Annotated in this window: 39 protein-coding genes; 25 read left to right on the top strand and 14 right to left on the bottom strand. The window is 70.2% G+C overall.

Going from position 1 to position 52,853, the window contains the following annotated elements:
- Positions 1-251 precede the first annotated feature (251 nt).
- Entirely contained in the window at positions 252-902 is a 651-nt protein-coding gene (nth, locus tag Q9Q40_09675) for an endonuclease III (protein ID MDQ7007491.1), read from the bottom strand.
- A 39-nt stretch (positions 903-941) separates the two neighbouring features.
- On the opposite strand from nth, the gene Q9Q40_09680 reads away from it, so the two are divergent.
- The 6 genes from Q9Q40_09680 (at position 942) to Q9Q40_09705 (ending at position 7,544) form a co-directional block, all read left to right on the top strand.
- Positions 942-2,549, top strand: coding sequence for an ATP-binding protein (locus Q9Q40_09680; GenBank protein ID MDQ7007492.1), 1,608 nt, complete (start codon positions 942-944; stop codon positions 2,547-2,549).
- 61 nt (positions 2,550-2,610) lie between these two features.
- A complete protein-coding gene (locus Q9Q40_09685) occupies positions 2,611-3,963 on the top strand; it encodes a sigma-54 dependent transcriptional regulator (protein MDQ7007493.1) in 1,353 nt (450 codons plus the stop codon).
- A gap of 1 nt (position 3,964) precedes the next feature.
- A complete protein-coding gene (locus Q9Q40_09690; GenBank protein MDQ7007494.1) occupies positions 3,965-5,005 on the top strand; it encodes a zinc-binding dehydrogenase in 1,041 nt (346 codons plus the stop codon).
- 218 nt (positions 5,006-5,223) lie between these two features.
- Positions 5,224-6,084, top strand: a complete 861-nt coding sequence (locus Q9Q40_09695; GenBank protein ID MDQ7007495.1) for a tetratricopeptide repeat protein — start codon at positions 5,224-5,226, stop codon at positions 6,082-6,084.
- Complete coding sequence (locus Q9Q40_09700; protein ID MDQ7007496.1) at positions 6,065-6,925, top strand: MBL fold metallo-hydrolase; 861 nt, start codon at positions 6,065-6,067, stop codon at positions 6,923-6,925. The genes Q9Q40_09695 and Q9Q40_09700 overlap by 20 nt, the downstream gene beginning before the upstream one ends.
- Positions 6,918-7,544, top strand: a complete 627-nt coding sequence (locus Q9Q40_09705; GenBank protein ID MDQ7007497.1) for an L-threonylcarbamoyladenylate synthase — start codon at positions 6,918-6,920, stop codon at positions 7,542-7,544. Before Q9Q40_09700 ends, Q9Q40_09705 begins: the two co-directional genes overlap by 8 nt.
- Here Q9Q40_09705 and Q9Q40_09710 read toward each other — a convergent pair.
- Together Q9Q40_09710 and Q9Q40_09715 are read right to left on the bottom strand one after the other, a co-directional pair.
- Entirely contained in the window at positions 7,534-8,760 is a 1,227-nt protein-coding gene (locus Q9Q40_09710) for an amidohydrolase family protein (GenBank protein MDQ7007498.1), read from the bottom strand. The genes Q9Q40_09705 and Q9Q40_09710 overlap by 11 nt on opposite strands.
- Positions 8,757-10,229, bottom strand: coding sequence for an FAD-binding oxidoreductase (locus Q9Q40_09715; protein MDQ7007499.1), 1,473 nt, complete (start codon positions 10,227-10,229; stop codon positions 8,757-8,759). Before Q9Q40_09715 ends, Q9Q40_09710 begins: the two co-directional genes overlap by 4 nt.
- Before the next feature lie 152 nt (positions 10,230-10,381).
- On the opposite strand from Q9Q40_09715, the gene Q9Q40_09720 reads away from it, so the two are divergent.
- Positions 10,382-11,074, top strand: coding sequence for a LysM peptidoglycan-binding domain-containing protein (locus Q9Q40_09720; protein ID MDQ7007500.1), 693 nt, complete (start codon positions 10,382-10,384; stop codon positions 11,072-11,074).
- Positions 11,075-11,084: 10 nt separating this feature from the next.
- Here the strand turns inward: Q9Q40_09720 and Q9Q40_09725 are convergent, their stop codons facing one another.
- Positions 11,085-11,453 carry a late competence development ComFB family protein gene (locus tag Q9Q40_09725; protein ID MDQ7007501.1) on the bottom strand — a complete coding sequence of 123 codons (369 nt, stop codon included), beginning with the start codon at positions 11,451-11,453 and terminating at the stop codon, positions 11,085-11,087.
- Between the two features lie 129 nt (positions 11,454-11,582).
- Between Q9Q40_09725 and Q9Q40_09730 the strand changes: the two genes are divergently transcribed.
- The 6 genes from Q9Q40_09730 (at position 11,583) to Q9Q40_09755 (ending at position 17,826) form a co-directional block, all read left to right on the top strand.
- The gene (locus Q9Q40_09730) at positions 11,583-11,978 is read left to right on the top strand and encodes a response regulator (GenBank protein MDQ7007502.1); all 396 of its coding nucleotides are present in this window, start codon (positions 11,583-11,585) and stop codon (positions 11,976-11,978) included.
- A 31-nt stretch (positions 11,979-12,009) separates the two neighbouring features.
- Positions 12,010-13,683, top strand: coding sequence for a glycosyltransferase family 39 protein (locus tag Q9Q40_09735; GenBank protein ID MDQ7007503.1), 1,674 nt, complete (start codon positions 12,010-12,012; stop codon positions 13,681-13,683).
- On the top strand, positions 13,680-15,278 hold the full coding sequence (locus Q9Q40_09740) for a glycosyltransferase family 39 protein (GenBank protein MDQ7007504.1): 1,599 nt from the start codon (positions 13,680-13,682) through the stop codon (positions 15,276-15,278). Before Q9Q40_09735 ends, Q9Q40_09740 begins: the two co-directional genes overlap by 4 nt.
- Positions 15,279-15,423: 145 nt before the next feature.
- A complete protein-coding gene (locus Q9Q40_09745; GenBank protein MDQ7007505.1) occupies positions 15,424-16,104 on the top strand; it encodes a hypothetical protein in 681 nt (226 codons plus the stop codon).
- A gap of 106 nt (positions 16,105-16,210) precedes the next feature.
- The gene (locus Q9Q40_09750; protein ID MDQ7007506.1) at positions 16,211-17,143 is read left to right on the top strand and encodes a HAMP domain-containing sensor histidine kinase; all 933 of its coding nucleotides are present in this window, start codon (positions 16,211-16,213) and stop codon (positions 17,141-17,143) included.
- On the top strand, positions 17,140-17,826 hold the full coding sequence (locus Q9Q40_09755) for a response regulator transcription factor (GenBank protein MDQ7007507.1): 687 nt from the start codon (positions 17,140-17,142) through the stop codon (positions 17,824-17,826). The genes Q9Q40_09750 and Q9Q40_09755 overlap by 4 nt, the downstream gene beginning before the upstream one ends.
- Here the strand turns inward: Q9Q40_09755 and Q9Q40_09760 are convergent.
- Positions 17,780-18,391 carry a hypothetical protein gene (locus Q9Q40_09760; GenBank protein MDQ7007508.1) on the bottom strand — a complete coding sequence of 204 codons (612 nt, stop codon included), beginning with the start codon at positions 18,389-18,391 and terminating at the stop codon, positions 17,780-17,782. The two genes, Q9Q40_09755 and Q9Q40_09760, sit on opposite strands and share 47 nt — an antisense overlap.
- A 195-nt stretch (positions 18,392-18,586) precedes the next feature.
- Between Q9Q40_09760 and Q9Q40_09765 the strand changes: the two genes are divergently transcribed.
- The 9 genes from Q9Q40_09765 (at position 18,587) to Q9Q40_09805 (ending at position 35,705) form a co-directional block, all read left to right on the top strand.
- The gene (locus tag Q9Q40_09765; protein MDQ7007509.1) at positions 18,587-19,924 is read left to right on the top strand and encodes a sodium:alanine symporter family protein; all 1,338 of its coding nucleotides are present in this window, start codon (positions 18,587-18,589) and stop codon (positions 19,922-19,924) included.
- 19 nt (positions 19,925-19,943) lie between these two features.
- Positions 19,944-21,245, top strand: coding sequence for a sialidase family protein (locus tag Q9Q40_09770; protein ID MDQ7007510.1), 1,302 nt, complete (start codon positions 19,944-19,946; stop codon positions 21,243-21,245).
- Positions 21,242-22,822 (top strand): O-antigen ligase family protein, encoded by a 1,581-nt coding sequence (locus Q9Q40_09775; protein MDQ7007511.1) that lies wholly within the window; start codon positions 21,242-21,244, stop codon positions 22,820-22,822. Before Q9Q40_09770 ends, Q9Q40_09775 begins: the two co-directional genes overlap by 4 nt.
- 54 nt (positions 22,823-22,876) lie before the next feature.
- Entirely contained in the window at positions 22,877-25,327 is a 2,451-nt protein-coding gene (locus Q9Q40_09780; GenBank protein ID MDQ7007512.1) for an FG-GAP-like repeat-containing protein, read from the top strand.
- Between the two features lie 201 nt (positions 25,328-25,528).
- Positions 25,529-26,626 (top strand): efflux RND transporter periplasmic adaptor subunit, encoded by a 1,098-nt coding sequence (locus Q9Q40_09785; GenBank protein ID MDQ7007513.1) that lies wholly within the window; start codon positions 25,529-25,531, stop codon positions 26,624-26,626.
- A 2-nt stretch (positions 26,627-26,628) separates the two neighbouring features.
- Positions 26,629-29,976 carry an efflux RND transporter permease subunit gene (locus tag Q9Q40_09790; protein ID MDQ7007514.1) on the top strand — a complete coding sequence of 1,116 codons (3,348 nt, stop codon included), beginning with the start codon at positions 26,629-26,631 and terminating at the stop codon, positions 29,974-29,976.
- A complete protein-coding gene (locus Q9Q40_09795) occupies positions 29,973-33,134 on the top strand; it encodes an efflux RND transporter permease subunit (GenBank protein ID MDQ7007515.1) in 3,162 nt (1,053 codons plus the stop codon). Before Q9Q40_09790 ends, Q9Q40_09795 begins: the two co-directional genes overlap by 4 nt.
- Before the next feature lie 280 nt (positions 33,135-33,414).
- A complete protein-coding gene (locus Q9Q40_09800; GenBank protein ID MDQ7007516.1) occupies positions 33,415-34,710 on the top strand; it encodes an FAD-dependent oxidoreductase in 1,296 nt (431 codons plus the stop codon).
- Positions 34,707-35,705, top strand: a complete 999-nt coding sequence (locus tag Q9Q40_09805) for a pyridoxal-phosphate dependent enzyme (GenBank protein ID MDQ7007517.1) — start codon at positions 34,707-34,709, stop codon at positions 35,703-35,705. The genes Q9Q40_09800 and Q9Q40_09805 overlap by 4 nt, the downstream gene beginning before the upstream one ends.
- An 81-nt stretch (positions 35,706-35,786) precedes the next feature.
- Here Q9Q40_09805 and Q9Q40_09810 read toward each other — a convergent pair whose 3' ends face one another.
- From Q9Q40_09810 to Q9Q40_09825, 4 genes are all read right to left on the bottom strand, one after another.
- Positions 35,787-36,716 (bottom strand): GGDEF domain-containing protein, encoded by a 930-nt coding sequence (locus Q9Q40_09810; GenBank protein ID MDQ7007518.1) that lies wholly within the window; start codon positions 36,714-36,716, stop codon positions 35,787-35,789.
- 10 nt (positions 36,717-36,726) lie between these two features.
- Complete coding sequence (locus Q9Q40_09815) at positions 36,727-37,842, bottom strand: 3-deoxy-7-phosphoheptulonate synthase (GenBank protein ID MDQ7007519.1); 1,116 nt, start codon at positions 37,840-37,842, stop codon at positions 36,727-36,729.
- A complete protein-coding gene (locus tag Q9Q40_09820) occupies positions 37,839-38,942 on the bottom strand; it encodes a prephenate dehydrogenase/arogenate dehydrogenase family protein (GenBank protein ID MDQ7007520.1) in 1,104 nt (367 codons plus the stop codon). Before Q9Q40_09820 ends, Q9Q40_09815 begins: the two co-directional genes overlap by 4 nt.
- 108 nt (positions 38,943-39,050) lie before the next feature.
- Positions 39,051-39,896 (bottom strand): ATP-binding protein, encoded by an 846-nt coding sequence (locus tag Q9Q40_09825; GenBank protein ID MDQ7007521.1) that lies wholly within the window; start codon positions 39,894-39,896, stop codon positions 39,051-39,053.
- Positions 39,897-40,123: 227 nt separating this feature from the next.
- Between Q9Q40_09825 and Q9Q40_09830 the strand changes: the two genes are divergently transcribed.
- The gene (locus Q9Q40_09830; GenBank protein ID MDQ7007522.1) at positions 40,124-42,166 is read left to right on the top strand and encodes a S9 family peptidase; all 2,043 of its coding nucleotides are present in this window, start codon (positions 40,124-40,126) and stop codon (positions 42,164-42,166) included.
- Here Q9Q40_09830 and Q9Q40_09835 read toward each other — a convergent pair.
- The 4 genes from Q9Q40_09835 to Q9Q40_09850 all read right to left on the bottom strand — a co-directional run bounded on the left by Q9Q40_09835 (position 42,163) and on the right by Q9Q40_09850 (position 49,546).
- Positions 42,163-45,726 (bottom strand): M14 family zinc carboxypeptidase, encoded by a 3,564-nt coding sequence (locus Q9Q40_09835; GenBank protein ID MDQ7007523.1) that lies wholly within the window; start codon positions 45,724-45,726, stop codon positions 42,163-42,165. The genes Q9Q40_09830 and Q9Q40_09835 overlap by 4 nt on opposite strands.
- Before the next feature lie 126 nt (positions 45,727-45,852).
- A complete protein-coding gene (gene mraY, locus Q9Q40_09840; protein MDQ7007524.1) occupies positions 45,853-46,959 on the bottom strand; it encodes a phospho-N-acetylmuramoyl-pentapeptide-transferase in 1,107 nt (368 codons plus the stop codon).
- Positions 46,956-48,959: a UDP-N-acetylglucosamine--N-acetylmuramyl-(pentapeptide) pyrophosphoryl-undecaprenol N-acetylglucosamine transferase gene (locus Q9Q40_09845; GenBank protein MDQ7007525.1), complete on the bottom strand. Its 2,004-nt coding sequence runs from the start codon at positions 48,957-48,959 to the stop codon at positions 46,956-46,958. Before Q9Q40_09845 ends, mraY begins: the two co-directional genes overlap by 4 nt.
- A 14-nt stretch (positions 48,960-48,973) precedes the next feature.
- The gene (locus Q9Q40_09850; protein ID MDQ7007526.1) at positions 48,974-49,546 is read right to left on the bottom strand and encodes an iron-sulfur cluster assembly accessory protein; all 573 of its coding nucleotides are present in this window, start codon (positions 49,544-49,546) and stop codon (positions 48,974-48,976) included.
- 257 nt (positions 49,547-49,803) lie between these two features.
- On the opposite strand from Q9Q40_09850, the gene Q9Q40_09855 reads away from it, so the two are divergent.
- Both Q9Q40_09855 and Q9Q40_09860 read left to right on the top strand, forming a co-directional pair.
- Positions 49,804-51,684, top strand: coding sequence for a S9 family peptidase (locus tag Q9Q40_09855; protein MDQ7007527.1), 1,881 nt, complete (start codon positions 49,804-49,806; stop codon positions 51,682-51,684).
- A 28-nt stretch (positions 51,685-51,712) separates the two neighbouring features.
- Complete coding sequence (locus tag Q9Q40_09860; protein MDQ7007528.1) at positions 51,713-52,402, top strand: hypothetical protein; 690 nt, start codon at positions 51,713-51,715, stop codon at positions 52,400-52,402.
- Between the two features lie 213 nt (positions 52,403-52,615).
- Here Q9Q40_09860 and Q9Q40_09865 read toward each other — a convergent pair.
- Positions 52,616-52,853 (bottom strand): hypothetical protein (locus Q9Q40_09865; protein ID MDQ7007529.1); only part of this gene is annotated, 238 nt, incomplete at its 5' end.

Genomic DNA, 52,853 nt, shown 5'->3' on the forward strand with positions numbered 1-52,853 from the left:
GTCAAGCCCCACGACCTGAAGAACGCTTTCTGAGCGCGCCCGGCCGGCCCGGCCGATGGATCCCGGGGCGCTCCCGCGCCCGGCGGCGCCGGGAGGGGGGGCCTGCGGGCGCCGCCGGGCCGTCACCGGCGGGCGAGAGGGTGGGCTGCGGGGCTCACCGAACGCGCTCCGGGGGGCCGGCGCCCGGCGGGAGGGGGCACCCCCCGGCCGGGCAGCCAGGAACAACATTGTTCGCTCCACGGTGGGGGGGATCAGGGGGTTCCGGCGGAGGGGCAGAGGGAGGCCAGGGTGCATGCTTGGCACCGAGGATGGCGAGCCGAACAGACCCGCCGGCCATGCCAGATCAGGCCATGGGAGGCAAAGGCCCATTCCTTTTTCGGCAGCAGGCGTGTCAGATCGTCTTCGATACGCCGTGGGTCCTTCGCAGACGACAGGCCGAGGCGGCCGGCCAGGCGCGTGACGTGGGTGTCCACTGCCAGGGCCGGCTCCCCGAAGGCGCTGGCCAGCACCACGTTGGCGGTCTTGCGGCCGACGCCCGGCAGGCGTTGCAGCTTTTCGCGGCTGCGGGGCACCCGGCCGCCGAACTCCTCGTCGAGCATCCTCGCCGCACCGACGATCGAGCGCGCCTTGTTGCGGAACAGGCCGATGCGGGCGATCAGAGGCTCGACTTCCGCCGGCTCGGCGGCGGCCAGCTCGCGGGGCGTGGGATAGCGCCGGAAGAGAGCCGGCGTGACCTGGTTGACTGCCTTGTCGGTGGTCTGGGCCGAGAGGATCGTCGCCACCAGGAGCTGGAAAGGATCCCGGTGCTCGAGTTCGCACTCGGCGTCGGGGTAGAGCTTGCGCAGGCGCCGGATGATGGTCCGGGCACGCCGCTGGAGATCGTCGCTGATCCTGGTCGCCATGGCCGGGGATTATGCACGAGGGTGTGGCAGACTCGCCTCATGGGCCTTCGCCTCCGCCTCGCCCTGGCGCTGGTCGCCATGACCTTGCTGCCGGTGGCCCTCGTCGCCTTCCTCGCCTGGCCGGAGCTGGACGCGGTGAGGAGCACCTTGCTCACCCGGGAGACCGAACGGGTGCGGCTGCTGCTCGAACGCGAGCTGAGCGGGACTTCCCTGCTCGCCGGTTCCCAGCGCCTGTGCGCTGAAATCGCCGGACTCGAACCACGCTACGCCGACGCCCTCAGCGGCAAGGCCACGGGCATGCTGGCCCGGCGCCGCGCCGGGCGCCTGCGCCGCCGTCTCGACCCCCTGGCCCGGGGCGCGGGACTCGACGGCTGGGAGGTGGCCGCCGGCCGGCCCACTCCTCCGAGCTGGCACTTCGACCCCGACAGCGACCGTCTGCGGGTGTCCTGGCGGAGGCGCTGCGGCGGATCGCCCTCGGCGCCACGCCTGCTGGTGGCCTGGCGACAGTGGTCACCATCGCAGTTGGCCGCCCAACTGCAGGCGGCCACCGGCCTGCCGGTGAAAGTCCGCGGACGCCTGCCGGGCCAGGGTGCGGTGCGCTCCCCGCCGGGATGGCTGGCCGTCACCCGAACGGGCCCCGGAGCCGGCAACGCCCTGGTGGTGGAGGTGGAAGTGGCCGCCACGGGCCGGGGACTGATGGACGAACTGCTGCGCCGCCTGCTTGTCTCCGCCCTGCTCGCGGCGGGCATCGCCCTGCTCGCCGCCCTGGCCCTGGCAGCGTGGCTGGCCCGCCCCCTGCGGGAGTTGACCGTGGCGGTGGAGGCCGCGGCCGACGATCCGGGCCTGCCCCTGCCGCTGCCCGTCGCGGGTGGGGAGGCCGGCCGGCTGGCCCAGGCCGTCGAGCGCCTGCGGGGGGCCCTGCTGCGGGAAGAGCATCGCCGCAGCGCCGCCGAAAAGACCGCCGCCTGGCAGCAGGTGGCCCGGCGGCTGGCCCACGAGGTGCGCAACCCGCTGACGCCCATCCGCCTGGCGGTGGACAACCTGCGCCGGGCCGCCCGAAGGGGCGAAGGGGCCCTGGCCTCGGCGCTGGACGACGAGGCCCGGGCCATCGACCAGGAGGTCGGCCGTCTCGAGCGCCTGGTGCGGGAGTTCGCCGACTTCGCGCGCCTGCCCGAACCGAAGCTCCAAGCGACCGAGATCGCCCCCCTGCTGCGCACGGCCCTCGGCGGGCAACTCCCCGGCGAGGGGACGGTCGAACTGGTGGTCGGCGGCGAGCCGGCGGCGTTGGCCGCCCGCGTAGCGGCGGACCCCGACCTGCTCTCCCTGGCCCTGGCCAACCTGGCCCGCAACGCCTGCCAGGCCATGGAAGGCCGGGGAGAGATCCGCGTCTGGGTGGAACGCGACGGCGGCGAGCCGGGGGGACGGCTGCGCATCACCCTGACCGATACCGGACCGGGTCTTCCCGAGGCCGTGCGGGAAACGATCTTCGAGCCTTACGTCACCGGCCGCCCCGGTACGGGAACGGGCCTCGGCCTGGCTATCGTGCGTCAGGTGATCGCAGCCCACGGCGGGACCATCGAAGCGCGCGACGGCGGTCAGAGCGCCGGCGCCCGCTTCGTGATCGACCTGCCCCTCGCCAGCGGTTGAGAACGAAGATCCCACGGGCCCGCGTGCTACGCTGCCGGGAACCAGACCAAGGAACCAGCTGATGTCGCGCATCCTGATCGCCGACGACGAGGCCAACCTGCGCACCACCCTGACGCGTACCCTGCGGCAGGAGGGCTACGCGGTCAGTGAGGCCCGGGATGGGGTGGAGGCCGTGTCGCTGCTGCGCCGGGGCGGCATCGACGCGGTGATTCTCGACCTTTCCATGCCGCGGCTCGACGGCTTCGGCGTGCTCGAAGCCCTGGCCGAAGAGGAGGGAGCACCGCCCGTGATCGTGTTGACGGCCCACGCGGGGCTGGACAACGCGGTGCGGGCGGTACAGGCGGGCGCCTGGGATTTTCTCGAAAAGCCGCCCTCGGCCGAAGCGATCCTGCTGCGCCTCCGGCGCGCCCTCGAAAGCGCCCGGGACCGGGCCGAACGCGAACCCCCGGCGGGCGCGCCGCCGATGGACGCCATCCTCGGCGACAGTCCGGCGGTCCAGGCGATGCGGAGAGCGATCGAGAAGATCGCCCGGCATGCGACGCGGGTCCTGGTGCTCGGAGAGAACGGCACGGGCAAGGAGCTGGTGGCCCGGGCGATCCATCGCCTCTCCCCCCGGGCCGGCGGACCGCTGGTGCGGGTCAACTGCGCCGCCGTGCCCGCCGAGCTGTTCGAGGCCGAACTCTTCGGTCACGTCAAGGGCGCCTTCACCGGAGCGGTGCAACACCGCCGGGGACGTTTCGAACGCGCCTCGGGAGGCACGCTCTTCCTAGACGAGATCGGGGAGATCCCCCTGCCGGCCCAGGCCAAGCTGCTGCGGGCCCTGGAGGAGGGCGAGATCGAGCGGGTGGGGGCCGAGAGCGCGGTCCACGTCGATGCCCGCATCGTCGCCGCCACCAACCGGGACCTGCCCGCACAGATCCGCCGGGGACGCTTCCGCCAGGACCTGTTCTACCGCCTCGAGCAGTTCATCGTGGAAGTCCCCCCCCTGCGGGCCCGACGGGAAGACATCCCGCTGCTGGCCCGACACTTCCTCGAGCGGGCACGACGGGAATGCGGGCGGGCGGCGCCCGTGACGCTCGGCGACGACGCCCTCGAGGTGCTCGGCGCCCAGAGCTGGCCCGGCAACGTGCGCCAACTACGCAACCTGATGGAACGGCTGGTGATCCTCGCCGAACGGGACGAGATCGACGCCGCCATGGTGCGCGCCCACCTGGGCCGCCAGACGACGGCCCCCGCCGCGGCCGTGGCGGCAGGAGGCCGACTGGGAGACGCGGTGGCCGCATTCGAGCGGGAGTTCATCGCCGCAGCCCTCGAGCGGCACGGCGGCAACATGAGCGCCACCGCACGCGAGCTGGGCCTCGAACGCAGCTCGCTCTACAAGAAAATGCGCACGCTGGGCATGGAGCGGGGATGAAATGAAAGCGGAAGCCGCCAGCCGAGTCGTCGTCAGCCGGTATGGAGGTCCGGAGGTGATGCGCGTCGAGCGCTTTTCGCCCCAACCGCCGACCGGTGAGCAGGTGCTGATCGGCGTACGCGCCGTGGGCCTCAACTTCGCCGACGTCTTCTGTCGCCTGGGGCTCTACCAGGCAGCGCCCAGGCCCCCCTTTGCGCCGGGTTTCGAGGTGGCCGGAGAAGTTCTGGCCGTAGGCCGCGACGTGCACGACATCCGGCCCGGCGAGAAGGTGATGGCGGTCACCCGCTTCGGCGCCTACGCCTCGCACCTGCTGACGGAGCGCGCCTGGGTCCGCCGCCTGCCTCAGGCGTGGAGCTTCGAGCAGGGAGCGGCGTTTCCCGTGGCGACCCTCACGGCGTGGTACGGGCTGATGCGCCTCGGTCGCCTGGAGCGGGGCGAGACCGTGGTGATCACCGCCGCCGCGGGGGGTGTCGGCCAGGCCGCCTGCCGCCTGGCCCGGGCCCGGGGCGCACGGGTGATCGGTGCGGTGGGCAGCGGGGAAAAGCAAGCCGCCGCGCGGCAGGCGGGCGCGGAGGAGGTGCTGGTCTCGGCCGACTACCGCATCTGGCGGGCGGTGCGGAAGCTGACCGACAAACGCGGCCCCGACCTGATCTTCGACGCGGTGGGGGGACGCAGCCTGACCCGGGGGCTGGCCGCCCTTCCCCCGGAGGGGCGACTGGTGCTCTACGGCTTCGCCTCCATGACACCGGCGGGGCCGAAACGCTCCTGGCCCCGACTGACCTGGCGCTACCTGCGCACGGCGTCGATCTCGCCCTTCGACCTGGTGCAGCACAACCGCTCGGTGGCCGGCTTCAACCTGGTCCACCTCTGGCACAGGGCCGACCTCTTCGGCGCGGCCCTCGACGACCTGGACCGGCGGGGCCTGCTCGCCACCCTGACCCCCCAGGTCACCGCCCGCTTTCCCCTCGAGGCCGCCGGCCAGGCCCTCGAACACCTCCGCCGCCGCGGCACCACGGGAAAGATCGTGCTGACGGTGGACTGAGCGCGCCGGGAGACCCACAGCCGGCGAAACCGTGTCCCCGGGGCCACAGCGTGGCCCGGGGGCCACAGTGGCAGGGGCTGGCCTCGGTCCGCCACATTCCCCATAAGGCAAGCAACAGCAACTCTTTAGGAACCATGTGCCCCACCTCTGCCTCTCCGGCACGCCCTTCGCACAAGGAAGGGCCGCAACCCCCACCACCATTCACAGGAGGCAGAGACATGAAGACCAGCGCCCTGAAGACCGCCGCCCTCGGCACCCTCGTGCTTTTCGCCGCAGCCTGCTCGGACGATCCTGCTCCGCCCATCCCCACGGTGACTCCCAGCGTGACCGCGGAGCCGCAGCCGAGCGTCACCCCCCTCCCCGCCACCTTCACCGAGCCCAGCCAGCCCCTGGTCGAGGACGAAAGCCCGCCGGAGGTCACCACCAGCGAGGCGGCCGTCGAGGACACCGCGGACGACGCGACCCCCTACGAGATCTACACGCGGGGACTGGCCCAGTGGAAGAGCGGCGAGTTGGAAGCCGCCGAAGCGAGCCTCGAGCAGGCCTGCTGGAAGATGGAAAACTTCGCTCGCGCCCGGGTGAACCTGGCCCGGGTCCGCCTCGAGCGCGGTGACCTCGACGGCGCCCGCGCGGCCATCGACGAGGCGCTCGGCATCGACGAAGACTTCGCCCCCACCTACAACGTGCTCGGCCGCATCCTGCTCGCCGCCGGCGACCGGGACGCCGCCTTCGAGGCCTTTCGCCGCAGCGCCCGTCTCGACCCTTCCAATCCCTGGCCGCTGAACAACATGGGCTACGCCCTGCTGGTGGCCGGGGACCCGGCGTCGGCCGCTGAATACCTCGAGCAGGCCCTCGAACGCGACGACCGGCTGGCGGTCGCCTGGAACAACCTGGCCCTGGTGCGCGAGCGACTCGGCGAGGGCTCCGCGGCGGCCGACGCCGCGGCACGGGCCTCGGCTCTCGACCCGCGTTACGCGCCCGTCGCCCAGCGCCTGGCGGCCCTGGCCGTGACAACCGCGCCTCGAGCGGTGACAATCGCGGCCCATGAAAACGCGATCGATGCAACTCACGGCCCTTGAGGGCAACACCCAGTGGCTCGACGGGGGCGCCATGTTCGGCAACTGCCCCCGGGCCCTGTGGGAACGCTGGACCCGGGTGGACGACCGGCACCGGATTCCCCTGGCCTGCCGCAGTCTGCTGATTCGAGAGGAGCAGGGGCGCACCCTGCTCCTCGAAGCAGGTATAGGCGCCTTCTTCGAACCCAAGCTGCGGGAGCGCTACGGAGTGAGGGAAGACCGGCACGTGCTGCTCGACAGCCTGGCCCGCCAGGGCCTGTCCCACGAACAGATCGACGTGGTGGTGCTCAGTCACCTGCATTTCGATCACGTCGGCGGCCTGCTCTCGGCCTGGAGTCCCGACCGCGAAGGCGAACTGCTCTTCCCTCGCGCGCGCTTTCTCGTCGGTCGCCGCCAGTGGGAACGCGCCCGGGCGCCCCACCCTCGCGATCGGGCCTCCTACCTGCCCCACCTCAACGCCCTGCTCGAGGCCTCCGGGCGCCTGGAACTGGTCGACGGTGAAACCTCTCCCACCCTGGGCGAGGGTTACCGTTTCCACTTTTCCGACGGCCACACCCCCGGCATGATGCTCACCGAGATCGACACTCCCCGCGGCCCGCTGGTCTTCGTCGCCGACCTGATCCCCGGCCGCGCCTGGACCCACCTGCCGATCTCCATGGGCTATGACCGCTACCCCGAGCTGATCATCGACGAGAAGCGCGCCTTCCTCGAGCAGATGCTGGCCCGGGGCGGACGCTTCTTCTTCACCCACGACCCCGACTGCGCCTTCGCCCGCCTCGAACAGGACGAGAAGGGACGCTACGTGGCGGCACCCGAAGATCCGGAAGCACAGGGCGATGGGTGAGCGGCTGCGCATCCATCCCGTCACCCCCCAGCGCCGTTTCGTCGAGCGGGCGAGCCGGACCCTCGCCGACCACGGCGTGGTGATCCTGCCCACCGACACCACCTACGCCTTCACCGCCCGTCCCGGTTCCAAGGCGGCCCTCGAGAAGATCTCCCGCATCAAGCAATTCGACCCTGAGCGCAAACTCTTCAGCCTGATCGTCCCCGACCTCTCCGACGTCGCCCGCTACGCCCTGGTGACCAACCACAGCTACCGTATCCTGCGGCGCTTTCTGCCGGGGCCCTACACCTTCATCCTGCCTGCCAGTCGGGAAGTCCCCCGCATCCTGCTCTCGAAGCGCAAGACCATCGGCCTGCGCGTCCCCGATCACACCGTCTGCCGTGAAGTGGCCCGGGCGGCAGGTGGAGGCCTGCTGGCCACCTCGCTGCGGCTGCCGGGTGACGAGTACCCACTGATGGACCCCGACGAGATCGACGCGCGCCTGCTGCGCCGGGTGGATCTCTTCCTCGACTGCGATTGGGGCGGCATCGAGCCCTCGACCCTGGTCGATCTCAGCGGCGAGGAGGGTCCGCAACTGGTGCGTGAAGGCGCGGGAGACATCGCCGCGTTCAAGGACTGACCGCGCCCCCCGGCCGACCGGCGAGCCACAGCACTCCGCCCCCTCGCTCGATCCACTCCCGCACCACCCCCGCCGCCGTGCGGGATCGGAACGCCTCGCCCTCCACCACCACGCAGTCGGCCCGACGTCCCACTTCGAGCGCTCCCCGTCCGCGTCCCCACCCCAGGGCCTCGGCCCCGGCCAGGGTGGCCCGGTAGTAGGCCTCCGCAGGATCCAACCTCGCGTGATGGCGGTGCACTTCCAGGGCCTCGCGCATCACGTCGAGCAGGCTCAACCGGGGCCCCGCACCCACGTCGCTGGCCAGACACCAGCGCACCCCCCACCGGCGCAGGGCCTCGAGCGGCATCCGTCCGCTCCCCAGGGCCGCGTTCGAGGTGGGGCAGTGCACGATCCAACTCCGCCGTCGACGCAGCAACTCGAGTTCTCCGGGCTCGAGCCACACGCCGTGGGCCAGCAGCGAGCGGGGGGTGAGCAGGCCGCAGTCGTCGTAGAGGCGAGCGATGCTGCGAGAGTCGAAGCGCGCGGCCGCCCGGCGTACTTCCTCCCGGGTCTCGGCGATGTGGCTCAGCACCCAGCGCCGTCGTCGCCGCGCCAGCGCCCCCGCCTGGCGCAACAGCTTCTCCCCGCAGGAAAGCGCGTAGCGCGGCACCACCGCCGCCCCGGCCCCCAGCGCGACGTCGGCCTGCTCCAGCCGTCGCATCCACCACGCTGCCGTGTGACACAGGGCCGCGGGGGCTCCGTGCTCGATCAAAGGCGCTCCGGCCCGCAGGGCCAGCCCCCAGCGCCGCGCCGCCTCCAGCGCCAGGACCGGGCCGTGGGCGAAGGGCGCGGTGAAGACTCCCGCCCCGGCCGTGCCCGCCGCCACCAGCGCCCGGCAGAACGCCTCGCTCTCTGCCCGCGCCACGGTCTTCTCCCCGTGCCGTACCTCCGCCGGCAGCGCCCGGCGCTCGAGCCAGCGCTCGAGCGGCTCGTGATACCGGCCGGCGATGGAGAGTTGGGGCAGGTGCACGTGGGGATCCCAGAACGCCGCCGCCACCAGCGCCCGCGCCGAGCCGCCCGCCAGCGGCACCCGGACCCAGCGCCGACTCGCCGCCCCCGCGTGCACGATCCGCCCCCGACCGTCGAACACCAGCAATCCGTCCCGCCGGTAGGTCACCCGCCCCCCCGGGTGGGCGGTGAGAATCCCTCCCCGCAGCGCTCGCAGGGGCCGGCTCACGCGGGCTCTGCCGGATCGGGGAAGAGCGTGCCGCGGCCGAGGCGAGCGGCGGGATCGAAGGCCCGTCGCAGATGCTCCATGCGCTCGATCACCTGGGGCCCGTACTGGATCGGCAGGGCCCACCGTTTGACCTTGCCCAGGCCGTGCTCGGCGGCTACCGCGCCGCCCATCTCCGCGGCGATCGTCACCATCTCCCGGTAGAGGCTCTCGATCCGGGGCATCTGTTCGGCGTCCCGGGGCAAGATGTTCACGTGCACGTGATCGTCACCGGCGTGCCCGAAAACCACGTACTCGAAGCCCTGTTCGTCGAGGCGCCGCCGATAGCGACCGATCAGCGCCGGGGCCCGCCCCCGGGGCACGGCGGTGTCGGTACTCACCTTGCGCACCCCGCGACGAGCCAGCGTCTCGTTGATCGTCGCCGGAATCGCGTGGCGCCACCGGCGAAAGCGGCGATCGTCGGCGGCGCTGTCCGCCAGCCACGACTCGGCCGCCGCGCCGCTGCGCTCGGCCAGCGCGAGCCAGGCATCCCAGCGCCCGTCCCGCCGATCGGCCGCCGCGGCCGTGATGCCCTCTTCGAAGAAGATCGCCGCATGGGCCGCGGCGGGCAGCGGCGCGCCCCGCTCGCGCAGCAGCGCCAGCGCCTCGCCCCCGATCAACTCCAGGGCCCAGGGTTCGAGTTCGGCACGCGCCGCCTCGACAAAGGCGAAGGCCTGCTCTTCCCGCTCGAAGAACAGCAGCCCGGAGAGGATCTCCACCGGGGCCGGCACCAGGCGCAGTTCCGCCTCGAGAAAGACGCACAGGGTGCCCTCGGAGCCCACCAGCAGATCCACCAGGTCCATGCCCTCCGCGCAGTGGTAACCCGCCGTGCACTTGGTGGTGGCCGGAGGGCGCCAGCGGGGCACGGGAACGGTGATCGGCCGATTCCCGAACCGGTCGCAGACCACCGACGTCCCGACCAGGGGCGGCTCCCCCCGGCGGATCCAGGCACTCGATCCATCCACCAGAGCCACCCGCACCGCCTCGACCCAGCGACGGGTGGACCCGAAACGCAGGGAGCGGGCGCCGGAAGCGTTGGTCGCCAGGTTGCCGCCGATCAGGCAGCCGGTCTCGGTGGGATCCGGAGGGTAGAGCAGGCCCGCCCGGGCCGCGACCTGCTGCACCTCGGCCAGGCTGACCCCCGCCTGCACCCGTAGCAGGGCGCCCCCTTCCACCGGCCGCAGGTCCAGCACCCGGTTCATGCGCTCGGTGGCCAGCACCGCCCCGCCCCGGGGCACCCGTCCACCGACCACGCCGGTGCCGCCCCCGGAGACGGTCACCGGCAGTTCCCGCCCGTGCCACGCGGCCAGCATCTCGGCGGCTTCCTCGGCACTGCCCGGCCACCCGACTTCCTCGGCACACCCCCCCTCGAGGCGGCTCTCGTCCACCAGGTAGGGCTCGATGGCGCCGGCGCTGCGAGTGATACGGCTCACGGGGGGCATTGTAGTGCCATCACCAGCCGGGAACCCCGCTTTCCAATTCGTGATCGCCGCCTTCCCCGTGATCGTTCACGCCCTTGCACCCTGACACACAACCGCGCGGGCACCCGGATTGCAGGAGGAGAGTTCCGAAAGGGGATCGAGTCATGTCGGAAACCTGGTGGAGCGCCCTGGGCGCGGCGGCGGCCGTGCTCGTACTCGCGGCCCTGGCACGACCCGAAGCCCGGGCGGCCCAGGGAGTGGATCCGCGGCCGGCCCCGGTCACGACTCCCGTCCGGGAGACCGCGGCTTCCGCCCCGGAGGTCGCTGCCGCAACGCCGGAGCCCCCTCGATCCGCCCCGCCTTCCGCGGCGAAGGTCCGTGACGGGCGGCTGGTGATCCAACTGGGCGAAGACGAATCCCTCGAGCAACTCGCCGCCCGCCTCTACGGCCGCGCCGCCGTCGCCCCACTCCTTCTCCGCGCCGGTCTGCCGGCCCGGGGACCCGCCGAGATCGAGGTGCCCCTGGCACGTACGGTCCGGCTCGCCCAAGGCCAGAGCCTCGGCGCCCTGGCGCGCCGCCACGTCGGCCGGGCCGATCGCTGGAAGGTCCTCGCCGCGCTCAGCGGCATCGGTGATCCGCGACGCGCCCGACCCGGGCGGGAGATCGTGATCCCCGCGGTACTGGAGGTCGAGGTGCGGCGGGGAGACAGCCTGTCGGCCTATGCCGCCATGGCCTGGGGGAGCGCGCAAGGCGCAGCCTTGATCGCCGACTGGAACGGACTGCGGACCGGAGCCTGGATCCACCAGGGCGAACGGATCGAGGTGCCGATCGGCGGTCCTTTCGCGGAGCCGGAATGAAGGCGGCGTCTCAGTGACGCCGGGGGTTTTCCATCACCTTGAGGATCGCGTAGTCGAGGGCCTTGTCGAGGGCCTCGAGAATATCCGTCGGCGGCCCCTGGTCTTCGAGACGCGCCGCGAACGAGGACGCGCTGTGGTAGTAGAGCGCCGGCACCCGGTTGAGGGCCAGGCAGTAGATGTCCTCGATCAGGTCCTTGCTCTTGTCGATCTCGGGACAGCGCTCGAGCTTCTGTTCCAGCATCCGGCAGGCCAGCACCTCGCCCGCGTTGCGGATGCGATCGAGAGAGATCCCGCAGACCTCGCGCATCTCGTGGGTCGAGGTTCCCAGGCTCGGGTTGTCCTCCTCGTGTCGGTGGTCGTATCGGCCCTGAGTGAACACGATCATCCTCCCGCGGGACGGTTCCAGACGCTCCGCCCTCGAGAAGACGTTGGTTCCCGGGGGGTGCTGCGTCAAGTCCGGGAAGCGCGTAGAATCCCCGCAAGCTGGGCGAAAGGGGTATGAAGAACCGTGAAGACAAAAGGGGGCCGTGACGGCCCGCGCGTTCTCGTCGTCGACGACGAACCCGTCGTGCTGCACTCCCTGGCACTCGTCCTGGACCACGCCGGCTACTCATGTATCGCCTGCGAGAGTGGCAGCCGGGCCGTCGAAACCCTTACGGGCGACACTCCCCTGGACCTCGCCCTGGTGGACCTGGTCCTGCCGGACATCCCCGGCGAAGAGGTGCTCGCCGAGGCCCGGCGCCTGCGACCGGGGCTGCCCCTGGTGGCGATGAGCGGCTTCGGCCGCGGGGCGGCGCCCGAGCAGGGCCCGGAAATGGCGTTCGACGCCTTTCTGGCCAAGCCTTTCGAGCGCCAGGCGCTGCTCGCGAAGATCCGCGACCTGGTGGGCTGCCGGCAGGCCTGAGGTCCCGGCACCCGTGTAGAATCCGCGGGCGATGACAGCCGCCGACCCACATCGTTTCCCCCGGCGGGCCGTGCTGGCCCTGTTGGCCCTGGCGGCGACGCTGGGCCTGCTCGAACTGGGCCGCCGGGATCTGTGGGCTCCCGACGAACCCAAGTACGCCCTGGTGGCCCGGGAAATGCTCGAAACCGGGCAATTCCTCCGGCCGCACGTCAATGGCGCCCCCTATCCGGACAAGCCGCCCCTGTTGTTCTGGTGCATCGCCCTGGCCTCCCTGGTCACCGGCGGCGTGGGACAGCCGGCGGCGGTGCTGCCCTCGATTCTGGCCATGTTGCTGACCCTCTGGGCGACGGGACGACTCGCTCACCGCCTCAGCGGCCAGCGGGCCCCTCCCGTACTGGCGGTGGGCCTGCTGCTGGTGGCCTACCGCTTCATTTCCCAGGGCACTTTCGGCCAGATCGACATGCTGCTGACCGCCTGCACCACCTGGGCCTTCCTTCTGCTGGTGGAGGGCGGCGGCCTGCTCGAGGGCCGGCCCGTCGATCGACGGCGGATCGTCGGGGCCTTCGCCCTGATGGGACTGGGCATCCTGGCCAAGGGACCGGTGGCGCTGATCTGTCCGCTGGGGGGCTTCCTTCTCGGCGCCGCCCTGGCCGGCCGCCGGGACACCTGGCGGTCACTGCGCAGCGCCGCCGCCTGGCTGACCCTGCTGGCGGTGGTGGGGGCCTGGCTGATCCCCGCGGCGGTCGGGGCCCTCAGCGGCGGCCAGCAGGCCTGGCTCGAGAACATCCTCTTCCGGCAGACCGCCGTGCGCTACGCGGCGTCCTGGCATCACCACCAGCCTCCCTGGTATTTCCTGGTCGTCCCGTGGTACGACTTTCTACCGACGATCCTGCTGTTGCCCGCCGCCGCCTGGTCCCTGCTGCGGGGCGAGGACCGCCACCGGACGGCGCCCCGGCTGCTGGCCGGCGCCTGCCTGTTCGTGCTGATCTTCTTCTCGATCCCCAGTGGCAAGCGGGGCCTGTACCTGATGCCCCTCTATCCCTGGCTGGCCACCTGGCTGGCCATCGACCTCGACCGCCGCCTGCAGCGTGCCGGGCGGGCGCTGGCCCCGCTGCGCGGGGCGGGCATGCTGCTCGGCGTCGCCTTCCTCGCCGCGGCGGCATGGCTCCCCGCCGGCCTCGAGAAGGTACGCCAGCGCCAGGGGGTCGATCTTCCCGCCGCGCCCCTCTTCACCGTGCTGCTGCTGCTGACCCTGGCCCACCTGTGGCTCGCCCTGCGACCCGGCCGCCGCGCCCTGGCGGGCACCTTCGCCACCTGGCTGCTGCTGCACGGGCTGATCTTCACCGTCATCCACCCTGCTTTCGATCCACGCAAGTCGGCCCGCCCCTTCATCGCCGCCATTCGCCAGCGCACGGTGGAGGAGGCCACCGGCGGGATGGTCGATTTCCGGGCCCAGTTCGCCTTCTACGGGGGGCGGCTGCTGACGGCCCAACCGCGGGACGACGCGGCCATGGACCGCATCGCCCGGCGCCTGGAAAGCGACGAGCCCTTCTGGGTGATCGTCCGCCGCCCCCAGGCCGAAGGGCTCCTGTCCCGCATCCACCCCGACCGGCGGCCGACGCTGATCGTCGAAAAAGGCGTGGGTGACAAGGACCTGGTGGTCTACGCCAATCGAGCCGCGCTGAAGGACGCCGACCGGCCATGAAGTCCACCGGACGGGGCCTGGTGCCGGTCCTGGTGGCGCTGGCCATCCTCGGCCCCTCCGTCCCCGGCCGGGAACTGCTCCCTCCCGACGAGCCGCGTTTCGCGTGGATCGCCCAGCAGATGATGCAGAGCGGCGACTGGCTCCTGCCCCGCTACGACGGCGCGCTCTACCTGGACAAGCCGCCCCTGCTGCTGTGGCTGCAAGCCCTGGCCGCCGCGGGCGGGGGCCTCGGCCGGGAGGTCGCCGCCCGCTGGGCGAGCCTGGCGGCCACGGCGGGACTGGTGCTGCTGGTCTACCACGCGGGACGGCGCTGGTACGACGAGACGACGGGCTTTCTCGCCGCGCTGATCCTGCCTTCCTCGTTGCTCGTGCTCGAGCGGGGCGCCTGGGGCTCCACCGACGCCCTGCTCGCCTGCTGGGTCTTCGTCGCCCTCTGGGCCGCCGATGGCATCGCCCGGCGCCCGCGCGCGGCTCCCTTCACCGCGGGCCTGGCCACGGGCCTGGGCGTGTTGACCAAGGGGCCGGTGGCGCTGCTCCTGGTGGCGCTGGCCGTGGCGGCGGGGTTGCCCCGGCGCAGCGAGGGCCCCAGCTGGCGCGTGTTCGTCCACCCGCTCTTCATCCTCGGCCTGGGCATGACCGTCGCCCCCTGGGTCGTGGCCGTCGGCCTGCGGGCCGGCTGGGAAGTCTTCGCCCAGGCCGCCTGGCACCACAGCGGCGACCGCTTCCTGCACTCGTGGGACAACATCGAGCCCTGGTGGTACCACCTGGAAAACCTCTTCACGGGCTTCTTCCCCTGGTCCCTCGCCACCATCGGCGCCCTGTGGCCCGCTTTCGCCCGCCGCCGGCTGGCCGACCGCCGCTCCCTCTGGCTGGCCCTCTGGCTGGCCCTGGCGCTGATCGTCTTCTCGCTGCCCGCAGGCAAGCGGGGGGTCTACCTGCTGCCCCTCTACCCCGCCCTGGCCCTGCTCGCCGCGCGGGCTCTGCCGGCCCTCGCGGCCTGGGCCCCGGGGCGGCGACTCGGCGGCGGGCTGCTGTTGGGCGTGGGCCTGCTGGCCCTCGGCGTGGGAGCGTGGATCCTCCTCCCCGCCGCCGGCTCGCCCCTGCCCCCGGCCATCGCCTCCCTGCCCGCGGTCCACGCCGCCGCCGCGGGGCTGATGCTGACCCTAGCCGCCTGCCTGGGCCTGGGGGGGGCGTTGGCGCTGCCGGGGCGGGCGCCCCTGTGGGCCGGACCGCTGGCCTTCGCCATCGCCACGGGGGCCCTGTGGCCTCCCTTGCTGGGACCCGCGGTCAACCAGGCCCAGGGGGCGCGGCGACTGGGCCGGGAAGTGCGCGCGACCCTGCCCGCCGGCGCGCGGGTGGGCATCACGCCCAACAAGCGCGACCTGGTGCGGCTCTACGCCCTGCCCGGGGCCCGGCTGCTGGCCGATCCCGACGCCGTGGCCCGCCACCTGGCCTCGGATCCCCGGGCCCTGGCCCTCGGTCCCGCCGAGGAACTGGGCCCGCCGCGTTCCTGGCCGCCGGGGACCCGAATCCTGTGGACCACCCGCCTGGGCCGCGACCACCTGTTGCTGGTCGGCCGACCGGCCGTCCAGTAATCGCCTTCTTTTTGCCTGAAACCCCTTTCCCCGCTACCCGCATTTGCCCGTCACCTGTTATCCTTGCTCTCCGCTGTTGACAATACGGGAAGCCGGTCACTAACGTTGGGGTTGTGTGAACCGGAAAAATGAAGGAGATGGAGTGATGCGCTCCCGGATGCGTTGTGCAGTTCTTCTTGCAGTCGTCGCGGCAGCCGTTCTCGGACCGGGCCCCGTCCTGGCGAGCGGCAGTCCCTGGAGCTTCGAGGCCCGGGCGATGTACATCAACCCGGTCGGCGGCGACGGGACCATGAACGGCCTGGCCAACAGCACCACCGTCGACTTCCACGCCGTGCTGGTCCCCGAGCTGGTGGCGGGTTATCGGGTGAACGACAGCTTCACCGTGGACCTGGGCCTTTCCATCGCCAGTTTCGACGTGCAGTTCGACATCGACACCGCCGGCCCGTTCGACGCCGGTGAAGCCGACATGACGATGATCCAGGTGGCCGGTATCTGGGACCTCACCCAGTGGGGCGACACCGCCGTGCGCCTCGGCGTCGTGCTGGCCCAGGCGATGTTCGACGACCTCAACCTCAGCCAGGCGTCGGCTACCGAGAGCCTTCGGCGCGTAACACTGGACGATGCGCTGCTCTACGGCGTCACCCTGCGCTTCGACACGCCGATCGGCGACAACGGCTGGTATTTCAGCTCCAACCTGCGCTACCTGATGGGCGGTCCGGATATCGCGATCGAGCGCTACGTCTCTTCGACTCCAACGGTGATCGGCACCGGATCCGCCGACCTGGATCCGCTGACGGTCTCCCTGGGAGTGGGCTACCAGTACTGACGAGTTCGGGCATCGGGGCCCGACCCGACCCCCGTGCCGCGATTCACGTTCTGACGGGCGCTTCCCCTGGGGAAGCGCCCTTTTTTTCGTGGCATTCTTGAGGCCTATGGCACGCGGCGAAACAGCCTCCCCCCGGCGGCGCAAGGCGCGGGACCCCCTGCAGGTCAACCTGCGCTGGCTGGTCTACCTGATTCTGCTGGCGGTGATCGTGCCCACCACCCTGGTCACCGGTGTCGGCGTCGCCGTGATGACTTCCCGGGACGGCCCGCGCGACCTGATCTTCGGCATTCTGGTCACCGCCTTCGCCCTGTCGGTGATCGCCGGCGCTTTCCTGCTGCTGGTGCTGGCCTGGCGCGGTGCGCGCCTGGCGCGGATCCAGGAGACGTTCCTCTCCCACATGGGCCACGAACTGCTCACCCCCCTGGCGGGGATCCGCCTGCACACCCAGATACTCGAGAAACACGACCTGCCCCCGGTCGGTCGTGCGTCCCTGCGCTCCATTGCGCGGGAGACGAGCCGCCTGCAGGAACTGGTCCAACGCATCCTGCGCTGGCGGGAAATCCGCTCGAGCGCCGATCTCTATCGCCGGCGACGCACCACGGCCGGTGAAATCGTCCAACAGGTCCGCCGCCTGCTCCCGGAAAGCTCCAGGGTGAAGATTCGCATCGCCTCTCCCCGGGCGCCCTTGCGGGGCGACCCCGAATCCCTGGCCGAGGCGGTGATCAACCTGATCAGCAATGCGCTCAAGTACAGCGCCGATCCGAAGCCCGTGGAACTGGCCGTGCGCCAGCTCGCCGGACGCGTGATCTTCGTGGTCAGCGACCGGGGTCCGGGCCTTCCCTCCGAGAACCGCAGCCGCATCTTCGAGCCTTTCCAGCGCAGGATACCCGCCGGCGTGGTGGATCCCGGCGGCTCCGGGCTGGGACTGGCCATCGCCTCACAAATCGCCATCGCGCACCGGGGCAAGCTCGGAGCCCTCGATCGGCGGGGGGGCGGGACGCGCTTCTACATCCACGTCCCCCTGGATCGCAGCCCATGACCCGCGCCCCCCACCTGCTGGTGGTGGAAGACGACCGCTCCCTGCGGGAGGGCCTGGCGACGGCCCTCGCGGCAGCCGGATACCGGGTCTCCACCGCCATCCGCGGCCAGGAAGCCCTCGAGGTGATTCGTCACAACCCGCCCGATCTGGTCTTGCTCGACCTGATGCTTCCCGGCCTGGACGGCTCGTACGTGCTCCAGGCCGCACGCAAGGAGGGCTACCAGGGCCCGGTGATCATCCTCTCGGCGCGCGACACCCCGGAAGACAAGATCTACGGCCTGCACGCCGGCGCCGACGACTATGTCACCAAGCCCTTCGACCTGGGCGAGCTGCTGGCCCGGATCGTCGCCCGCCTGCGGCGCCAGGACGAAGAGCCCACCCTGACGGTCGGCGCGATCGAAATCGATTTCGGAGCCGGCCGTGTCTACCGCAACGGCGAAGCGGTGCACCTGACCCCGAAGGAATTCGACGTCCTGGCCCTGCTGGCCCGGAGCCACGGTCGCGCCCTGTCCCGCAGCCGGATCGTCGAAGAGGTCTGGGGCCCCGAATACCGTGGCACACGCCGCACCGTGGACAACATCATCTACGGCCTGCGCTCGAAGCTCGAGGAGGACCCCGAATCGCCCCGGCTTCTGCTCACGGTCCGGGCACGGGGTTACTGCCTGGATCCGTCTGCGAAGTAGGCGGCTTGACCACCCGCAGCTCCATGCGGAATTCCTTGACCACGTTGTTGTAGCGGCGCACCGCGTCGAAGAGAACGTTCTGGTCGATCTCGCCTTTCTGCAGGCGCTCGCCCCAGGCGGGGTCGAGTTCGAGCTTGAAGTCGGCCAGTTCGAAATCGACGCCGAGACTCAGGCCGAGGGTGGAGTTGGCGCAACGGCGGCGCACCCACTCGAGGTTCTTGCGCTGGGAGAAGAGCAACAGGCTGTCGGGGGTCACCGCCCGCACGTGGGTCGGGTCGTTGATGAAGTCGTCGTGACGGGGGTGGGGTACGTGGATGCGAATCCGCGCCCCACCGCGACAGACCCGGTACAGCTCGCGCATGATGCCCAGGTAGGTGTCCGTCGTCTGGCCCAAGTGCTCGAGCACATGGTTGAGCACGACTTCGCCGACGGAGTCGTCATCGAAGGGCCAGGGAAAGACTTCCAGGTCGTGCCGCAGGTCCGGCTCGCCGACCTTGTCCACGTTGACATAGCCCGGCAGCAGGTTCCCCCCGCAGCCGAGGTTGAGTTTGATCGCTTCCCTCACCGTCGATCCTCCGAAATCCGCATCATAACGCGACGGGGCGGGCGGTCCGCCGACAAATGCTTTCTCCTGGAAAAGACTCCGACTCCGGGGTCCGTCCGCCCCGGCCGAAGAGTGGCGTACCGCGCGCCAGGGACCCGTTCGACGGGCTGCTAGAATCGAGCCCGTCGCTGGAGGACGGCCGTGAACCTGACCGAGATGGTGGCCCGGGCCTCGGACTTCGCCTGGGGCCCCTACCTGCTGATTCCCCTGCTGCTGCTGACCGGGCTCTACCTGACCCTGCGACTGCGCGGCCTGCAGTTCACCCGGCTCGGCCACTCCCTCTACCTGGCCCTGGTGGTTCGCCGGGAGAGCGGCGCAGAGGGAGACATCTCCCACTTCCAGGCGCTGATGACCGCCCTGGCCGCCACCGTGGGTACGGGCAACATCGTCGGCGTGGCCCTGGCCATTGGAGCGGGCGGCCCCGGCGCTTTGCTGTGGATGTGGGTCACCGGACTGGTCGGCATGGCCACCAAGTACTCGGAAGCGCTGCTCTCGGTGCACTACCGCGTCACCGACCCCCGGGGCGAGCAATCGGGCGGGCCCATGTACTACCTCTCCCGGGGCATCTCCCTGGGCAAGGTGGGTCCCGCGCTGGGCGCCCTCTTCGCCCTGTTCGCCACCATCGCCTCTTTCGGCATCGGCAACATGGTGCAGTCCAACTCGGTGGCCGACGCCCTGGGCTCTTCGTTCGGTATTCCCGAGTGGGTCACCGGGCTGGTCATCGCTCTGGCGGCAGGCGCCGTGATCCTTGGCGGGATCCGCTCCATCGGTCGCTTCACCGGCGTCTTCGTCCCGCTGATGATCGCGCTCTACACGCTGGGCTGCGGCGTGGTGATCGCCACCCACGCCTCGGAGCTGCCGCGCGTCTTCGCCGAGATCTTCACCGGTGCCTTCTCGCCGGTGGCCGCCACCGGGGGCTTTGCGGGCGCGGCTCTGCGGGAGGTGATCCGCCAGGGCGTGGCCCGGGGCATCTTCTCCAACGAGTCCGGCCTCGGCTCGGCGGGTATCGCCGCTGCCGCCGCCCAGACCCGCGAGCCGGTGCGCCAGGCCCTGGTGTCGATGACCCAGACCTTCATCGACACCATCGTGGTCTGCTCGCTGACCGGCCTGGCGATTCTCTGCACCGGCAGCTGGACCAGCGGCGAGACCGGCGCTCCGCTGACCCAGCTCGCCTTTCGGGAAGGGCTGCCCGGACAGTGGGGGGACACCATCGTGGCGCTGAGCCTGTCCATGTTCGCCTTCTCCACCATCCTCGGCTGGTGCTATTACGGGGAGAAGAGCATCGAGTACCTGCTCGGCGTGGGCGCCGTGCGGCCCTACCGGCTGCTCTTCGTGACCTCGACCTTCGTCGGCACCGTCGCGCGGCTCGACCTGGTGTGGAAGATCTCCGACCTGATGAACGCCCTGATGGCGCTTCCCAACCTGGTGGGCCTTTTGCTACTCTCCGGGCTGATCGTGAAGCTCACCCGGCGCTACACGATCGGTTCCCACTGAAAGGCACGAGGAGTCCGCCATGCGCCCCCCGAACCGTCGCCGCGTCCGGCCCTGGCTGCTCGCGGCGACCGCCCCGGCGGCGTCGGCGGCCCTGCTCTTCACCGGGATTCCGGCGCCGCGAAACCCGCCTCGCCCCGACGTCCCCCCCCTGCCGGGCGGCGGGGGGAAAGGTATCCCCGACAAGCCCGTGCTCACCTTCGACCCGCCCTCGCCCCCCGCCCGCACCGACGGGGGGGCCGGCGGCACCAATCGCCGGGCCCACCAGGACAGCTCGGGCCGCGATCAGAACGAAACCTCGATCGCCATCCATCCAAACGATCCGAACAACATCGTCGGCGGCGCCAACGACGCCCGGGAGGGCAGTTGGGCGGCGGAGGTCTACGCCAGTCACGACGGCGGCCGGACCTTCAGCGACGGGGTGATGCCCTTTCGCGCCCAACCCAATCAAGGCGATCCGACCCTCGCCTTCTGCGGCGACGGCACGGTGCTCTACGGCTACCTGGACTACGTCGGTTCTTTCTCGCCCCACCGGCTGATCGTCTCCCACTCCAACGACGGCGGCGACACCTGGTCCGACGACCGGGACGGTGCCCCTGACATCGACTTCACCCGTTCGACGGACGGAGGCCCGAACTGGGAGACCCCCTACAGGGTCAACGACGATGCCGTGGGCAACGGGAGGGACCAGTTCTTCCCCTGGATGGCCGTCGACGACAAGGGCCTGCTGCACCTGATGTGGCATGACCGGCGGCACGACAGCACGAACGACGCCTTCCCTATCTGCATCGCCACTTCGCGGGATGGCGGCGAGAGCTTCGATCGCAACCTCCGGGGCAGTGACAGCCCCTCGAAGGGCTCGCTGACGGGCTTTCTCGGGGACTACGCCGCCCTGGCCGCCGGCGGCGGCAAGTTCGTCCCCCTGTGGAGCGACCTGCGTGCGGGCACCGGCGAAGAAGACGTCTACATCGAGGTGGAGCCCGCCTTCGACTACGACATCGTCGCCGACGTGCTCTTCGACGCCGACAAGCAGACCCTGCACTTCGCCGACCAGGAACCCCGGCTGGGTGATGTCATCGTCTACGACCTGGTGCTCGGCGACGTGGCCGACGTGGCCGCCACCGACCCCTGGACCGGCGCCCAGTGCGTTGCGGAAGATCTGGCGGCGCCTCCCGCCACCGTCCCGGACCTGCCCGACCCGGGCCGCGCGCTCTACGTACGGCTCCGCGCCCAGGGGCCCCGGGGCCATGGCAGCTTCGGATCGGCCAGCGCCCACCCCGACACCCGCGACAGCCTGGACGACGCCCCGCCCTGCGGCCTGTGAGGGGTACCCCACCACGCAACCTCGTCAGCGGGATCGCCCTGGCCATCCTGCCGGCGATGGTGCTCTTGCGACTGCGGGGTTTCGTCGCGCCCCACGAGGATCCTCGGCAGGCCGTGCTGATCGCGGCGGGTGCGGCGATCTTCCTCGCCGGCGTCCCGCGCCGACGCGCGGGAAGACTGTCGGTGGCGCTGAAACTGGCACTGATCCTGCTGGCCTGGACGGCGGTCGGGCTGGCGCTGTCGCCCAGCCCGGCCCGCGGGGGGCTGCGCCTGGCCCAACTGGCCGCCGCGCTCATCATCACCGCGGCTTGCGCGGCCGGGGCCGACGACCGTCGCTGGCTCGACGGCCTGCACCGGCTGTCGGTGGCGGCGGGACTGACCGTCGCGGGGCTCTTCTGGTGGCGCGCCCTGCTGGCCTTCCCCCGTTCCGACTACCCGGTGTGGCTGATGTTCTCGCCCATCGGCCACGTCAGCCTGAGCGGAGACGTGCTGGCCTTGTGGTTGCCGCTGCTGGCCTGGACCTGTGTCGAGACCCGACAACCCCGCTGGCTGCGGGGGGGCGCGGGGCTGGCCCTGGCGGGACTCGGCGGAGCGTTGCTGATGGGCGCCTCCCGGGCCGCGCTGGCGGGCCTGGCGCTGGCAGCGGTAACGGCGACGACGCTGGTCGTGGGACGCGACCGCCGCTGGCCCCGGCGGGCGGCGCTCCCGCTGGCCCTGGCCGGCGCCGCGGCGGTCGGGGCCTGGGCCGCGGCGCCCCTGCCCCTGCGCCCCCTGGAACGAGTGGTGGAGGCCTTCGCCGACGGGGTCGAACAGCGCGGAAGCTGGCTCGGTCCCCGCGCCCCCCTCTATGCCGCCACCCTCGAGCTGGTGCGCGCCGCGCCCCTGTTAGGCTACGGGCCGGGCGCTTTCCCCGATGTCTATCCGGGTCGCGCCCGCCGCGGCGCCCCGGCCGGCGATCCCCTCACCGCCCCCGGGCTCTTCGCCGCCGACCCCCACAACGCCCTGCTCGAGCAGGCGGTCGACGGCGGCGTGGGGGCGGCCCTGCTGCTGGCCGCCTTGCTGGCGGTGGTCCTCGCCGGGGCCTGGCAGCGGGCGCGCCGCGACGGTGGCGGACGCGCCGTCGCGGCGGCGGCGGCGCTCGGCGGCGCCCTGCCGGGTCTCGCCTTCTCCCACACTCTGCACCACCCCTCGAGCCTGTACTTCTTCGCGCTGGCCGCGGGGCTGAGCCGGGCCGCCTCGACCGGAGCCGCCCCCCCCCGCCCGGCTGCACGCTGGCGGCTGCCCGCCGCCGCCCTGCTGGTGGTCACCCTGGCGATCGGGCCCACCCGCGCCCTGGCCGCCCACTGGGAACTGGGACGCGGGCTGGCCAAGCTCGGTCCCTCACCGCTCGCCGCCCGCCGACACCTCGAGCGCGCTCTCGCCTGCGATCCCCGCTGTTTCCGCGCCGCCCTCGCCCTGGCCCAGCTCGATCTGGCGGGAGGCGACACCGAGGCGGCAGCCACCCGCCTGCGCCAGGTGCTGACCTACCACCCCGACCCGGCTCTCGACTCCCTGTTGGCGGCGATCAGCCGCCGATAGACAGGGCACGAGGCCCGCGGGATATAATGCCGCGAAGGGGCCCGAGACGACGGCATGCGCGGACTGCTCTTTTTGGTGTTGAGTCTTGGTTTACCCCTGGCAGCGGGCCTGGTCGAAGAGCGGGCGTGGACGGGTTCTTCGACGGTACCCGACTCCCGGCAGGTGATGACCGAACCGCTGGCGGCCGATCTGGACGCCGACGGCGCGACAGAACTGGCCTTCATCTCCTTCACCGATCGCAACGATGTACTCGACGCGGAAGACGGTGTGCTCCGGGTCGTCCGGGGCAGTGATGCCAGCGAGTTGTTGAGTGTGGCGGACCCGGGCTGCCGGGTCTGCGCCGACGGCGGCGCCTGCGTGCCCCTGAACGCCAGGGGCGACACCGGTTTTCTGGCTCCCGCGTCGGGACTGGCCCTGGGAAATCTGCTCGGAGACAACCGCCCCGAGATCGTCGGGGTGCTCGAAGGCCGGCTCCAGGAGACCTTGAACCGTGTCGTCGCCTTCGACGCCGACGGTCGATTCCTCTGGTGCAGCGCCAAGCTGCTGCTGCCCCTCGATCCCTACACCCAGCTTTCCCTGGCGGATCTCGACGCCGACGGCCGGGCGGAGGTGCTGGCGGGCAGCGCGGTCTTCTCGAACCAGGGCGCGCTGCTCTTCGACGATGGTGACCGCAGCGCGGTGATCTCCATCGCCGCCGACGTGGACGGCGATGGCCTGGCGGAGGTGCTCACCGGCCCCAAGGCCCTGAAGGCCGACGGCACGGTGCTCTGGCAGCAGGCGGCTTTGGGAACCGGACCGCACTACCCGGCGGTAGGCGACTTCGATCTCGACGGTCTGCCCGAGGTGGTGGTGGTGGATCACGGCACCAGCCGTGTCTTCATCCTCGAGGGAGCCACCGGCGCGATACGCTGCGAGCAACCCCTCGAGAGCGACGCCGGCACTCCCTGGCTGGGCGGCCCGCCGGCCCTGGGAGACGTGGACGGCGACTGCGTCCCGGAGGTGGCCGTGGCCGGCGGAAGCGGCTTCACCATGCTGCAGTACGTGGCCCCCACCGGTGGCCAGACCGATTGTCTGCAACGGCTGTGGACCCGGGCCCTGGCCGACACCTCGTCTTCCCGCTCGTCCCCCGCCTTCTTCGACTTCGACGCCGACGGCACCCTCGACGTGGCCCAGACCGACGAGCAGCGCCTGCGCATCTGGCGCGGCAGCGACGGCGCCCCCATCGGCGAGATCGACAACTCCTCGGCCACCGGCGTCGAGGGGCCGGTGATCGCCGACGTGGACGGGGACGGCCAGGCTGAGATCGTCATCGCCGCCAACGACTACGACCGAGTCGGCGCCAGCGGCGTACGGGTGATCCACGATCCGGCCACGACCTGGCCCGCCGCCCGACCCCTGTGGAACCAGCACGCCTACCACCGCACCAATATCGCGGACGACGGCACCCTGCCCGCCCCGGAGGAAAACTTCTGGGTGGCATACAACCACTTCCGCAGTCAGCAGGGCGCGGTCTGCGGTGACGTCGACGAGGACGGGGTGCGCAACGGCGTCGACAACTGCCCCGCCGTGGCCAACGCCGACCAGCTCGACACCGACGGCGACGGGGCCGGGGACGCCTGCGACTGCGATCCCAACGACGCCGACACCTACCCCGGTGCTCCGCAACTCTGCGATGGCGCCAACAACGACTGTGACGATCCACTCTGGCCCACGGTGCCGGCGGACGAGGCCGACGACGACGGCGACGGCGCGCGCGTCTGCGACGGCGACTGCGACGACAGTAACGACCAGGCCTACCCCGGGGCCACCGAGGCCTGCAACGGTTTCGACGACGACTGCGACGGGCTGATCGACGAGGATGCCGACGGGATGGACTCGGACTCCGACGGCGTGCGCAATCTCTGCGACAACTGCCGCTTCACCGCCAACCCGGATCAGCTCGACACCGACGGCGACGGGGCCGGAGACGCCTGCGACAACTGCCTGACCACGCCCAACCCCACGCAGAAGGACGGCGACGCCGACGGCCTGGGCAACGCCTGCGACAACTGCCCCCACCGGGCCAATCCCGCCCAGGAAGACGGCGACGGCGACGGCGACGGGGACATCTGCGACAACTGCCCGACCACACCGAACCCCGCCCAGGCGGACGTGGACGGTGACGGCGAGGGTGACCGCTGCGACCTGGACGACGGTATCGTGCTCTTCGACCAGGTGGACCATCCGCGGGTGAGGTGGCAGTCGGATCCGGCCTACTCCACGTTCAATCTCTACCGCGGTGACCTGGCGGTGCTCGTCGGCGGCGGCTCTTACACCCAGCTTCCCGGCAGCAACGCCTACGCCGATCGCTTCTGCGGGCTGGCGGACACCTTCCTGGACGACACGCTGATTCCCGTCAGGGGCGAGGCGTTCTACTGGCTGGTCACCGGCCAGGGAACCGGGGGGGAGAGCGCCCTGGGTGATGGCGCGGGGGTCACGCGCCTCAACGACAATCCCTGCCCCTGAATCCGGCAGGTCGGTTTTCGGCACCACGCCCAGAACGGAGGCCACGACCGGCGCCCCGGATCTGCAACCGGTCGTCGTGCCCCCGGTGCCATTGGCCCTTCCCGCCGTCGCTCCGCCGCATTCCCCGGGTTACACCTTTCCTGCAGCCGGCCGTAACCTCGAAGCGGTCGGTCACGTTATGGAATCTCGAGGAGATGCGCCATGTGCCCGTCCACCAGACTCCTGCTCTCGATCCTGGCCCTGCTGCCGGCCCTGGGGGGCATGGCTTCCTGTACCGCACCCCAGGACGTGGAAGCCGCCGAGAAGCCGGCGGAGCCGGCCACCGCCGGGGAAACGGCGGAACCGGCCGTTCCCGTCACCCTGGCCGTCGCCCGTCGGGGCCGCATCGAGGCGCTGCTCCGCGCCACCGCCAACCTGGAAGCCGAGCGCCAGGTGAAAGTCTATTCCCAGGCCACCGGCATCGTCACCCGGCTCGCCGTGGAGGAAGGCGACCTGGTGCGCCGGGGTGACCTGCTGGCGCAGCTCGACGACCGACAGGCCCGCTCGGCGGTGGCCAAGGCGGAAAGCCGCCTGCGCAAACAGCGGCGCGAAACCGATCGAATCGAGCGCCTGTGGCGGAAAAAGCTGATCAGCGAGCAGGAGTTCAGCGAGAGTCGCTACCAGCTCGAACAGATCGAACTGGAACTGGCCGACGCCCGCCGCGAGCTGGAGTTCACCACGATCCGGGCGCCTATCGACGGGACGATCGCCGAACGTTCGGTACAGCCCGGCGAACGGGTGCAGATCGGCGCCCCCCTGTTCGAAATCGTCGATTTCGATTCCCTGGTGGCGCGGATCTTCGTCCCGGAAAAAGACCTCTCGCGCCTGTCCCCCGGCCAGGTGGGCCGCATCAGTTCCCGCTCGCTGGGCGAGACGACCTACACCGGCCGGATCCAGCGCATCTCTCCGGTGATCGACCCTGCCACCGGCACCTCCAAGGTGACCCTGGCCGTGGGTGCCCAGCCCGGCCTGCGCCCCGGCATGTACGTCGACGTGGCCCTGGTCACCCAAGTGCAGGACGACGCCGTCCTGGTGCCCAAGCAGGCTGTGATCTACGACCGGGACCGCACCTGGCTGTTCCGGATCGATGACGAGCAGCGGGCCCACAAGGTGGAGATCGAGATCGAGCTGGCCGATCGGGAATCGATCAAGCCCGTCTCCGGCATCGAAGAAGGAGACCGGCTGGTGGTGGCCGGCCAAACCGGTCTCAAGGAAGGCGCCCGGGTCAGCGAAGTGCCGTCCCCCGCACCGGGAGCCTGACGGTGGAGCACCGGCAAGCAGGCAGCTACCTGGTCACGCGCCCGGTGGCCATCACGATGGTCTTTCTCGCGGCCGTCGTCTTCGGCGCCCTCTCCTACTCGCGCCTGGCCCTGCGGCTGATGCCCGAACTGACCTACCCCACCATCACCGTCCGCACCGAGTACCCGGGTGCGGCCCCCCAGGAGGTGGAGAGCGACATCTCCCGGCCCATCGAGGAAGCCGTGGGAGTGGTCGGCGGCCTGGGCCGGATCAGTTCCATCTCCCGGGCGGGCGTCAGCGACGTGGTGCTGGAATTCGACTGGAAGGCCGACATGGCCGAGGCCACCCAGAGCGTGCTGGAGGAGTTGGACCGTGTGTTGCTCCCCGAGCAGGCCGAGCGACCGCTGATCCTGCACTACGACCCCTCGGAAGACGCCGTGCTGGAATTGTCCCTGGCCTCGACCCGCGAGGGCCCTTCGGACGAAACCGAACTGCGTCGCCTGCGCCGCCTGGCCGACCGGCGCATCAAGCGCACCCTCGAACCGATTCGCGGCGTGGCGGCAGTGCGTGTCAGCGGCGGCCTGGAAGAAGAGATCCAGGTCCTGCTCGACGAGGAGCAACTCCGGCGCCTGCGCATTTCCGCCGCCCAGGTCATCGACCGCCTGGCGGCCGAGAACATCAACCTTGCCGGGGGAACGATCCGCGACGGTCGCAGCGAATACATGGTACGCACCCTCGGCGAATTCACGAACCTTCAGCAGATCGCCGACACGGTGGTGGCCGAGCGGGACGGCGCGCCGCTGCGCATCAAGGACCTGGGCCGGGTGGTGCGATCCCACAAGGAGCGGGAGATCATCACCCGCACCGACGGGCGACCCGCCGTGCGCGTCGAGATCTTCAAGGAAGCCGACGCGAACATCGTCGACCTGGCCCACCGGGTGCGACAGGCGGTGGGCAGCGCCGACGAGGGGGAAGAAAGCACCAGCCTCGCGGCCCTGCTGGCTCACGACGAGAAGGCCGCACTCAAAGTCGTCGCAGACCGTTCCCTGTTCATCGAGAGCAGTCTGCGCGAGGTGCGCCAGGCCGCCATCCTCGGTGGCCTGCTGGCGGTCGCCGTGCTGCTGCTGTTCCTCCGTCGCCTGCGGCCGACAGCGATCATCGCGGCGAGCATCCCCGTCTCCCTGGCCATCACCTTCGCACCGCTCAACCTGCTCGGCGTCTCGCTGAACATCATGTCTCTCGGCGGCCTGGCCCTCGGCATCGGTATGCTCGTGGATTCTTCCATCGTCGTGCTGGAGTCGATCCACCGCTGCCGGGAGGAGGGTGACACTCCGGACCAGGCGGTGGTGCGGGGCACCCGCGAGGTGCGCTCGGCGGTCTTCGCCTCGACCCTGACCTCGGTGGCGGTGTTCTTTCCCATGGTCTTCATCGAAGGCGTGGCGGGCCAGGCCTTCGGCGACCTGGGCACGGCGGTGGTGGTCTCCCTGCTCGCTTCGGCGGCGGTGGCCCTGGTCCTGATCCCGATGCTCGCCGCCCTCGGCGGTTCAGGGACACGACCCGCGGCGCCCTACCGCCTGCGGGAGCTGCTGCGCGTCGCCTCCGCCCGGCGTTTCGCCGACGCCTTCCGCTCGACCTCGCTGACGCGCTCGATCGCGGCCACTCCTTTCCGGCTGCTGCTGCTGGCCGTGGCCCTGCCTCTCGAGATCGCCGGCCGGGCGCTGCTGGCGCTGCTGATTCTCCTCTTCCTGCTGGCGCGCCTGGTCGGCCGGGGCCTGGCGGCCATCGGGCGACGGGCCCGCCGCCGGCTGCCCCCGGACGCCGGCAGCCCTCCCCGCTTCTACCCCAAGCTACTCACCGCCGCCCTGAGCCACCCCTGGTTGCTGCTGCTGGCCGTCACCGCCTGCCTCGCCGCCACCGCCGCCGTCCTCCAGCGCATGGAGAGCGAGCTGCTGCCCGAAGTCCACCAGGGCGAATTCACCGTGGAAGTGGCGCTGCCGGTGGGCACGCCCCTCGATCACACCGCCGAGGTGCTGACCCCCGTCGAACAGGCCCTGCTGGCGGAAAGCGAAGACATCGAGAGCCTGCTGTTGACCCTGGGATTCGACAGCGCCCAGTCTCAGCGCTCCGACGAGGGCGAGCACACGGCCCGCTTCAAGGTGCTTCTGGCGCCCAGCCGCCGCCCCGAGGAAACAGAGCGGCGAATCCTCCGGCGCATTCGCCGGCGCCTGGCCACCATTCCCGACATGGAAATCCGCGTGGTGCGTCCGGTACTCTTCAGCTCGAAAACCCCCATCGAGGTGGAGATCCAGGCCGACGACCTGATCCAGCTCAGGGCCCTGGCCGATCAGGCCGCGGACCTGCTGGCGGAGCTTCCCGAGCTGACTGACGTGGAGAGTACCCAGCGGCGGGGCGCCCCGGAGATCCAGGTGATCTACGACCGGGACCGTCTCAGTCGCCTGGGCCTGGACATCCGCAGCGTGGCCCGGCTGGTGCGCAACAAGGTGCAGGGCACCGAGGCCACCCGCTACAACCTGCTCGACCGGAGGATTCCCATCGTCGTGCGCCTCGGCCTCGATGACCGGGAAACCACCGACGAGGTGCGCGCCCTGGACGTCAACCCGAACGGCACCCGCCCCCTTCCTCTCGAAGCGGTGGCCCGCGTGGTGGTGGGCGAGGGCCCGAGCGAGGTACGGCGCATCGACGGCCGACGCTCGGCCCTGGTCACCGCCAACCTGGCCAGCGGCTCGCTGACCGGCGCCGCCGCCCGCATCGAGGAAGTACTCGGCCGGGCCATGGACTGGCCCCTGGGGACCGACTTTCGCATCAGCGGCCAGAGCGAGGAGTGGCAGCGCAGCCGGCGCAGCCTGTGGCTGGTGCTCGCCCTGAGCGTCTTCCTGGTCTACGTCATCATGGCCGCCCAGTTCGAGTCGCTGATCCACCCCCTGGTGATCATGATCACCATTCCCCTGGCCTTCATCGGCAGCATCGTCGCCATCTGGCTGACCGGTGTGAACATCTCGGTGGTGGTGCTGCTGGGGCTGATCATGCTGGCCGGCATCGTGGTCAATAACGCCATCGTACTGGTGGACTACATCAACGTGCTGCGCGACCGGGGCCTGGGCTTGCGGGAAGCGGTGGTCACCGCCGGCGGCGTGCGGCTGCGACCGATCCTGATGACCACCGCGACCACCGTGCTGGGCCTGCTGCCGATGGCGGTGGGCTGGGGTGACGGAGCGGAGATCCGCCGCCCGATGGCCATCGCGGTGATCGCCGGGCTGCTCTCCTCCACCGCCCTGACGCTGGTGGTGATCCCCGTGGTCTACGAACGCATCGAGTCGCTGATCGGTCGCCGCGGAAGGGCGCGCCGATGAGCCGGGGCGAGGCATCGCTGGCCCGCTTCTCCCTCGACCGCCGAGTGACGGTTTTCGTGCTCTTCCTGACAGTGGTCGTGGTCGGCCTGGTGGCCGCCACGGGCATTCCCGTCGAGCTGGTGCCGCGGGGCTTCGATCCGCCGTTTCTGTCGCTCTCGGTTTCCTGGCCCGACGCCCCGCCCCGGGAAGTGCTCGACAAGCTGGTGCTGCCCCTCGAGGAGGAGATGGCCACCGTGCGGGGCATGGGGCGTATCTCTTCCTACGCAGGCGTGGGCCGGGCCCAGCTCTGGCTGCAATTCAAGCAGGCCACCGACATGGACGTGGCCTACCGGGAAGTACGCGACCGCATCGAACGGGCCCGCCGCCGCATGCCCGCCGAAATCGACCAGGTCCGGATCCACAAGGAAGACGAAGCCTCGATCCCCGTGCTGGTGCTGGGGGTGGCGGTCGACCCGGAGGTGGGCGATCCCTACGAGCTGCTCCAACGCGGCCTGGCGCAGCGCCTCCAGCGGGTGGAAGGCGTGGCCGCGGTGACCACCGACGGCCTGGAGGAAAAAGAGATCCTCATCGAGCTGGACCGACGGCTGGTGGAATCCGCCGGCCTGGATCTCTTCCAGCTCGGCGAGCAACTCGCGGCGGACAACTTCACCCTCCCCGGAGGCAAGGTCTTCGACGGTGGTCGCCGCCTGCTGCTGCGCTCGGTGGCCCGCTACGAGAGCCTCGAAGACCTGCGCGGGCGGTGGATCGCCCCGGGAGTGCGCCTGGGCGAAGTCGCCACCATCACCTACGAGGAGCCGAAGAAGAACTACCGCGTCAGGGCCATGGGCAAACCGGCGGTGGCGATGGTGATCCTCAAGGAGGGCGAAGCCAACGCCCGGGAAGTTTCGAGCCGCCTGGCCGCGGTCCTCGAGGAGATCGAACAGGACCCGCGCCTGGCGGGGCTCGAAATCATCACCCTCTTCGACCAGGGCCGGGTGATCGATGAATCCCTCGATACCATGCTGGGAAGCGGCCTGGTGGGCGGCTGCCTGGCCGCCCTGGTGCTGCTTTTCTTTCTCCGCCGCTTCCGGCTGACGGTGATCATCGCCCTGTCGATTCCCCTGAGCCTGGTGCTGGCGCTGACGGTGATGTTCTTCGCGGGAGAGACGCTGAACATCCTCTCTCTGCTGGGCCTGATGATCTGTGTCGGCCTGCTGGTGGACAACGCGGTGGTGGTCGCCGAGAACATCCACCGCCTGCACCAGGAAGGCCTGGACCGGCGCGAGGCCTCGATCCGCGGCACCGGCGAGATCGCGCTGGCGATCACCATGTCGACCATGACCACCATCATCGCCTTTCTCCCGGCTGCCCTGGTGGAGGGTGACGCCCGCTTTTTCCTCGTGCGCCTGGCCCTGCCGATTTGCGTGGCCCTGGCCGGATCGCTGCTGGTGGCGCTGGTCTTCGTTCCCCTCTGCGTCTACCTCACCCTGCCCGAAAACGCGGGCGACCGACCCGCCGGCCGACTGGCCGGGATCGGCGAGATCCTGCGCCGGGGCGGCCTCTGGCTCTACGACCACAGCCTGGGGCCCCTCGCCGCTGTCTACGACCGTCTGCTGGCCCGGGCCCTGGGCCGGCGTCTGGAGCTGGTGCTGGCCCTGGCCGCTCTCTTCGCCCTGACCGCGGCCTTTCCCTTCGGCGCCGCCCTGGATCCTGAAGATTCCCGGGCGGTACGCTTCACCGACGTGCAGGAAGAGGAACGCTCGGGGCTGTCGATCCGGGTACGCATGCCCGCCGACACGACCCTCGAGGAGGCCGAGAGCTGGTTCCGGCGGACCGATCAGGTTCTCGAGCGGCACCGCGAACAGTGGGATCTCGACGGCTACTTCCACTTCCACCGCTCGCAGGAGGGGGAAATCCAGGCCTGGTTCAAGCGCCCGCGTCAGAACGAGCTGACATCCGCCGAGGTGACCGAGCTGTTCATCGCCGCCCTTCCCGTCCGTCCCGGCTTCGTGATCCACTCCGGCCAGAAAAGCCAGGTCAGCAAGGAGCGCGGCGATGACACCTTCAGCGTCATCCTGACGGGGGAAGATCCGGAGAGGCTGGAAAACGTGGCCCTGTCCCTGACCGCCGAACTGGTGCGGATCGATGGTGTGATCGGCGCCCGCAAGGCCTTCGAAACCTCCCGGGAAGAGCTTGGGCTGGTGGTGGATCGGGACCGGGCCCGACGCTACGGCGCCGAGCCCCGGGTGATCGCCGCGGTGGTGGGCACGGCCTTGCGGGGCCGCAGCCTGCCCCGCTACCAGGACCGGGGCCGGGAAGTACCGGTGCGCATTCGCTTCCGCGAGGCCGACCGGGAAGAGCTGGCGGAACTGGAGACCTTCCTGGTGCCCAGCGCCTCGGGGCCCCTCTCCCTGGCCACCCTGACCGACGCGCGCCCCCTGGCCGGCGCTCCCTTCATCTACCGGGAGAACCGCCGAATCTCCCGCACCATCACCCTCGATCTGGCCGAAGAAGACCGGGAGGCCACCCGCCAGCGACTGGCGGCCCTGGTCGCGGGACTGGCGCTGCCCGAAGGCGTGCACCTGGCCAGCCGCACCCAGCGGGAAGACTTCGACAGCGACCTGTCGAGCCTCTTCTTCGCCCTCGGCTTGTCTGTGATCTTCATCTACCTGCTGATGGGCTTTCTCTTCGAGAACATCATCTTACCCCTGTCGATCGTGCTGACCATTCCCCTGGCCGCCATCGGTGTGGGCTGGATCCACTTTCTCGCCGACCGGGACATCGACTTCCTCGGCGCGGTGGGCATCGTGCTGCTGGTGGGAGTAGTGGTGAACAACGGCATCGTGCTGGTGGACACCATCGGCCGCCTGCGCCGCCAGGGCCTGCCACGCGACGAGGCCGTCGGCGCCGCGGCCCGGCGCCGTTTCCGTCCGATCATGATGACCGCCATCACCACCGTCGGCGGAATGATCCCCCTGGCCTTCGCCGGGACCTCTTCCATCGGCATGAGCTACACCAGTTTCAGCCTGACCCTGATCGGCGGCATGACCTCCGGTACCGCCCTGACCCTACTGGTCGTACCCGTCTTCTACACCTTCTTCGACGACGCCACCGCGGCTTCGATCCGCGCCTGGTGCACGGCCCGTTCTCTCGCTGTGGCCGCCAGCCGGCGCCAGTAGGCCATCCACGATGAATTGGCCCATACGCATCCCATAAAAACCACGGCTTGGCTGATATTTCTTGCCCATCGACCACGCGAGGACTGTCGTGGCGACATGCACTCTCGCCACCTTGGCTCCTTCTTGCCCGGCCGGGCCCCACCTCGGCGGATCGTCGTGCTCACCGGTTCGCGGCAGGTGGGAAAGATCACCCTCGCGCAACCAGCCTCCCGCACGGCTCCCATCCCATCGCCGAACCGCAGCCGATAGACTGGGCGCCTCGGTCCACAGGAGAGCGGCGATGCCCGAGTCGGCGGAAGTGATCGTGGTGGGAAGCGGGCCCGGAGGCGCGACGGTGGCGCGGGAGCTGGCCCGGGCCGGCCGGCGGGTGCTGATTGTCGAGCGGGGTGCGGACCACCGGGGCCGCTGGTACCACGGCACCCACCTCGGCGCCTTGCGCTACACCGAGCGGGGCGGACTGTTGTTCACCCGCGAAGGCCTGCAGATCGTCCGCCCGATGATGGTCGGCGGGGCCACCGCCCTCTACTGCGCCAGCGCCGCGCCGCCGCCGCCATGGCTCGCCTCGCGCTACGGCATCGATCTCCAGGCCGACGCCGCCGCGGCCGCCGAGGAGCTGGGGGTCGCCCCCCTGGACGAGGAGCTGCGGGGAGAGGCCTCCACCCGCATCGCCCAGGCCGCGCAAACCGTCGGCCAGCGGTGGGAGCCCCAACCCAAGTTCTTCCGGCCCGAGCGCGCGGGCCGCTTCCGCTGCGGCGCCCACTGCATGCTGGGCTGCCGCTGCGGGGCCAAGTGGAGCGCGGCGGAGTCCGTGGACCAGGCCGTGGTGGCGGGAGCCCGCCTGCTGACCGGAGTACGGGTCGAGCGAGTGCTGGTGGAAGGGGGTCGCGCCCGGGGCGTGGTCGGCCGCCGGGGGCGAACGAGCTTCGAGGCCCGGGCCGAAGTGGTGGTGCTGGCCGCCGGTGGCCTGGGCAGCCCGCCGATCCTCCGTCGCTCGGGGCTCGAGGAGGCGGGCCGGGGGCTGGCCATGGACACCACGGTGATGGTCTACGGCGTGGCCGCCGGCCGGGGCATCGGCCGTGAGCCCCCCATGACCTGGTCCTGGGAAGATCCCCGGGGGCGCTTCATGCTCAGCACCCTGGTCGACCCCTGGTTGCTCTTTCCCTTGATGGCCTTTCTGGCCCACCCCCGCCACCTGCTGCGCTGGCCCCGCTGGGGACGGATGCTCGGCGTGATGATCAAGGTGCGCGACCAGGTCTCCGGCGGCATCGGTGACGATCTTTCCATCAGCAAGCCTCTGACCGGCGCCGACCGGGCCGTGCTCGAAGAAGCCGGCGGCCTGGCCCGGTCGATCCTCCTCGCCGCGGGGGCGGCCCCCGGCACCCTCTTCACCACACCCCTGCGCGGGACCCACCCCAGCGCCACGGTGCGCATCGGCGAGATGCTCGACCACGAGCTGGCCACGTCCATCGCCGGGCTCTTCGTCTGCGACGCCAGCGTCTTTCCCGAGGCCCTGGGCCGGCCCACGGTGCTGACCCTGATCGCCTTCGCCCGGCGCCTGGCCCGCCGCCTGCGATGAACGCCGCCGCACTCCTCGCCGCCCTGGACGCCCATCCCCGCCTCGACCTGGGCGGCACCGACTCGCCCTTCGAGCCCTTCCCCCTGCTCGAAGAGCTGAGCGGAAGGCCCGCCTGGATCAAGCGGGACGATACGCTGGGCCCCGCGCCGGGCGGCAACAAGACCCGCAAGCTGGAGTACCTGCTGGCCGAGGCCCGCCGCCGGGGAGCACGCCGCGTGGCCACCTTCGGCGCGCTGACCTCGAACCACACGCGGCTGACCGCCGTCCTGGCCCGGGAGGTGGGGCTCGAGGCTCATCTTTTCTTTTTCGATCACCGCCCGGCAGAGCTGACGGGCAGCCTGGCCCTGGCCGCCGAAGCCGGTGCGCAGCTGCACTTCTTCCCGGCCTTCCGCAGCCTGCGCGGCAAGACGCGCCTGGAGACGGCCAGCCGCATGGCCCACGCCCTGTGCCTGGCGCGCCTGGGCCGCCACTACTTCATCCCGGTGGGCGGTCACGGCTGGCGCGGGGCCCTGGGCTACGTACGCGCCGCGGTGGAACTGCACCGCCAGGCGCGGGCGGCGGGGCTGGGCCCGGCGCGGGTCGGACTCGCCACAGGAACGGGAGGCACCCTGGCGGGCCTGATGGCGGGGCTGGCTCTGCTGGACTCGCCCCTGCAGCCGCTCGGCATCGACGTGGGCGGCCTGTGGCGGCGCTTCCGTCCCTCGATCGCCCGCCTGGCCGGGGAGGTCTGCCGGCGCCTGGGCTCGGCGCGGCCCTTCCCCCCCGAATCGGTGCCCCTGGTCGAAGAGCGCTACGTGGGCCCCGGCTACGGCAGCCCCTTGCCGCTGGCCGCGGATCCCGGCGCACGCGCCGCTGCGGCGGGCCTGCACCTCGACCCCGTCTATACCGCCAAGGCCCTCGCCGGCCTGGCCGATCTTGTCCGCCGCGGCGCAGTGGAAGGCGCCGGAGCGCTGATCTTCCTCCATACGGGGGGCCTGCCTTCGCCGGCGGCATAGAACCCCGCCCCCGATCGGGCGCAGGCCCGCATCGTCCCTTCGGCCGACCCCATCGAACCCCGCCCGCGGCCGGAGTCGCCGCTACCCGGAACGCCGGGGCCCTTCGACCCGGTTGCGTCCCGCATTCTTGGCCCGGTAGAGACAGTCGTCCGCCCGACGCAGCAGGTCGGTGACACCGCGGTCCTGGTCGTCGAGGGCCGCATAGCCCACGCTGATGGTGACGGGGATCGTCTCACCGCGGTATCGAAAATCGTATTCTTCCACCCGTTCCCGCAGACTCTCGGCCACGATGCGCCCGCCGTCACCATCGGTCTCGGGCAGCACCACGGTGAATTCCTCGCCTCCGTAGCGGGCGAAGAAGTCGTGGATCCGCAGGCGACCGGCGATCACCTCCGCCAGCTCGCGCAGCACCGCGTCACCGGCGGGATGCCCGTAGCTGTCGTTGATCCGTTTGAAGTGATCGATATCGAGCATCAACACGCTCAGCGGGCGGCGATGGCGCCTGGCGCGGGCGACTTCCCGCTGCAATACCTGGTCCAGAAAGCGCTTGTTGTAGGCACCGGTCAGAGCGTCGGTGACACTCATCCGGTAGCTGCGCTCGAAGTAGCGGGTTTCCTCGTCCTCACCGCGGATGAACTTGAATACCGTCTCGCCCACCCGCAGCTTGGCGCCGCTTTCGAGCGGCACCCGTCCACTGACCTTCCGGCCGTCGACCAGGGTCCCGTTGGTCGAGCCTTGATCCTCGATGAACCACTGCTGACCGAGGCAAATCAGCAACGCGTGGCGGCGGGAAACCGAGTCTTCCTCGACGGCGATGATGTTGTCGGCATCGCGTCCGATAGTGGTCGGACTCTCGAGCAGGGGCAGGCTGCGGCCGAGCATCGTGGGCATGGTGGTCTCGATCACCACCAGGCGATACTTGTCCACGTCGGTCACGGCCTGGCGGCCGGTTTCGAGAATCCGGGTCGACTCGCAGCTCGCGTCGGTTTCGATGATGTCCTTTCCGGTCATGCAGCAGTCCTCATCCTGCGGTCTCGGTCTGCACGGCAAGGGCGGAGATCTCTTCGTACGCCGCCCGTACACGCTCCACGTAGGCCATCAGGCGTGGCAATGCGTCGGGTGTCAGGGCCTGGGGTCCGTCACACAGGGCGCTGGCCGGCGCAGGGTGGAAATCGATCAGCACCATCGACGCCCCCGCGATCAGGCCCTGGCCGGTCACGTGAAAGATATCCGTCAGTCCGTCTGGAGCGCGACGGGTGGAGCCCACCGAGTGGGAGGGGTCGATGCACACCGGCATCCGCGTCTGGCGCCGGACCACCGGCACATGGGCGAAGTCCACCAGGTTGCGATGCGGATCACCGAGGTGGGTCTTCACGCCACGCAGACAAAAAACGATGTTCGGGTTGCCCTCCGAGGCGATGTATTCACAGGCGTTGAGGGACTCTTCGAGGGTGATCCCCATGCCTCGCTTGTAGAGGACGGGATAGACCTTCTGGCGACCGGCCTGCTTGAGCAACTCGAAGTTCTGGGCGTTGCGGGTGCCGATCTGGATCATCACGCCGGTGGGCCGGCCCGTGGCCTCGAGGGCCTGGTCGATCTCCTCGATGTGGCGCGCGTCGGTGACCTCCATGGCCACCACCCGAATCCCGTGCTTGCCCGCCAGCTCGAAGACCCAGGGCAGGCAGGAAGCACCGAGGCCCTGGAAGTCGTAAGGACTGGTACGAGGCTTGTAGGCCCCCATGCGGGCGGTCTGGAGACCGTGCTCGGCCAGGGCCGCGAAGGTCTGCTCCACGTGCTCGGGAGTGTCCACCGCACAGAGCCCGGCGAAAACCTTCACCGCCGTCCCGTCGAAGCCAACGCCGTTGTAGGCGAAACCCGTGGGCATCCCGGGGGCGTCGTGACGCCCCACCAGGCGGTAGCGGGAGGAAACCCGCACGACCTGGCGCACACCGGGGAAGGTCTTGAACGGCTCCTCGGGAACTTTCTGCGTCGAACCGAGAAGATGCACCTCGGTAATCGAGTGGGTCGCCCCCTGATACTCGTAGCGCTTGGGGGTGACGTCGTCGAAGCGGCGAGCGAGAGCCTCGACGGCTTCCACCGACTCCCGCGGCGTGTCCGGGTCGAACATGATGATCATCGCTTCTCCTCCAGCTGCAGCCGACGGGAAAACCTCAGGATCTCCTCGAAAACCCGGGCCACGTCGGCCGGCGCCAGGCCCCGCTCCGCGGCCCACTGACGTCGGCGTTCGAGGACTTGACTCTCCCGGCCCGCGTCCCGCACACCCTGGCCCAGGTCGCTCTTGGCCCGGGCCGCGCGGCGGGCCAGGCGGGCCCGGCGGGAGAGCAATTCGACGAGTTGCCGGTCCAGGTCGTCGATCACTTCACGCACCTCACGCAGTTCCGGCGAGCGCCGGCCCAGGTCCGGCAGGCTCAGGTCGCCGGCGGGTGCATCCGCCGCCTCGGCGGCTTCCACGGCGGCGGGCTCGCCCAGCCGGCGGTCGATTTCCACCAGCGCGTCGACGAAACGCGCCCGGGCCTCGGCGGCGTGAGGATTGTGGCAGTGGAGGGCGGTGAGCAGGTGCCCGGCGTCGGAACGCACGGCTTCCACCGTGCGGGCGATGGCCTGGGCCGAGGGGGGAGCCAGCTCCGAGTCCACGGCCAGCCCCGCGTCGACCAGGGCCTTGGCGACGAAGTAGGCCATGGCGTGGGACTCGGCCATTTCCCGGTCGTGGGCCTCGGCGGGCTTGAAGGTCACCGCACAACCCAATTCCCGGTAGAGAGCCGCGGCCAGTTCGACGGCCCGGGGACTCGAGCCTTCGGGACAGACCACCACCCGCAGGGGGCGCTCTCCGAGAGCCAGGGAGGTGGGGCCGAAAAGGGGATGGCTGGGCACCCAGCGGCAGCGGCCCCCGAGCCGGGAGGCCATGGCCCGGACCGGCTCGACCTTGACGCTGCTGACGTCGATCAGCAGATGTTCGGGGCGGAGCCGGGGAGCCAAGCTCTCGAGGGCCCCGGCCAGGGCGGGTACAGGGACGGCCACGAAGATCAGCCGGCAGGCGCCCAGCAGCGCCGCCGGGGAGTCCGCCCTCCACGACACGGGGACCTCGGCCCGCGGGTCATGGGCCCGCACCCGGGCTCCCGACTCCTCCAGGAGCTGAGCCCAGGCCCGACCGAAGCGGCCGTAGCCCAGGATCCCCACCGGCAGGGACCGGAGCTGTTCGACTTCCTCCAGGACCATTCCATCTCCACGCCGAGCCCGGACGCGGGTCTCGCTTAGCGCTCCATGGAGTGAAGATAGGTGGCGCGGGGCGCGCCGCAACGGCCATCGCCGCGCGGGCCGGGAGTGCTACGGTTCGGGGTCCACGCGGGGGAGATAGACGGTAAAGGCGGCGCCCTGGCCGGGTTCGGAGGAGACTTCGATATGGCCGCCGCTGGCCCGCACGATGCCCAGCGCGGCGGCCAGGCCCAGGCCGCAGCCCTGCCCCGCCTCCTTGGTGGTGAAGAAAGGCTCGAAGATCCGCCCATGGAGTTCGGGACGGATGCCGACCCCCGTATCCGCCACGGACAGGCAGACCCAGCGCTGCCCGGTGTCCGGGCCCCGCCGGGAGCCGAGCTCGCCATCCACGTGGCGGGTTTCGACGACCACCTGGCCCGACTGCTCCATGGCCTCCCGGGCGTTGAGGACCAGGTTGACCAGCACCTGCTCGAGCAGGCAGGCGTCCGCGCAGATCAGGGCGGGGGCCGGCGTCAGCCTCAGGTCGAGGCCGAAGCGTGTGCCGAGGGCGCGCTGCAGCCAGGGCTCGAGGCGGCGAATCACGTCGTTGAGGTCGAGGCGGCGGGGCGAGACCGGCTGCCGGCGACTGAAGATCAGCAGCTGCCGGGTCAGGGCCGCCGCCCGACTCACCGACCGCCGGATCTCCCGGGCCGCCTCGGTGGGATCCTCCCGCCCGGGCGGCCCCTCCTCGAGCAGGGCGCACTGGGCCTCGATGGCCATCAGCAGGTTGTTGAACTCGTGGGCCACGCCCCCGGCCATGCGCTCGAGAGCATCGAGACGCTCACCATCCGCCCCCCCCGCGCCGCGGACGGCACCCGGGCGCAGAGCCCAGCGTACAGGACCCGAAAGCCAGACCTCTCGCCTCCGCGAGTCTCCCAAGGCCGCCTCTGGCGGCGCCTCTCCCCGTCCGCGCCGCATCCTGCCGGCCGCGCCTCCCCGTGACGCGACGCCGGCTGATCCGGATCCTCTCGACCCCAGAACACCGGCGGCGCGCTATTCTAGGGCCAGGCGCCCCCACCGGGTCAAGCGCCCCCTCACCGATTCGAGAGTTCCCCATGCGCCACTCCCTTCCTCTCCGTTTCCTCTTCGCCCTGGGACCGACCCTGGCGCTGGCCGCCTGTTTTTCCGCCTCCAAGGAGAGTTCCATGCCGTCCCCCCCTCTCGCCGAACAACGCCCCCACCTGACCGAGATTCACGGACGCACCCTGACCGACGAGTACTTCTGGCTGCGCGAGCGGGGCGCCCCCGAGGTGCTGGCCTACCTGGAGGCGGAAAACGACTACACCGCGGCCCGGATGGCGCACACCCGGGACCTGCAAGAAGAACTCTTCCGCGAGTTTCGGACCCGGCTCAAGGAAACCGACACCAGCGTGCCGGTGAAGATCGACGACTTCTACTACTACTCCCGCACCGAGGAAGGGCGCGAGTACACCATCGAATGCCGCAAGAGGGGCTCCCTCGAGGCGCCCGAGCAGGTGCTGCTCGACGGGAACCGGATGGCGGAGGGCAAAGACTTTTTCCGCCTCGGCGTCTTCGAAGTCAGCCCGGACCACCGCTACCTGGCCTACTCGGTCGACGAGGCCGGCCGCGAAGAATACACCCTGCGGGTGCGGGACCTCGAAACCGGCGAAGATCTGCCCGAGGCCATCGGCCGCACCTACTATTCCGCGGCCTGGGCCGCCGATTCCCGCACCGTGTTCTACACGGTCCTCGACGAGGCCGAGCGCCCGTTCCGCATCATGCGCCACCGCCTGGGCACCGATCCGGGTGAAGACACCATCGTCTACACCGAAGCCGACGAACGCTTCCATCTCTCGCTGCGTACCACCAAGAGCCGCGATTACATCCTGATCGAGGCGGAGAGCCAGATCACCCGGGAAACCCTCTTCCTCGACGCGCGGCGGCCCGACGGCGCCTTCCGGGTCTTCGCCCCGCGACAAGATGGGGTGGAGTACCGGGTCTATCACCATGGCCGGCACTTCCTGGTGCTGACCAACGAGGACGCGGTGAATTTCCGCCTGCTGAGAACTCCCACCGGGAAGATCGACCGCGGACAGTGGGAGGAGGTCATCCCCCACGAAGAGGAAGTCAAGCTCGACGGACTGGACGTGTTCCGGGATCACCTGGTGCTCTACCGCCGCAAGGGAGGCCTGCGGGGCATCACCCTCTACGACCCGGATTTCCGCCGGGGCCACGACCTGGACTTCGAGGAACCGGTCTACACCGTCGGCGCCGGCTGGAACCCGGTCTACGACAGCGACACGTTTCGCTACACCTACAGCTCGCTGGTCTCTCCCCAGGCGGTGTGGGAATACGACTTCACCAGCGGCCGGCGGCGCCTGCTCAAGCAGCAGGAAGTGCTGGGAGGCTACGATCCGACGGCCTACGTCAGCCGGCGGATCTGGGTCCCCGCCCGCGACGGACGAAAGATTCCCGTGTCACTGGTCCAGCGCCGGGACCTGGGTGAAGACCGGCCCCGCCCCTGCCTGCTCTACGGCTACGGCTCCTACGGTATCAGCATCGATCCGCACTTTTCCCTGACCCGGGTCAGCCTGCTCGACCGGGGCCTCGTCTTCGCCATCGCCCACGTCCGGGGCGGCGGTGAGATGGGCCGACGCTGGTACGAGGACGGCAAGCTGCTGCACAAGAAAAACACTTTCTACGACTTCATCGACGTGGCCGAGCACCTGATCGACACCGGGGTGACGGCGCCCGATCGCCTGGCCATCGAGGGAGGCAGCGCGGGGGGGATGCTGATCGGCGCCGTGCTCAACATGCGCCCGGAGCTGTTCCGCGCCGCCCACGCAGCCGTGCCCTTCGTCGACGTGATCAACACCATGCTCGACGAAAGCCTGCCCCTGACGGTGATCGAGTACGAGGAGTGGGGCGATCCCCACGAAAAGGAGTTCTTCGAATACATGCTCTCCTACTCGCCCTACGACAATGTCAGCGAGCAGCACTATCCGGACCTGCTGATCACCGCGGGGCTCAACGACCCCCGGGTGCAGTACTGGGAACCGGCCAAGTGGGCGGCGCGGCTGCGCGCCCGCGCGCAAGGCGACGGCCTGTTGCTGCTGAAGACCGAGATGGGCGCCGGCCACTCCGGTCCCTCCGGCCGCTACCACCGCCTGCGCGAGATCGCCTTCGAGTATGCCTTCTTCCTCGACCGCCTGCTCGAGGGCAGCTAGGGAACCTCGTCGCCGCCGCTGTTGAGAGCCGTGACCAGGTAGTAGTAGGTCGCGGCGTCCGAGGGGCCGGCCACCCCGAGGTCGTAGTGCAGGGGCGCGGTGGGACGGGCCGTTTCACTGAAGCCGCCGCCGGGGGAAACGCTGCGCTGGACCCGGTACTCGGTGGCCGGGCCATGAGTCGCGTCCTCCGCCGGAGCGGTCCAGCTCAAGCGCAGGTCGAAGTGGCGGCGTTCGAGCCGCAGCGTGTCGCCCACGGGGTTCGGCGGATCGAGCACGGGGGCGTCCCAGCCCTCGCAGACCCAGCGGTCGCCTTCCAGGCGCAGGTCGTCGAGCCCCGCCTCGACGATGCTCTCTCCCCCCCCGTCGGTGACCACGAAACGCAGCGCGAACTGGTCGGTGGGCGTGATCAGATTCGAGAGTTCCTTGCGCACGAAGGTCCAGGCATTGGCCTTGGTGGAGACGGTCTCCACCTGCCTGTACTGCAGGCCATCTTCCGTGACCTCCACCACCAGGGTGTCGGGCCCGGGACCGTCGCCCGTGAAGAACCAGCGCCAGTAGGTCAGTTCCAGGGTCTCCCAGGCGCCGGCGGCCAGGGGCGGGGTGGTGAGAATGGTCTGACCGTCCACCTCGGCGATGGTCGGTGGCACGACCGTCGGCGGTTGCACGTTCTGGGTCGCCCAGCAGTTGATCCCCGGGTCCGGCGTGTGGTCCTGGTCCGGGTTGGCCGGCTCCCCGTTGTAGAACGAGGGGTGGGGCTCACCCCACTGCCAGTCGCCGTCGGTGGCGTCGCCGGAGACGGTCCAGCCCCGGTCGAGTTCCATGTCGTCCTCGAAGAGCAGGCCGTATTCCAGGCTGCCCACCGGCACGGTGAAGTGACTGACGGACTCGGCCCCGCTGTCGTCCCGCACGGTGAGGGTGAAGGGGATCTTCGCCGCGCACTCCGGTCCCGCGGTGAAGGTGAAGTGCGGCGGCAACGATCCGACGACCGCGCCGGCGGGAATCACCGGGTACTCGGCCACGGCGTTGTGGATCGTCACCGCCGGATCCGTGGTGCTCAACACGGCGGTGACGCCCCGACTCGCCGACGAGCGGGTACTGCGCAAGTCGACGGTCATGGTCACGGTCTCGCCCGCGTCCAGCGCACCGTCGGCGTTGCCGTAGTTGGGATCGTTCTCTTCGATCCGGTGACTGTCGTATTTCAGCTTGCCGCCGGCGGTCAGGGCCGCCCGGCCGCAGATGGCGATGTCGTCGATGTAGAAGCCGCTGCGGCTGCCACCTCCATCCTGGCGCAGTACGAAGCGCAGCCAGACCTGGGAGAGATCATCGACACTCTCGGGCAGGTCCACCCGGTATTCCTCCCAGCGCTCGTCCCGGCCGAAGCCCCGCCAGACCTCGGTGAAGGTGCTGCCGTCGGTACTCACCTCGATGCGGGCCAGGTCGTAGGCCGGCTCGTTGTTCAGCCAGCGCTGAAAGCGCAGTTCGGCATCCTTCAGTCCCTCGAGGTCGATGGGCGCGGAGGTCAGCACGAACTCTCCCCCCCCCGTGCCGTAGTTGCCCGACAGGTTGGTGCCGTAGACGTTGTCGCCGCTGAACGCGCGATCCGGGCCGGAGACGCCGCCCGATCCCGCCGGCACGCCGAACTCCCAGCCCAGAGCCGGGCCTTCGATGGTCCAGCCCGGATCCTCGTCGAGAGCCTCGAGCCAGAAGGGGCAGGAGACGAATCCGCCGGTGATCAGCAGGTCCGTCACGGCCTCGCTGCGGCAGAGGCCCTGGTCGGCGCTGAAGGTGATCGTGACCCGGGCCCGGTGGCCCTCGGGAGCATCGGCCAGGATGCGCAGACGGAACGGGTCGAGGGCCTCGGCCCGCCCTTCGGCGGGAATCAGCGCAAAAGCGGCCTGGTCGTCGAGAATCTCCACGTAGGGATCGGTGGAACTGAGCCGCGCCACGCCGCCGGTGATCTCGCCGCCGGTGGCATAGGCGGTGGGGTAGAGGTCGGCCTCCTCGCCGGCGTCGAGTTCGCCGTCGGCATCGCCGGCCGCGTCGTCGACCCGCAGATCGCTCAGCTCGAGGGCGAACGAGCCGTCGGGAACCAGCCAGAAGTCCTGCTGCGCGTTGCTGAAGGCGACGCGGGTCGGCCAACTTTGCCGGTGGTAGCCGCTCAGCGCCGCGTAGGCGGTGTATGTGCCGGGCACCAGGATGCGGTGGTAGAAACCGTTGGCCGGGACGGCGGTCCGGGGCTCCTGGCCCTGGGTGAAAACCTGCTCCTCGAGACCCACCTCCGCTCCCAGGGGCGCCGCCGAACAGGCGTCGCGCACCCGGCCGGTGATGGCGCCTCCGGCCATCCGGCGGAGCAGGTACTGCCAGCCTGCCCGGTTGCGCAGCACGGTGTCGTCACGCCAGGTGTCGTAGTCGGGCTGAAAACCCTGCATCGCCGCGTTCATTTCGATGGTGAAGCCCACCGTACCCGCGATGGCGTGGAGCCAGCCGTCACTGTCCCCGTCGACCTCGTAGAGCAGTTCGTAAGGAGTCCCCATTTCGTACCAGCCGTCGCCGGCGTCGTTCTCGATGGAGGCCGCCAGGCTTGAACCCAGGTCCCGGTGAGCCCTGAGATCCGGATCGTCCGGCTTGCTGGGCTGACAGCCGAAGGGATGGAGCACCAGTTCGCTGTAGGTGTGATAGGTCAGGCTGATCGAGGGATGCACCGAACGGGCCAGCTCTGTCAGGCCCCGGGTTTCCGGCTCGGAATTGGCGGAAGGGCCGCGATAGGTGTCGGAACTGGGCACGCCGCTCGACCCCCCGCAGCCGTCGGGCCCCCAGAGGTAGGGGTAGTTGCGGTTGGGGTCCACGCCAAAGCTGCCGTCGCCGTTGTCACGGCGGTTCTTGCGCCAGTTGCTGTTGACGTTGAAGACGTAGTTGGTGCCGTCCGGGTTGTGACAGGGCACGATGTAGATCTGGTAGTTGTCGACCCACTCGGTGACCTCGGGGTCGATGCCGTAGTTGTCGGTCAGGTAGTCCATCATGTCGATCAGCGCCTCGGGGGTCATCACCTCCCGGGCGTGATGCTGGGCGACGAAGAGAATCCGCGGCTCGGCCTCGTCCTGCTCCACGTTGTCGGAGATCTTCAGCAGACCGACGACCCTCCCGCCCTCGGTCGGCGAAGAGTACTCCAGGCGCCGGGCGATGGCCGGGTGCTCGCCGGCCACCCGGTCGATCTCGGCGTCGGTCTCGGCCTCGTCATGGTAGTCGGAGAGGGCGTCGAGGCCATCGGTGGTGGGGGTCGTCTCCTCCAGCACCCGGGGATCGAAACCGGCCTGCCGCAACGCGCTGAGCTCGGACTCCCGCACGGTCAGGTAGGCCGCCCCGGTCTTCGCCTTGTAGGCGTCGATCAGCAGGCCCATGGCGGTGATCCGGGCCAGGTCCGCGGGGGGCTCGGCGAGTTGGACCGCCACCCGGAAGTAGCGCTCGGCGGGCGATGGAGCGGGAGCGGCGATGATACCCGGCACCAGGACGAGGAGCAGAACGAGGGCCCACCAGGGGCACCGGCGAAGACGGGCGGTCATGGATGTCTCTCCACGGTGGGCCGCGCTCGGGGGGTGGGGTCCCTGGGGGGGCGGGCCACGCTTCTGCCCGTTCTTATACGTCGAAACCCCGCCCCGATGAACCGCCGAGCGACGATATCGACCGCGTCAGCGGATTTTCAGGGAGAGGAAGCCGATGGTGGCCAGAATCATGGCGACGATCCAGAAGCGCACCACCACCTTGGGCTCGGGAATGCCCGCGTGGCTCATGGCGTGGTGGAAAGGGGCGCGGTGGAACACCCGCCGGCCGATGCGGTCGCCCACCTTCTGCTGCATCAGCGAGGTGAAGATCTCGAAGACGAAGACGCCGCCGACGATGGGAAAGAGCATCTCCTGCTTGGTCAGGAAGGCCATCATCGCCAGCACCCCCCCGATGCCCAACGAGCCGGTGTCCCCCATGAAGACCTCGGCCGGATAGGTGTTGAACCACATGAAACCGAGAATGCCCCCGATCAACACGCCGGCGAAGACCGCCATTTCGCCGGCCCCCGGAAGATAGGGAAACAGCAGGTACCGCGCGTAAATCGTGTTGCCCAGGATGTAAGCATAGACCAGGTACACACCGAGACCGAAGGTGGAAGTGCCGCAAAGCAACCCATCCATGCCGTCGGTGATATTCACCGCGTTGACGATGGAGAAGATGGCGAACACGGCGAAGAGCACGAACCCCACCGGCGTCAGGTCCAGCAGCGGCTCCTTGTAGAACGGGATGTAGAGCAGCGTCCGCTCCCTCGCGGGCAGCGGACTGAAGTCGGAAACCAGGAAGACGGCGAAGGGCACGATGCAACCCAGCAGCAGCAGGGTCTTGGCCGCCTGGCTCAGTCCCGACAGGGACGACTTGAAACGGGACTTGAGGGAGTCGTCGAGGAAGCCCACCAGGGAGAGGTAGGAGAAGCCTCCCACCAGCGGCCAGAAGAACCGGCTTTCCAGGTCGCCCCAGAGGAAGACCGAAACCAGGGTGGAGGCCAGCAGGATCAGCCCCCCGGCGGTCGGCGTGCCCCGCTTGGACTCGGCGCTCAGGGAGAGGAAATCGCCGGAGGTGTCCCGCAGCCCCTTGTCGTAGAGGCGCACGATGAAACGGAAACCGAAGAGCAGGCTCAGCCCCAGGGCGGTGGCCATGCCCAGCAAGGCGCGCACGGTGATGTAGTTGGCCAGCCGGAGAAAGCCGGCATCGACCCCCAGGTCGGCCAGCCACGCGGCGAGCAACTTGATCATCCCATCCGCTCCAGTTGTTCGATCACCCGGATGTAGCGCGAACGCACCCGGAAATGGGGCCGGAACTCCGAGGTGGTCACCAGCATCCGTTTGACGAAGAGGCGCACGCGGGCGATGTCTTCGAAACGCCCGGCCCTCAACCCGAGAGAAATGGCATCGAGCAGGGCTTCCCGCAGGCGGATCTTCCGGGACGCCCGGTAGCGCTCCATCCGCGCCAGGAACGTCGTCTCGTCCAGGAAGAGCACCGCGGCCAGGATCGCCTCGGCCCGCACTTCCCAACTCTCCAGGCGTCGATCGAGGCGTGAGAGGATCAGTTCGTGAATGTCTTTCCGCGCGGCCATTGGCCCGTGGAAGCGCCGGTAGAGGGCGATGGCCTCCCGCCGCGTCTCGTAGTAGCCGTCTTCGAGTCCGGCCCGCACCAGGTCGCCGAAAAAGGGCTCGTACGCCCCCGCCCGCCGGAGGGCGGCCAGGGCGTTCCGCTTGAGGTAGCCGCGGAAACCGTCGAAGTGGTCCCGGATGAAGGGGTAGCGCTCGCGACACCCCAGGGCGCCGATCAGCTTGATGCCCCGGTTGACCACCAGGTCGTCGGAAGAAGCCAGGTACTCTTCCATCTTGATCCGGTAATACTGGCGGTAGAGTTCGTCCACCGATCGTTCCCGCCCCTCGACCGCCAGGTACTTGATCAGGCTGTCGAAGTTGCGCTGAAAGCGCACGAAGCGGGGCTCGACCACCTGGGAGACGAAATCCACCGGCCGGCGCCCGAGGACACTGGAGACGGCGCGCACCACCGAGTCTTCCATGCCCCGGTCGTAGAGTGCCGCGGCATGGGCGGCCAGGGTCCGGCGACGCTCGGGATCGGCGGCCAGGGCCTCGATGCGCGCCGCCAGTTCCCCGGCGTCCACCATGTCCCGGCCGCTGGACGGATCCCGGCGTTCGAAGAGCACCTCGGCTCCGTCTTTCTCGGCCACGGCCAGGGCGTTGAACTCCTGGTGATCGCCAGGCAGGCCGCGCTTGGGGATCAACAGCGCCGCGCGCCCCAGCGCCAGCACCTCGGAAAGGGAGCCGGCTCCCGCCCGGCAGACCAGCAGGTCGGCGGCCCGCTGGTAGTCGTAGAGATCGTCCAGGTAACGGTAGCCGCGATAGAAGACCCGACCGTCCTCCCGCCTGGCCACCAGGTCGGCGGCCTGGAAGCGCTCGCCCAGCACGTCACGGATGCGCCGCGCGGTGTCTCCCACCGCGTCGTAGGAGCGGGAAGCCTGCAGGCCGACACTGTGCACGATGACGAGCCTGTCCACCCGGGCCAGCCGCCCGAGGGCCGCGGCCAGCGCCCGGTTGATGCTGCGCGCACCCATCGAACCACCGGCCACCACCACCACGAAAGCATCCTCGGGCAGGTTCAGCCGGCGGCGCAGCGCCCCCCGCTCCTCTCCCTCTTCCAGGTAGGTCCGGCGCACCGGGTAGCCCGTGGCCACGCAGCGATTGTTCCAGATGAAGTAGGCGGTCTCCTTGAAACTCACCAGCACCAGGTCGGCGAAGAGCGAGGCGAACTGGTTGAGCAGGCCGGGCACCAGGTTCTGCTCGTCGATGACGATGCGCAGGCGAAGGAAGGGTTTGAGCAGGAACGCCGCCACGATCACCGGGGCCGAGACGTAGCCGCCGGCCGCCAGCACCAGCCGGGGCCGAAAACGCAGCAGCCAGGCCATCGAGGCCAGGGCCCCACGCAGCACCGAAGCCAGTGCCCGCAGCTTGGCCGGCCACGAGCCCCCGGCAAAGGGCGCGGCCGGAATGAACTGCAAAGGGATGCCCTGGCGGGGAACGATTTCTTCTTCCGCCCGGCCCCGCACGCCAAGGTAGAGCGCCTTGCCCACGATACCCCGCCGGCGGAGCATCTCGTACAGCGCCAGGCAGGGATAGACGTGTCCGCCGGTCCCGCCCCCGGTCAGGACGACACGCACCCCCCTGGCGGTCGGGGGAGCCGTGGATTCCCGTCGCGAGGCCATCGCCGCCGCGGGCTTCAGTGGGACATGAAAGGGTGGGTTCCCGCGCCGTGATCGGTTCGGTCGACCACGTCGCTGATCTCGGGCACTTCCCCGATGATCGCCCGCCGGATCCCCTCGCTCAGAGTGGCCTGGGCGCCGGAGCAGCCCTGGCAGCCCCCGCCGAGCTGGACATAGGCCACACCATCGCTGACCTCCACCAGCTCGATCCAGCCGCCATGCTGGGCCAGGGAGGGCTGCACGCGCTGATCGAGGACCGACTGCACCTTCCTGGCCACCGGATCTTTCCACTCGGGCTCGGCGGCGGGGTTTTTGATCTGGAAGCCGGCGTTGCCGTCGTGCTCGACGAAGTCGACGGTGGCGTCTTTCATCCACTCCGCGGATTGAGCATCGAAGACAGCCTTGATGCCGTCGGCCTCGACCACCTGGTCCTGCTCGGTGATCTCCCCGTCACCCACCAGCTGCAAACCGTAGCGGAAGGTGTAGTTGCCCACCTTGGACGCGCGAATCCTCAGCGCGTTGGCGTCGTCGCCGGACTCTTCCATGATTTCGCGGATCTTGCTGCTCGCCGCCTGAGTGAAGCTGATCATCTGAAAATCTCCTCGTTGACTCCGGATCACGGGAAGGCAGTTTACCCTTCCCCGGCCGGAATTGCGCCTCGGGACCGGGGCGGATGGGGCCTCATCCCGCCCGGCGGCCACCGGATCACAGATGCGTAACCACCTTTGGGTTTCACGAACCGGCGGCGTTCCCACCTGCCGGCCCTCGTGAGAGCGCCGAAGTCCGTATACTAGCGGCTTGCCCGGCCCCGCCGCCGCTTCCGGCCCGGGGCCCACAGAGAGAGATCATGCCCCAGGTCCCCCTGATCCCCCGAGAAGTCCTCTTCGGCAATCCCGGCCGGGCCGCGCCGCGCATCTCCCCGGACGGCGACCGCCTGGCCTACCTGGCGCCCTCCCCCCAGGGGGTGCTCAACATCTGGGTCCGCACCCTGGGCCGGCAGGATGACACCCAGGTCACCGACGATCGACAGCGCGGCATTCGTTCCTACACCTGGACCCACGATGGCCGGCACCTGCTCTACGTCCAGGACCGGGAAGGGGACGAGAACTGGCACGTCCACCTGGTCCACGCCGCCGAACGCAGCACCCGCGACCTGACCCCCTTCGACGGGGTGCGGGCCCAGGGGGTGATGCTCGACCGGCACCACCCGGGACAGATGCTCGTCGGCCTCAACCGCTCCGACCCCAGCATCTTCGACGTCTACCGGGTCGATCTGGACAGCGGGGAGATGACTCTCGACACCAAGAACCCCGGAGACGTGGTGAGCTGGGTCACCGATGCGAATTTCCAGATTCGTGGCGCGGTGGCCAAGAGCACCGAGGACGGCAGCACGTCCCTGCGGGTGCGCTCGAGCCCCGGGGACCGCTGGAAGGTCATCGCCCACTGGCCCTTCGAGGACAATGGCGGCCCGGTGGCCTTCACCCGCGACGGCCGGGCGATCATCGCCGAGACCTCGGAGGACAGTGATACCGCGCGCCTGGTGCTGCTCGACGCGGAAACGGGACGGATACTCGAGCAACTGGCCCACGACCCGCGCTGCGACGTGGGCAGCCTGCTGCTCGATCCCGAGCGCCGGGTGGTCCAGGCTGTGGGCTTCAACTACCAGCGCAACGAGTGGACACTGCTCGATCCGGGCATCGCCGACGATTTCGCCCTGATCGCCGAGAAGACCCGCGGGCAGTTCATGGTCACCGACAGGGACCACGAAGACCGTTTCTGGATCATCGCCGACGAAGTGGACGACGGCCCTCTCACCTGGCATCTCTACGACCGCCACCGGGGGTGCCTGGAAGTCCTCTTCGCCAACCGCCCCGAACTCGACGACTACCGCCTGGCACCCCGTGACCCGGTGCTCATCAGGACCCGCGACGGCCACGACATGGTGGGCTTTCTGACCCTGCCGGTGGATCGGGAGAGTCGGCCCGGCCCGATGGTCCTGGTGGTCCACGGCGGACCCTGGGCCCGGGACCGATGGGGCTTCGACCCCGTGGCCCAGTGGCTGGCCAATCGTGGCTACACGGCCCTGCAGGTCAATTTCCGCGGCTCCACCGGCTACGGCAAGAGCTGGCTCAACGCAGGCAATGGTGAATGGGGCGTGGGCGCCATGCAGCACGACCTGAGCGACGCGGTCCGGTGGGCCGTCGACCAGGGTTACGCCGATCCGGCCCGGGTCTGCATCTACGGCGGCTCCTACGGGGGCTACGCCACCCTGGCGGGACTGACCTTCACACCCGAACTCTACTGCTGTGGAGTGGACATCGTCGGCCCCTCCAACGTCCGCACGCTCTTCGAGTCGGTGCCTCCCTACTGGAAGCCGATGAAACGGCAACTGATCCGCCGCGTGGGGGACGTGGAGGCCGACGAGGCACTCAACCGCCGCATCTCGCCCCTCTATCACGTGGACAAGATCCGCGCCCCGCTGATCATCGCCCAGGGCGCCAACGACCCCCGCGTCAACATCCGGGAGGCCGACCAGATGGTCGAAGCCATGCGCAGCCGCGGCCTGGCCGTGACCTACGTGGTCTACCCCGACGAAGGACATGGCTTCGCCCGCCCGGAGAACCGCCTCGACTTCTATGGCCGCATCGAGGAGTTCCTCGCCGACAGGCTGGGGGGTCGCGCTGAACCCTGGGTCCAAGTCGAGGGCTCGACGGCGGAGCTTCGCTGAACAACCCCCTTCCATAAGGAGTACAGCCATGAATCATCCCGACCGCAGGATCTTCCTCAAGCGCCTGGCAACTCTCGCCGGCGGCGTGGTTCTCGTCCCGGTGGTCACTTCGTGCTCCAGCGGCCCCTCCGGCGGCGAGGAGCAGGCGCCCGCCGCACCCGCGACGACCGGACCCGCCCTGCCCGAGGTCCCCCTGGTGCGCCCGACCGAGTGGGATCCCATCGCCTACAACCGGGAGCGGGGCAACGCGGGAGCGATTCCCCCGAGCTACCTGCCGAAGATCAACGGCCCCGACGGTGTCACCGGCCACCTGGGCAAGCACCTGCCCTACGTGCCCGAGGTCGACGCGAGCCTGGTTCCCGCGGGCTACGTGGCGCTGATGTGGGGCGACCCCGCCAAGGGCTACGTGCGCCACCCCCAGGCCGTGCGGAGCGAAGCGAACAACATGGAAGGCCACTGGTACAACTGGATCCGCATCCGCAAGGCCGTCGACGGCGAGGCGGAAGAACTCCAGAGCCGGTACTCGGACTGGCCGGGTACGGCGGAGGGCGACAACGGGGCCTACGCGGTCTTCGGCGACGGCGAGATCACGGCGGATTCGGGCAAGAACACGATCTACCTCGCCGCCCTGCCCGGCGACGTGCAGCCCGGCGACACGGTCCGCATCCACGCCCATTGCCTGACCCATGGCGAATACGTGGACTTCCTGACCCTCTGACCCCACCGTGGAGCGAACAATGTTGTTCCTGGCCGCCCGGCCGGGGGGTGCCCCCTCCCGCCGGGCGCCGGCCCCCCGGAACGCGCCCGGTGCGCCCCTCAGCCCCCCCTCGCCCGCCGGTGACGGCCCGGGGAGCGCCCGCAGCCCCCCCCTCCCGGCGCCGCCGGGCGCGGGGGCGCCCCGGGATCCATCGGCCGGGCCGGCCGGGCGCGCTCAGAAAGCTTTCTTCAGGTCGTGGGGCTTGACTTCCAGGTGGGACGGGAAGGGCAGGCGGCGGCGATAGACCGCCTCCCAGGTCGGCGGCAGGTCTACCTCGAAGGGCTGGAGCCGGCGGGCGAGGATCCGCGTCCAGTCCCAGGGCCGGTCGCTCAGCCCGGCATGCATGGCCCGGGTACCGGCCCGGGGCTGGCGCTCGGCGCGCAGCTTGACGTAGTTCAGCCACACCCCGTGG

Source organism: Acidobacteriota bacterium (assembly GCA_030949985.1).
GTDB lineage: Bacteria > Acidobacteriota > Polarisedimenticolia > J045 > J045 > JALTMS01.

Excerpts from the sequence above, each read along its gene's own strand:
- nth (MDQ7007491.1), bottom strand. The coding sequence starts at position 902 with ATGGCGACCAGGATCAGCGACGATCTCCAGCGGCGTGCCCGGACCATC.
- Q9Q40_09680 (MDQ7007492.1), top strand. The coding sequence starts at position 942 with ATGGGCCTTCGCCTCCGCCTCGCCCTGGCGCTGGTCGCCATGACCTTG.
- Q9Q40_09685 (MDQ7007493.1), top strand. The coding sequence starts at position 2,611 with ATGTCGCGCATCCTGATCGCCGACGACGAGGCCAACCTGCGCACCACC.
- Q9Q40_09690 (MDQ7007494.1), top strand. The coding sequence starts at position 3,965 with ATGAAAGCGGAAGCCGCCAGCCGAGTCGTCGTCAGCCGGTATGGAGGT.
- Q9Q40_09695 (MDQ7007495.1), top strand. The coding sequence starts at position 5,224 with ATGAAGACCAGCGCCCTGAAGACCGCCGCCCTCGGCACCCTCGTGCTT.
- Q9Q40_09700 (MDQ7007496.1), top strand. The coding sequence starts at position 6,065 with ATGCAACTCACGGCCCTTGAGGGCAACACCCAGTGGCTCGACGGGGGC.
- Q9Q40_09705 (MDQ7007497.1), top strand. The coding sequence starts at position 6,918 with ATGGGTGAGCGGCTGCGCATCCATCCCGTCACCCCCCAGCGCCGTTTC.
- Q9Q40_09720 (MDQ7007500.1), top strand. The coding sequence starts at position 10,382 with ATGTCGGAAACCTGGTGGAGCGCCCTGGGCGCGGCGGCGGCCGTGCTC.
- Q9Q40_09735 (MDQ7007503.1), top strand. The coding sequence starts at position 12,010 with ATGACAGCCGCCGACCCACATCGTTTCCCCCGGCGGGCCGTGCTGGCC.
- Q9Q40_09740 (MDQ7007504.1), top strand. The coding sequence starts at position 13,680 with ATGAAGTCCACCGGACGGGGCCTGGTGCCGGTCCTGGTGGCGCTGGCC.
- Q9Q40_09745 (MDQ7007505.1), top strand. The coding sequence starts at position 15,424 with ATGCGCTCCCGGATGCGTTGTGCAGTTCTTCTTGCAGTCGTCGCGGCA.
- Q9Q40_09750 (MDQ7007506.1), top strand. The coding sequence starts at position 16,211 with ATGGCACGCGGCGAAACAGCCTCCCCCCGGCGGCGCAAGGCGCGGGAC.
- Q9Q40_09755 (MDQ7007507.1), top strand. The coding sequence starts at position 17,140 with ATGACCCGCGCCCCCCACCTGCTGGTGGTGGAAGACGACCGCTCCCTG.
- Q9Q40_09765 (MDQ7007509.1), top strand. The coding sequence starts at position 18,587 with ATGGTGGCCCGGGCCTCGGACTTCGCCTGGGGCCCCTACCTGCTGATT.
- Q9Q40_09770 (MDQ7007510.1), top strand. The coding sequence starts at position 19,944 with ATGCGCCCCCCGAACCGTCGCCGCGTCCGGCCCTGGCTGCTCGCGGCG.
- Q9Q40_09780 (MDQ7007512.1), top strand. The coding sequence starts at position 22,877 with ATGCGCGGACTGCTCTTTTTGGTGTTGAGTCTTGGTTTACCCCTGGCA.
- Q9Q40_09785 (MDQ7007513.1), top strand. The coding sequence starts at position 25,529 with ATGTGCCCGTCCACCAGACTCCTGCTCTCGATCCTGGCCCTGCTGCCG.
- Q9Q40_09795 (MDQ7007515.1), top strand. The coding sequence starts at position 29,973 with ATGAGCCGGGGCGAGGCATCGCTGGCCCGCTTCTCCCTCGACCGCCGA.
- Q9Q40_09800 (MDQ7007516.1), top strand. The coding sequence starts at position 33,415 with ATGCCCGAGTCGGCGGAAGTGATCGTGGTGGGAAGCGGGCCCGGAGGC.
- Q9Q40_09805 (MDQ7007517.1), top strand. The coding sequence starts at position 34,707 with ATGAACGCCGCCGCACTCCTCGCCGCCCTGGACGCCCATCCCCGCCTC.
- Q9Q40_09810 (MDQ7007518.1), bottom strand. The coding sequence starts at position 36,716 with ATGACCGGAAAGGACATCATCGAAACCGACGCGAGCTGCGAGTCGACC.
- Q9Q40_09815 (MDQ7007519.1), bottom strand. The coding sequence starts at position 37,842 with ATGATCATCATGTTCGACCCGGACACGCCGCGGGAGTCGGTGGAAGCC.
- Q9Q40_09820 (MDQ7007520.1), bottom strand. The coding sequence starts at position 38,942 with ATGGTCCTGGAGGAAGTCGAACAGCTCCGGTCCCTGCCGGTGGGGATC.
- Q9Q40_09825 (MDQ7007521.1), bottom strand. The coding sequence starts at position 39,896 with ATGCGGCGCGGACGGGGAGAGGCGCCGCCAGAGGCGGCCTTGGGAGAC.
- Q9Q40_09830 (MDQ7007522.1), top strand. The coding sequence starts at position 40,124 with ATGCCGTCCCCCCCTCTCGCCGAACAACGCCCCCACCTGACCGAGATT.
- Q9Q40_09835 (MDQ7007523.1), bottom strand. The coding sequence starts at position 45,726 with ATGACCGCCCGTCTTCGCCGGTGCCCCTGGTGGGCCCTCGTTCTGCTC.
- mraY (MDQ7007524.1), bottom strand. The coding sequence starts at position 46,959 with ATGATCAAGTTGCTCGCCGCGTGGCTGGCCGACCTGGGGGTCGATGCC.
- Q9Q40_09845 (MDQ7007525.1), bottom strand. The coding sequence starts at position 48,959 with ATGGCCTCGCGACGGGAATCCACGGCTCCCCCGACCGCCAGGGGGGTG.
- Q9Q40_09850 (MDQ7007526.1), bottom strand. The coding sequence starts at position 49,546 with ATGATCAGCTTCACTCAGGCGGCGAGCAGCAAGATCCGCGAAATCATG.
- Q9Q40_09855 (MDQ7007527.1), top strand. The coding sequence starts at position 49,804 with ATGCCCCAGGTCCCCCTGATCCCCCGAGAAGTCCTCTTCGGCAATCCC.
- Q9Q40_09860 (MDQ7007528.1), top strand. The coding sequence starts at position 51,713 with ATGAATCATCCCGACCGCAGGATCTTCCTCAAGCGCCTGGCAACTCTC.